38 protein-coding genes and 1 pseudogene (1 of these 39 running past the window's edge) are annotated in these 57,671 nt (G+C 31.4%); 16 read left to right on the top strand and 23 right to left on the bottom strand.

Annotated elements, in window-relative coordinates; all coding sequences use genetic code 11:
- The 5 genes from FHK87_RS03185 to hisS form a co-directional block, all read right to left on the bottom strand.
- Positions 1–3,114, bottom strand: the 5' portion of a protein-coding gene (locus FHK87_RS03185) for a T9SS type A sorting domain-containing protein (RefSeq protein WP_140589677.1). The gene continues 351 nt to the left of window position 1, outside the view; only the first 3,114 of its 3,465 coding nucleotides appear in the window; the start codon lies at positions 3,112–3,114; its stop codon lies beyond the left edge, outside the window.
- Positions 3,115–3,117: 3 nt separating this feature from the next.
- A complete protein-coding gene (locus FHK87_RS03190) occupies positions 3,118–5,223 on the bottom strand; it encodes a fibronectin type III domain-containing protein (RefSeq protein ID WP_140589679.1) in 2,106 nt (701 codons plus the stop codon).
- Between the two features lie 8 nt (positions 5,224–5,231).
- Entirely contained in the window at positions 5,232–10,043 is a 4,812-nt protein-coding gene (locus FHK87_RS03195; RefSeq protein WP_140589682.1) for a hypothetical protein, read from the bottom strand.
- 241 nt (positions 10,044–10,284) lie between these two features.
- Positions 10,285–10,788 carry a hypothetical protein gene (locus FHK87_RS03200; RefSeq protein WP_140589685.1) on the bottom strand — a complete coding sequence of 168 codons (504 nt, stop codon included), beginning with the start codon at positions 10,786–10,788 and terminating at the stop codon, positions 10,285–10,287.
- Positions 10,789–10,868: 80 nt separating this feature from the next.
- A complete protein-coding gene (gene hisS / locus FHK87_RS03205) occupies positions 10,869–12,239 on the bottom strand; it encodes a histidine--tRNA ligase (protein ID WP_140589688.1) in 1,371 nt (456 codons plus the stop codon).
- A 261-nt stretch (positions 12,240–12,500) separates the two neighbouring features.
- Between hisS and FHK87_RS03210 the strand changes: the two genes are divergently transcribed.
- The 8 genes from FHK87_RS03210 (at position 12,501) to FHK87_RS03245 (ending at position 34,262) form a co-directional block, all read left to right on the top strand.
- Positions 12,501–13,736: an ABC transporter permease gene (locus FHK87_RS03210; protein ID WP_140589690.1), complete on the top strand. Its 1,236-nt coding sequence runs from the start codon at positions 12,501–12,503 to the stop codon at positions 13,734–13,736.
- A 420-nt stretch (positions 13,737–14,156) separates the two neighbouring features.
- Positions 14,157–16,595, top strand: coding sequence for a TonB-dependent receptor (locus FHK87_RS03215; protein WP_140589693.1), 2,439 nt, complete (start codon positions 14,157–14,159; stop codon positions 16,593–16,595).
- A gap of 10 nt (positions 16,596–16,605) precedes the next feature.
- Positions 16,606–23,532, top strand: a complete 6,927-nt coding sequence (locus tag FHK87_RS03220; RefSeq protein WP_140589695.1) for a fibronectin type III domain-containing protein — start codon at positions 16,606–16,608, stop codon at positions 23,530–23,532.
- Positions 23,529–23,984, top strand: a complete 456-nt coding sequence (locus tag FHK87_RS03225; RefSeq protein WP_140589697.1) for a hypothetical protein — start codon at positions 23,529–23,531, stop codon at positions 23,982–23,984. The genes FHK87_RS03220 and FHK87_RS03225 overlap by 4 nt, the downstream gene beginning before the upstream one ends.
- Positions 23,985–24,038: 54 nt before the next feature.
- On the top strand, positions 24,039–24,392 hold the full coding sequence (locus tag FHK87_RS03230) for a hypothetical protein (protein WP_140589700.1): 354 nt from the start codon (positions 24,039–24,041) through the stop codon (positions 24,390–24,392).
- A 39-nt stretch (positions 24,393–24,431) separates the two neighbouring features.
- Entirely contained in the window at positions 24,432–29,291 is a 4,860-nt protein-coding gene (locus FHK87_RS03235; RefSeq protein WP_140589702.1) for an Ig-like domain-containing protein, read from the top strand.
- Positions 29,291–31,384, top strand: a complete 2,094-nt coding sequence (locus tag FHK87_RS03240; RefSeq protein WP_140589704.1) for a fibronectin type III domain-containing protein — start codon at positions 29,291–29,293, stop codon at positions 31,382–31,384. The genes FHK87_RS03235 and FHK87_RS03240 overlap by 1 nt, the downstream gene beginning before the upstream one ends.
- 22 nt (positions 31,385–31,406) lie before the next feature.
- Positions 31,407–34,262: a T9SS type A sorting domain-containing protein gene (locus tag FHK87_RS03245; protein WP_140589706.1), complete on the top strand. Its 2,856-nt coding sequence runs from the start codon at positions 31,407–31,409 to the stop codon at positions 34,260–34,262.
- Between the two features lie 46 nt (positions 34,263–34,308).
- On the opposite strand, the gene FHK87_RS03250 is transcribed toward FHK87_RS03245, so the two are convergent.
- From FHK87_RS03250 to rpsF, 5 genes are all read right to left on the bottom strand, one after another.
- Positions 34,309–34,785: a DUF6495 family protein gene (locus FHK87_RS03250; RefSeq protein WP_140589709.1), complete on the bottom strand. Its 477-nt coding sequence runs from the start codon at positions 34,783–34,785 to the stop codon at positions 34,309–34,311.
- A 120-nt stretch (positions 34,786–34,905) separates the two neighbouring features.
- Positions 34,906–38,103 (bottom strand): TonB-dependent receptor, encoded by a 3,198-nt coding sequence (locus tag FHK87_RS03255; RefSeq protein WP_140589711.1) that lies wholly within the window; start codon positions 38,101–38,103, stop codon positions 34,906–34,908.
- A gap of 106 nt (positions 38,104–38,209) precedes the next feature.
- Positions 38,210–38,662: a 50S ribosomal protein L9 gene (rplI, locus tag FHK87_RS03260; protein ID WP_140589712.1), complete on the bottom strand. Its 453-nt coding sequence runs from the start codon at positions 38,660–38,662 to the stop codon at positions 38,210–38,212.
- A gap of 15 nt (positions 38,663–38,677) precedes the next feature.
- Positions 38,678–38,974 (bottom strand): 30S ribosomal protein S18, encoded by a 297-nt coding sequence (rpsR, locus tag FHK87_RS03265; RefSeq protein WP_140589714.1) that lies wholly within the window; start codon positions 38,972–38,974, stop codon positions 38,678–38,680.
- A 3-nt stretch (positions 38,975–38,977) separates the two neighbouring features.
- On the bottom strand, positions 38,978–39,316 hold the full coding sequence (gene rpsF / locus FHK87_RS03270; RefSeq protein WP_140589716.1) for a 30S ribosomal protein S6: 339 nt from the start codon (positions 39,314–39,316) through the stop codon (positions 38,978–38,980).
- A 170-nt stretch (positions 39,317–39,486) separates the two neighbouring features.
- Between rpsF and FHK87_RS03275 the strand changes: the two genes are divergently transcribed.
- Positions 39,487–40,194, top strand: a complete 708-nt coding sequence (locus tag FHK87_RS03275; RefSeq protein WP_140589718.1) for a LytR/AlgR family response regulator transcription factor — start codon at positions 39,487–39,489, stop codon at positions 40,192–40,194.
- An 82-nt stretch (positions 40,195–40,276) separates the two neighbouring features.
- On the opposite strand, the gene priA is transcribed toward FHK87_RS03275, so the two are convergent.
- The 6 genes from priA to nadC all read right to left on the bottom strand — a co-directional run bounded on the left by priA (position 40,277) and on the right by nadC (position 46,673).
- Entirely contained in the window at positions 40,277–42,730 is a 2,454-nt protein-coding gene (gene priA / locus FHK87_RS03280) for a replication restart helicase PriA (protein WP_140589720.1), read from the bottom strand.
- Positions 42,731–42,841: 111 nt separating this feature from the next.
- A complete protein-coding gene (locus FHK87_RS03285; protein WP_140589722.1) occupies positions 42,842–43,408 on the bottom strand; it encodes a chalcone isomerase family protein in 567 nt (188 codons plus the stop codon).
- A 99-nt stretch (positions 43,409–43,507) separates the two neighbouring features.
- On the bottom strand, positions 43,508–43,936 hold the full coding sequence (locus FHK87_RS03290; RefSeq protein WP_140589724.1) for a DUF2147 domain-containing protein: 429 nt from the start codon (positions 43,934–43,936) through the stop codon (positions 43,508–43,510).
- A 110-nt stretch (positions 43,937–44,046) separates the two neighbouring features.
- Complete coding sequence (locus FHK87_RS03295) at positions 44,047–44,610, bottom strand: chalcone isomerase family protein (protein ID WP_140589726.1); 564 nt, start codon at positions 44,608–44,610, stop codon at positions 44,047–44,049.
- Between the two features lie 277 nt (positions 44,611–44,887).
- Positions 44,888–45,811: a YihY/virulence factor BrkB family protein gene (locus tag FHK87_RS03300; protein ID WP_140589729.1), complete on the bottom strand. Its 924-nt coding sequence runs from the start codon at positions 45,809–45,811 to the stop codon at positions 44,888–44,890.
- Position 45,812: 1 nt separating this feature from the next.
- Positions 45,813–46,673 carry a carboxylating nicotinate-nucleotide diphosphorylase gene (nadC, locus tag FHK87_RS03305; protein WP_140589731.1) on the bottom strand — a complete coding sequence of 287 codons (861 nt, stop codon included), beginning with the start codon at positions 46,671–46,673 and terminating at the stop codon, positions 45,813–45,815.
- A gap of 139 nt (positions 46,674–46,812) precedes the next feature.
- Between nadC and rlmH the strand changes: the two genes are divergently transcribed.
- The gene (gene rlmH / locus FHK87_RS03310; protein ID WP_140589734.1) at positions 46,813–47,286 is read left to right on the top strand and encodes a 23S rRNA (pseudouridine(1915)-N(3))-methyltransferase RlmH; all 474 of its coding nucleotides are present in this window, start codon (positions 46,813–46,815) and stop codon (positions 47,284–47,286) included.
- A 29-nt stretch (positions 47,287–47,315) separates the two neighbouring features.
- On the opposite strand, the gene FHK87_RS03315 is transcribed toward rlmH, so the two are convergent.
- From FHK87_RS03315 to FHK87_RS03330, 4 genes are read right to left on the bottom strand one after another with little or no spacing between them, the layout of a single operon-like run.
- Complete coding sequence (locus FHK87_RS03315) at positions 47,316–47,723, bottom strand: hypothetical protein (RefSeq protein ID WP_140589736.1); 408 nt, start codon at positions 47,721–47,723, stop codon at positions 47,316–47,318.
- A 13-nt stretch (positions 47,724–47,736) separates the two neighbouring features.
- Positions 47,737–48,531, bottom strand: coding sequence for a CPBP family intramembrane glutamic endopeptidase (locus FHK87_RS03320; protein WP_140589738.1), 795 nt, complete (start codon positions 48,529–48,531; stop codon positions 47,737–47,739).
- A gap of 41 nt (positions 48,532–48,572) precedes the next feature.
- On the bottom strand, positions 48,573–49,256 hold the full coding sequence (locus FHK87_RS03325; RefSeq protein WP_140589741.1) for a response regulator transcription factor: 684 nt from the start codon (positions 49,254–49,256) through the stop codon (positions 48,573–48,575).
- A 3-nt stretch (positions 49,257–49,259) separates the two neighbouring features.
- Positions 49,260–50,654 carry a sensor histidine kinase gene (locus FHK87_RS03330; RefSeq protein WP_140589743.1) on the bottom strand — a complete coding sequence of 465 codons (1,395 nt, stop codon included), beginning with the start codon at positions 50,652–50,654 and terminating at the stop codon, positions 49,260–49,262.
- A gap of 247 nt (positions 50,655–50,901) precedes the next feature.
- Here FHK87_RS03330 and FHK87_RS03335 point away from each other — a divergent pair, with 247 nt between their 5' ends.
- From FHK87_RS03335 to FHK87_RS03360, 6 genes are all read left to right on the top strand, one after another.
- A complete protein-coding gene (locus FHK87_RS03335) occupies positions 50,902–51,807 on the top strand; it encodes a geranylgeranylglycerol-phosphate geranylgeranyltransferase (protein ID WP_140589745.1) in 906 nt (301 codons plus the stop codon).
- A gap of 1 nt (position 51,808) precedes the next feature.
- Positions 51,809–52,396 (top strand): Maf-like protein, encoded by a 588-nt coding sequence (locus FHK87_RS03340; protein WP_140589747.1) that lies wholly within the window; start codon positions 51,809–51,811, stop codon positions 52,394–52,396.
- Between the two features lie 109 nt (positions 52,397–52,505).
- Entirely contained in the window at positions 52,506–53,435 is a 930-nt protein-coding gene (locus FHK87_RS03345; RefSeq protein WP_140589749.1) for a septum formation inhibitor Maf, read from the top strand.
- 24 nt (positions 53,436–53,459) lie between these two features.
- Positions 53,460–53,750: a 4a-hydroxytetrahydrobiopterin dehydratase gene (locus FHK87_RS03350; RefSeq protein WP_140589752.1), complete on the top strand. Its 291-nt coding sequence runs from the start codon at positions 53,460–53,462 to the stop codon at positions 53,748–53,750.
- A 107-nt stretch (positions 53,751–53,857) separates the two neighbouring features.
- Positions 53,858–54,583, top strand: coding sequence for a YebC/PmpR family DNA-binding transcriptional regulator (locus FHK87_RS03355; RefSeq protein ID WP_140589754.1), 726 nt, complete (start codon positions 53,858–53,860; stop codon positions 54,581–54,583).
- Positions 54,584–54,686: 103 nt separating this feature from the next.
- Complete coding sequence (locus FHK87_RS03360) at positions 54,687–55,196, top strand: hypothetical protein (protein WP_226294040.1); 510 nt, start codon at positions 54,687–54,689, stop codon at positions 55,194–55,196.
- Here the strand turns inward: FHK87_RS03360 and FHK87_RS03365 are convergent, their stop codons facing one another.
- The 3 genes and pseudogenes from FHK87_RS03365 to kdsB all read right to left on the bottom strand — a co-directional run.
- Positions 55,197–55,754: a 1-acyl-sn-glycerol-3-phosphate acyltransferase gene (locus FHK87_RS03365; RefSeq protein WP_140589756.1), complete on the bottom strand. Its 558-nt coding sequence runs from the start codon at positions 55,752–55,754 to the stop codon at positions 55,197–55,199. It abuts the gene before it with no gap.
- Positions 55,755–55,780: 26 nt separating this feature from the next.
- A complete protein-coding gene (locus FHK87_RS26015; protein ID WP_226294056.1) occupies positions 55,781–56,842 on the bottom strand; it encodes an iron-containing alcohol dehydrogenase family protein in 1,062 nt (353 codons plus the stop codon).
- Positions 56,843–56,923: 81 nt separating this feature from the next.
- Positions 56,924–57,628 (bottom strand): annotated as a pseudogene (gene kdsB, locus FHK87_RS26020) (3-deoxy-manno-octulosonate cytidylyltransferase); the annotation flags it as partial.
- Positions 57,629–57,671: the final 43 nt, after the last annotated feature.

Below are 57,671 nucleotides of genomic sequence, written 5' to 3' on the forward strand. Positions count from 1 at the left end.
TAGAATATCGTATGGACCTTCTTTGGCAAATTTTAGTACTAATTTGTCATCACTTTGTGAGATTACCTCAGCACCATCTGGCATTGTCCACTCTATTTTTTCTCCTATAGGTTCACTTACATTGATCAGTATAATTTCTTGATTGGTGTATGCTTGTGTTGTAATTAAAAAATCTGCATCTATAGGTGTATTCGAAACCTCTACCTCAATACTGCCAACACCTACACATCCTAAACTACTTGTTATTGTAGCTGTATATGTACCGAGTTCTGTTAGTTCTACAGTACTTGAATTGCTCACAAACCCATTATCAGATACCCATGAATATGTTGCTGCAGCATCCTCTATAGTAATATCTAATGCAAGGGTTTGATCTGCACAAAGTGCTCTTTTTTCAGGCATATTAACTACAACAGGATCAGGATCGGTAAGCACAACCTCATGAAAAGCTTTACAATCATTCGCATCAATAACTTCTATGATATAAGTCCCTTGTGTTAGGTTGTCGATACGATTTGTTCTTGCTCCTGTATTCCATTGTAATCTATAGGGTGTTACTCCTCCTCTGATAGCTACTTCTATAACTCCATCACTTCCTTCAAAACAAGTTGGCGCTATAGTTGTAATATCTTCGATTTGTAAACCATTGGGTTGATCAACGATAGTGCTCCCTTTTACCTCGCACCCCATTGCATCAATAATTTGCACTGTATATTTGCCTGAGATAAGGTTTTCTATTTTTGAAGTAGTCTCTCCTGTACTCCACTCGTATGTGAATGGTGGAATCCCTCCATTTACAATAGCTAAAGCTGTACCGTTATTCCCTTCAGAACAAACAACCGGGGTCGTAGTAAATGATACTGTTAACTTTTCAGGCTGCGGAAGGTATTTAAGACTATCAATATGTCTTACCAATCTATATTCTCTGGAACCATCAGGTAAAAAATACTCATCATACTCTCCTAATTCGATACCATTGGCATCTATAACATTGAGGCTATAATTACCTACACTTTGATGTCTTGCAATGCTATCCGTAATTTCTCGTTGTACATCATCATACAATTCTTGTTTGATACCTCCTACATCTTTTCTCCAGGTATAACAATATCCTCGTAAAGGAAGTCTGCAAGGTTCTGTCGAACTGATTCTTGTTCTATCAAAAGGAACTCCGCCGGTAACAGTTGCAACTAGTACTCCATCATGAAATTGATCCGGTAGATCATATGGAAAATCATTATAACGGCCATCACTATACTCATTGGTAATATTACAAGAAATAGGAGTTTCTATTTCAATATTTACTTGTAAAGGGTCAGGTTCGTTTAAAGTAAATGAATCACTAGTGATCGTACAACCAGCTTTGTTTGTAGCTGGAGTAAAGTTTCTATCTTTTACTTCTATCGTATATTCTCCTTTACCAATACTATGTAATACGACTACAAAGTCATCTCCTTCTACTCTAGTATTTGTTGTAGTAACAGGCACATCATTTTCATCTGTCCAAACAAAATCATAGCTTCCATCAGGATATGCTGTTCCCCCAGAGATAAATGCCTGTATTCGACCATCTTCAAAACCATAAGCTCTTGGATCATTTATATTTTCAATTCTTACTTTAAGAGGATTTGAAGGTTGATCAATTGTTATTTCTTTTGTTATTATTTCTCCTAACGTTACATTACCATCGCGATCTAACGGACCTATTTCTTTTGCGTTACAACCATTACCGTCTCTTATTTGGATATGATAAGTACCTGCTAATATTTTTGTAGTACTATTGAGTCTAGTTATATTATGTTCGTATCTATTCGTAAAAGGCATCCAAATTATAGTAGGATCAGACCACTCTTGCTCTTTTGTTTTAATTCTGTACATATACCCCCCATTTGTACCTCCTCTTGCTTTTATAGGAATTATACCGTCATCTCCTCCATGGCACCAAACATTAGTAACATCTTTTTGAATATCATTTGTAAACTCTACTGGTTCGGGTCTTCTAAGTCTATATCGCTCTTCATGATTTATACCATCTGAAAAATAGTTCTCATCCCCTAAAACTTTTAAGATAAATTCTCTATTTCCCCCTGGTAAACCTATTATTTTATGAACCTTATCAGACACATTGAACTTTGATATGCTAGGAGTACTTCTTACATTAGAATTGTTCCCAGAGTCTGTAATTGAGAAACCTACTTGAGCTCCTGGTTTTAAAGCCCTATCAAAAGTAATAGTAATTTCTCCATCATAATCCCCCTTTTCGTCAGTTGCATCATAACAACTTACATCTTTTGTAGCTATAGAAACAATATGAGGTGCTGATTCTCTTATTTTATAACTTGTAAAATCATCTGAGCCCTCTCCACAAGAAATTGTTCTAAAAAAAACTTCTTTACCTATATCAGACCTATTTAAAAAAGCAGAAGGTTTTATTGTTAAAATTCGAGTAGGAGATCTTGGAATATCACGCCAAACATATCGTGGACGTTCACAAAACCTTGGGCGAATAGTTCCTCCACAAATATATCGTTCTGTACCATCAATAAATCCATATTGCCACTTATATACACTTGTATCATAATCATCATTACCATACACTGATAGATCATCATCAAAACCAGCTATATTTGTTAAAAATCGATCTTCTGGTATATCTTTACCTCTACTAATTGTTGGCATTGGTATCACCTGATAATTAAAAATAACTTCTGATGTTAAATCAGAATGTGCCTGTACTTTTTCTTTGAAAAAACCAGTATAACACCTTGGAAACACATCTTTGGTAAAGGTTTCATATCTATGCTGCCTATCTCTGCTACAACTACCACCACTTTCATCTTTGGCATCAATAAAAACAATTAATTCATCTACAATTCCTTCTATCAAAAAAGATCCGTTAGCGGTTGTTAAACCATTTTCAAAAGCACCTTTATAAGTTACTATTTCAAAACTTTTTCCATTCTTATTCTTGAAGGATATCGTAAAAATATCATGACATGCTCCATCGTCAAAATGTGTTGGGTGCGAAAAATTAGTAATGTTAATTAAAGTCTTTTGCCCAATTAGAAAATTAGAATACAAAAGTACTATTACAATAAGTAAAAGTTTATTCATCCCTTAATAGTTTACCTCATTATATTTTATTTGACTATGCTTCCCTGTTTTAGTCATTACTTTTATTTGATATAAGTAAATATTACCTGGTGATACAGATGTATCTACTATTTTTGATATTGTATTTGGTATTTGTTTCCACAATACCGGGTGTTCTCCTTTTTTTGATTTGTAAATCACGATCTCTGATACTTCTTCTGGCATTTTTCTCCAAGACACTGTAATATTTTTGTTGACCCTATCTGCTATTGCTGTAAATCCTTTTACAATATCTTCTCTAACTCTATTTTGATATGTAACTGTAACGGGGGTAGAGGGTAATGATCTTAGTTGACTATCATCTTCTGCAAAAATGGCATATCGATACTTGGTATTCGACTTTAGTCCTTTATCAAGATATGTAGATGTTGTATCTGCTGTTTTAAAAACCAATTTCCATCCTTTTTGGGAATTTTCAACATCTTGTCGATATAGTTGATGCAGAAACACATCATCACTACTGCTGTTGATCCAGTGTAACTCAATACCATCTTTTTTAACCTTATACGATGAAAATATTGGTGATGATGGTGGGATGACATCCGGTTTCTTTAGTGCTATTTTTTCTGAGTACTCAGACATATTATAACGCTTATCTACGGCAACGATCTGATAAAATACTTTACTATTCAGTGATCTGATGTTTACTGTATCTATAAAATTTGTGTTTTTGATCGGTGAAACTGTTAATTGAGCAACTTCTTCTTTTTCTAGATTTCCTCGGAATACCCTATACCCTAATACATCGTTTTCTGTATTCTGTTTCCATTCTAGTTGTACAATTCCCAAAGTGTCTATTACTCCTGTTACTCCTATTGGCGCTGATGGCGGAATAGAATCTATAGTTTGTACAAATACAGGCAAGGAGGTCGTTTTCTGATTGTTTTTACCGATTGCAGAAATCTTAAAATAATTCGAAGCTTCAACTTCTTTAAAAGTTGTTTTACGAGACGTTACCGATATATCCGATTCAACAAGTTTATATGGGCCTTTTTCTTGTGATGCCCAGTTGAGTTCAAATCGTGTAATTTCATTTTCTGATGTTTTAGCAAATTCCCAAGACAAATTAATATTACCTACACTATCAAAATCATAATCTGAGATATGAGGCACTGTCGTTAACTTTTTTATTCCTTGTGCAGATACTACTTCTGAGAAAGGGCTAAGCTCTCCAAAAGGAGAAATCCCCTGTACTCTATAATAATATTTTTGAGTATTGTTAGACAATGTATCCACATAGAACATTCTGTTAGCAGGGCTCCCCGGCTTATCGTTTAAATTCACAAGTGGAGTATCTCCTAATCGTTTAAAATCTTTTCCATTACTTGAACGTTCTAAATAATAGGATGTAAAAATTGATTTGAACATCTTATATTCCCAAGTAAGCAAAACACTTTTGTCATTAGGAACTGCATAAAGATCTATAGGCTTTGGAAGTGGTTCTGATTTTGATGGTTGAATAGAAACTGAACCAGGATTTATAATTATTGACTCTTTAGGTACAAGGGTCTCAATTGTGTAAAGATACTCTTCATCAGAAAGTACAGTAGTATCTTCAAACCCTAAACCAGCCATTTTTGCAGCCTCAAAACTCATATCTGCTGCATATAAGCTAAAGGAAAACCTTTGATTTATTTCTTTTGATTTATTAACAATATCTGCCAAGCCTCCCCTTACTTGTTCCACCTGAAAGCTTTCCCCATATAATGCTTGAGCAAGTATTGCTGCATAATCATTAGAATTTATTATTTCCTCCCAGTCTTCTAATGGTTTAGGAGTGAGAGCTGTTACTATTGTCTTTTTTTCTAATGGCGAAGGTTCTAAAGCACCGTTTTTCTTAACTGTATATCTTACAATATTATACCCATATTTAGTAGCTTTCATCCAGGCAGAAGGGGTCGTTACCGCCCATCTAAGCATTACCATATTATTATTATACCGCGCAAGTACTTTAATTTCATGTCCAGATTGAACAGCTTCTTGAGCATTAAGAAAACATGATATACTAAGCAAATAATATAAAACAGCAAATACGAATATTTTTTCTTTATTATTTTTAATTCTATTCATTATCTAAACTATTGTCTAAATGATAATTCATTTTTGTACTTATAATCAAAAGAAGTTCCTTTAATGTTACCAGGTAAAATATATTGTAATTTAATAGTGTACTTACCTTCAGGCATCATTCGAAATTCATGTTTTATGATACTTATCTCAGGAGAATTACTATTAAGTACACCTTTAGCATAATCATTATAAACCCTATCCCTAATGCTAATGTAATCTCTGTAATAGATAAATGGTAAATTATACTTATACGGAAACCTTGTTCTCCTCCAATTTAAATTAGTTTCATTTTCTAAACTAGTAATATAATTACTAAAAATAGGTAATGCTTTTTTTGGTATATATCCATATTCCGATGGGTCTCTAGTTATGGAGTATTTATTATTAGAGTTAAATTTTTGATACAAAATGGGGTTAATATCTCTTACAAAGTATATATCTTTTAAATCTGATTCAGCCACTACCAGTGCTTTATTTTCAGAATATTTATTCCCCAATAATTCAACTAAATCAAACCCTTCATTGTAACGTATTTGAGATTCTAGATATATTACTAGAGAATTAATTTTACTCCAATTATTTCTAGTGATCTTAATATTTTTCATCTTGCTTGCAAAAGTTTTATGCTCACTCGATTTAAACTCATAAGAAAGTCTATCAATCTCTCCTTCTTTCAAAATATTTTCGGCTTGATTCTGTCTTACTTGCACTGTATTACCGTCATCATATTGTTTTTGATCTACCCTTGATCTACCAGTGTTTGTAGTGCTCGTATTTTTGGGCGTGCTTACAATAGCCATTAGATATTTTGTATCCTTACTAACTTTTGGTAATGTATAATTTACTTTATTTGATCCGTTATTATATCCAAACGCTGTTTCTTGAGTATCTCCTGTTTCATCTATATATTTAACAGTACTTTTCCACTGTGAATCATCAAATAAGTAATCTTGACCTCTTTGTAATTGGATATATCCTTTATTATACTCTCCAGGATAAAATAGCTGTTGATCTACTACAGGATAAGCGTATTGAATATTATGCAATGGAATATGATCTGGCGCTCCACCGGTTGTAAAATTACGTTCTTCTTTTTCTACAGCTTTCTGACCATCTACATAGATATCTTTGAATACTCCATTTACTTTTTCCTGAAAGCTTACTTCTACAGTAACTTTTAATTTACTATCCGGTGGTAATATATCGTCTGATATAAATGTAGCTCTATCATTCATACGACCCCACTCTAATTTTCCAACGATCTCTTTTCCAGTTTTATCAGTAACATTAAATCTATCAAGAATTACTTTATAGGTTTTATCACCGTCATCTTCAGGAATGACTAGCGGTTGATTCACTTTCATTGCAAAAGCAGCTTGTGGTGCTGCAAATACATCTACATCGCCAGAATTATCTCTCGGTGTAAGATCTGTTATCATTTTAATTCCTCCTAATGGTGAGGCATTATCAAATTCACATTCTTCACCCAATGTAATTTTGAATCTGTAGCTTCCTTTTACCAAACCTCCTAATAAATCATAATAACCGGCTGCATATCCTCTCATCCAAAATGGATTTGGTCCTTTTGCTTGCATTAAAATAGCTGCTCCACCTTTGATAATTGGAATTTTCTTTCTTATAAAAAACAACTTGATATTAATCCCTAATTCTCCTTGCAAATAGGCATATGCTTGTCCATTAGCGTACCAACCATTAATTCCGACTTGTCGCCCTGTGTTAATACATTTGGCTTGCCCATAATTCTTTACCATAATATCAAGACCTACACCTGCCTGGAATCGTGCATAAAGAATCAAGAAATTGAGGTCACCAGTATCTACCTTAAAGTTTACTCCAAAAGCAAAACCTTTTCCTTCTCCCAATGCATTTTCATCACGCATATAATCGAGTTCATTTGCATCTACGCCTAAGATTTCTGCAACTTCTGGTGGTGGAGGTGGGCTACCTGGCATTCGATCACCAATCATAAAATAGCCTCCTGTTTCTAAACTGAAAGAACCTATTCCCATTTTTAAACCAAGCCTGTCTTCTGGGGTTCCTATGTGTACATACCATTCTGAAGGTGCAAAATGAAATACTGCCCATCCTGCCCTATTTTCGGGACCAATACCTCTTAATAAACCATCTACAACTGAGACATAGATATTAGAATTACCATGTAATGTTTCATTGTTAAAGTCATACGAAATATGTAGATCGGCCTTTAGACTAGATTTTGCAAATTCTTTTTTGATATCTACAATATTGACTTCTAAAACTTTATTCGGAGTAATCTTATTTAAAAACTCCGGTAAACCCAATTGCTTTTTTAGTGCTTTTAAGTCAAAACTTACCGAAATATTAACTCCGACTGATGCTGAAACCATAAATTCTCCAAACCCATCAAAGCCAATTCTGTTTAACCCACCATTCTTATTAAATAGCATACTAAACATGATTTTACCTCTAAATGCCTCTGACCCTTTTATACCTAAAAATCCAGCTGCTCTTAAATCAAGTCCAATTTCATTATTGGGTTCATATATCAATCCCGAGAGCGACTGACCGATATCATTAGAAGCTAAATTATCTTGGGAAGTATTTGAAATACTATGCCCAATTCTTTCCATATTATAAGAGAGTCCTCCACCAATTGCATTAAGTCCAACCGGAGGTACTATAGGTATCGTTGCGGGTAAAATTCCTATAAAATCTACGTAGAAATATCGATAGCTATCTGTATTACCAAATAGACCTTTTGCCTGAACTAATCCTTCAGTATCAAAAATATCTAGCGAAAGTTTTCCTGTAAACCCTTTTCCGTAAGTCGGATCGTCTTCAAATAACATGAGTTCTCCAGAAAAACCAACTTTTCCAATATTGGCATCTATTAGAATTTTTGAAATGGTAAGTCTATCATACTTCCACTTCTGCATGTATTGTTGTTCTTCAAATTTACCAAAGACTCCTAATCTGGTTGTTGCAGCAAAACCTTTACTATTTTTCCCCATCAAATTAATCATGAGATCAAATTCTAAGCCTGCACCATATGCATTAGATGTAAACGCAATATCTGCTATAGAAACCGGAAAATTTGCTAATTTCACTTCATCTCTATATCCAAAATAATCTACCGAAATAATAGGAGTTTCTGTCTGAAGAACGAGATTTTGAAATTCTATCCCCTTAAATTCTACTGTATTTTGTCTTCTCTTGCCATTTGCGTCAAATGTAATTTCTTTTTCTCCTTCATCCTGCAAGGATTTTTTCTGGCTTGTAGAGATAGCCATTCTTCCATTGAGAACTGCTTTAGGTCTAAAATTATCTTCAACTACCGTTAATTCTACTCCAGAATTAGGTAATAATTGCGCTTTTGCTTTAAAAACATCAAAATTAATGGTATCTAATGTAGACACAACAAGAGAATATTCTTCTTCAGATATAATCCCTGCATATCCAAGTCCTAATCGATCGCTCTGTTCTTGTCCTGTTTTGATATCAGAAACCGGTAATAATAAGCGACCATTAAAATCCGCTCCGACTAATCGGTTAGCTACTAAACTTATGGATATTGCATCTACAGAGTACGCCCAGGCTTTTGATTCAGAAGTTCTACCTGATTCTAAAGGAATCAGATTTTTTGCCGAAAAATATCCGGAAACGCCATAACTATCAATTATTAGGTTTGCAGCCTCAAAAGAAACTCTACTTTTGTTTTTAATACTACCATCTGTCTTAAATTCTTTTGGTAGCCCAACTTCTAAAGATTCTACATATACTCCTCGCCAGGTTTCAGGACTTGGTAACAATAAACCTTCATCAAAATAATGTTGAGGAAAATTGACATTTAATGTTCTTAAATCACTGAAATCAAATACTGCCTGATTCACAGAGAACATAAATTTATTCGATTGATTTGCCAACACAAAGGGAGACAGGTTTACTTCTACAATTAAATCATTCCAATCCGAAGCTATTGCTCTAAACTGCCCTTTTACCCTATTAGGAATTTGAAAAGACTCTTTAACCGCTCCCTCATATTTAACTGTTTCTGGTAAAGGATCTCCATTAGGTTTAACTGGTAATATTAAATTTCTAGAAAATTGAACCTCACCTTCGATCCCCATTTCTTTTACACCATCGCAATTAATCGTAACAAAAGTCTTGTTTAGAGCATCTCCGGTTTTATAATCGAATCCTCCTTTTAAAATTAACAACCAATTACCTCCATTAAAAGGAATAAACATATCTCCCAACAACACCAAATTAGCATCTCCTATGATCCCTCCCTGATGTGAGAGTTTTACATTATTAGCACCAAAAAATAATTCTATTGGCAATCCGTCTTTATCAGACTGGGGTAAAATAACTTTTGCAAATACTGTTAATTCGGTATAATCTTTTGTAAACCGAGCTTTGGTAAATCCTAATTGGTATTCTACTTCGTTAACTTTGTGTTTAATTCCTACTGGTAGTACTTGAATATCTTCATTACGAAAAGAGCCTATCCATCTGCCTGTACTATCTATTTCTCTAAAACCTTTTTTTGCTTCTTGTTTAGCATCATTTGTTAAGGACAAAGGTGCAGGAAATTCTTTTTGTATTGCATCAAAAGTAAACTCCGGTGAGGTTACTTTTACAAACGACTCTTTATGTACAACAGGAAATTTTTTATCTAACTCAGGAAAATGAAAAAACTCTGCTTCTGATTCACCTACATATAAGTTTTTTCTTACAGATAAACTATCTTTTTCATTCGCTAAAAGGAAGAAAGAATTCGCACTAATACACCATAAAAACAGGAGTAGTTTTATTTTCATAAAGTTATGTTAAGATTCAGGGCTGCAATAATACGAAAAAATATACTATAACAACAATAAAATCAGTACACTTTTAAAGATTTAACAAGTAATAATGACAAGAAAAAATAATGTATTTTTTACAACAATATAGGATAAAAAATAAGGTAAAACCTTATTTTATTGACCATACACTAAGGTATAGAGCAAAAAAAACCGCTTCAAATATACTTTGAAGCGGTATAAATACGATTAATATATTTTACATTTTAGCCGACAATTCTGCTAATTGTCGAGACTTAACTTGCATATATTTACTCATTTTTTCAATCTCTTCTCCAGAAAGTTTTGTCATAAGTTCATTATATTGTTTAGAGAGGCTACTACTGGCATCATTTAATTTTAAAAAAGAATCCATATCTTTTGCCTCTACGGCTTTCTTATAATTAGACACATATTTTTCATAATCACGAATATATCGCTTCGCATCTGCATTTTCTGTACGATCAGAAGTACCTGGAATAGGAATCAGCTTACTGGTTCTCTCAAAATCCTTTTTACCATCTCTTTCCGGATCTTTTTTCTTCTTTTCCTTTTTTTTCTGAGGCTCAGGTTTTTCTTCTTCAATTGTTTCGGATGCGACAATTTGAGTAGAATCCTGTACTTTTTCGACAACTTCTAAGTTATCAGATTTTGGATCTTTCTTACATGAAGATACCAATAATAAGGTTACACAAACAAAAACGGTTAAAATCTGCTTTTTCATAAATTAATTGTTTTAAGAAAATAAATAGTTTTGACGTGTGAAGTGAACTATAGAGCTTTTTATGAGTAAGTTAGTGATTTTTATTGTAAAAATTCTTTTAATTTTTCGTAATTCATTTCGGTCTGAGTACCAGAGACCATATCTTTAACTGTAAAGCTTTTATTTTTTACCTCTTCTGTTCCTGCTAAAACCACAAAAGGGATACTTCTTTTATTTGCATATGTCATTTGTTTTTTCATTTTAGCACTATCGGGATATAGCTCTGCTACAATCTTGTCTTTTCTTAATTTTTGTATTGCTTTCAAACAATACAACGCTTCATTTTCTCCAAAATTGATAAATAAAACCTTAGTTACAGGAGTTACTGTCTCGGGAAAAAGATTTAATTCTTCTAATACCAAATAAATTCTGTCTAACCCAAATGAAATCCCCATTCCGCTTATATTTTTTAATCCAAAAATACCGGTTAGATCATCGTATCTTCCACCACCACCGATGGAACCCATTTTTACAGTATCCGGAGCTGAGACTTCAAATATTGCTCCTGTATAATAATTAAGACCTCTTGCAAGAGTTACATCTAAATCTATACTTGCTGTTTCCAAAGACATCTCTTCTACGGCAGTAAGTATAAATTCAAGCTCTTCTACACCCCTCATACCTTCTTCAGAAGTAGCAAGCATTGCTTTTAATTTCTCTACTTTTTCAGAACTTGTTCCTTTAAAATCGAATAAAGGTTTTACTTTTTCTATAGCTGTTTCAGAAATTCCCTTATTAAGCATTTCTTTTTTTACACCTTCTTCTCCTATTTTATCTAATTTATCTAATGCGACAGTAAAATCAATCAGCTTATCACTAGCTCCAATTACCTCTGCTATCCCTGAAAGGATTTTGCGATTGTTCATTTTGATCGTAACACCTTCTAACTGCAAAGCTGTAAAAACAGCATCATATAATTTGATAAAATCTACTTCTTGCCATAACGAAATGCTTCCTACTACATCTGCATCACATTGATAAAATTCTCTAAATCTTCCCTTTTGTGGACGATCTGCTCTCCAAACAGGTTGAATTTGGTATCGTTTAAATGGAAAATCTATTTCGTTTTGATGTTGTACCACATATCTAGCAAAAGGAACAGTAAGATCATATCGTAGTGCTTTTTCACTGATTATAGAGGTTATTTTTTTACTATCCTTAGACTCATATAGAGAATTATCTATTTTGTTAAGATAATCGCCACTATTCAATATTTTAAAAATAAGTCGATCCCCTTCTTCACCATACTTGCCCATCAAAGTATCGCTATTTTCAAAACTTGGAGTTTCTATAGGCTGAAAGCCAAACAATTGAAATTTCTCTTTGATCGTGTTAATAATATAATTTCTTTTTGCTACCTGTACAGGAGAAAAATCTCTGGTTCCTTTTGGTATTGATGGTTTTTGAGCCATTAAATCGTAAATTGCAGTTAATTAAGGGATTATATTTTCCTCTTTTTTTTTAATTCTAAATTTTCGCTAATACAGTATTAAAAATACTTGTTTAAATTTTGCGAATCTTTACAATAAAAGTTTACAAATATCTAAAAAAGGACTCTAATTTCGAATTTAAAATATCAAGAGTTTTTTAACATCAACATAAAAAACCGTTTTTTGCAGTAACTTTATCATCACTTTACAGTCTTATACAATAAATGCGCATCAAAAGTTATTATGTTTTCACTTTTTAGAGAAAATATTAGAATCGCTACAGATTCTATAAAAGGGCAAGTTCTAAGAACAATCCTTACAATTTTAATCATTGCTATTGGCATTACTTCTCTAGTTGGTATTTTGACATTAGTAGGAGCGTTAGAAAATACAATCTCTGGTGATTTTGCCTCTATGGGCGCCAATACCTTTAATATACAGCGTTATGAATTTGAGGCAAGAAATAGTAGGGAGAAAGAAAAAATAAACCCTATTATAAGTTATCGAAATGTAAAGACATTTAAAGAAAAATTTGAATATCCCTTTACAAAAACTTCTATATATTTCACTGGTACCAAAAATGCAGAAGTAAAATTTGAAAGTAAAAAAACAGATCCTGAGGCTTCTGTATTGGGGGTAAATGAAAATTTTCTAGACAATACAGGAACAGAAATTGACAATGGAAGAAATTTTACTTTTTTTGATATCGAAAACAACAATCCTGTATGCTTGATAGGCTCTGATTTTAAAAAAGATTTATTCAAAAATACCAATCCATTAGGAAAAACTATTAGTATAAGAGGTGCAAAGTTTAAGGTAATCGGAGTACTAGAAAGTAAGGGGGCAACTTTTAGAAATAACCAAGATTTACGTGTCCTTATTCCATTACAAATTGCAAGATCATTGTTCACACTACCAAATATTGATTATGCGATTAGCATCAAGGTAGATGACAAACAATTTCTCGAAGGCGCACAGGATGAAGCTATAATAACCTTTAGAAACATCAGAAAATTAAACCCTATTGAGAATAATGACTTTGGGATAGAAAGAAGTGATGATTTACTCAATAGGATTGCAAATATAACTGTATACTTATACTATGCTGCCTGGATTATCAGCATTATTACAATTTTTGGTTCTTCTATCGCATTAATGAACATTATGTTGGTTTCTGTAACCGAAAGAACAAGAGAAATAGGAGTTAGAAAAGCACTTGGAGCCAAAAAACATACTATTGCCGGTCAATTTTTTATGGAAACTATAATCATAGGGCAAATTGGCGGCATACTCGGTATAATATTAGGCATTTTGATAGGAGGAGGAATATCGTCTATTGCTAATTTTGCTTTTACCACTCCATGGCTAGCTATTATTGCTGCAACAACAATATCATTTATCATTGCAGTAGTTTCTGGTTTATATCCTGCTATAAAGGCTTCTAATCAAGATCCTATCGAGTCATTGAGGTATGAGTAAAGAAGTAGATTATTTTAAATAAGTATTTCCCTAGCTTAATTCAATTCATAACTCAGAATTTATTTAATTTCTATGGGTCACAATTAAAAATCATAAAACCTTGCAAATAAGAAACTTAAAAGTTTATTATATTTTTCTTTCATCTTTTTTTAAAATTTTAAGAAACATTTTTAGGCTAGCTTACATTAATATAAAGAAACAAAATAGTTATGCGTCTTGTTGTTTTGACAAAAATCAATTAGCAAACCAATTATCATATTTAATGATTATAAGAATCACTAAACCAAGCTATAACTATTAAAATTTATTATAAATGAATATAGATAATAATGCTTTTAAAAGTCAAAAGTTAATTTTTTTCAACTTCTTTGCAGATTGTTAAAATAATCTTAATTTCGAAGCCCCAAATTTAGAACCATATTGAATATACGATTACTTACTTTGTTTATTTTTTCCTATACAATTATCCTTAATGCTCAAAACCTTGAACAAATAGGCAAGGTTCCCTTATTGAGGTATAATGGAGGAATTTCTGCCAATAGTGTTTTTTATGATGGATCCGCAAATCGTGATCCTTTTACATATTTTATTAATGGAAATCTTAATTTTAATATCAGTGGTGTTTATAATATTCCATTATCTTTTTCATATACAAATCAAGATTTTGGATATTCTACTCCTTTCAAAATAAATCGTTTAAGTATTCACCCATCATATAAATGGGTAAATACACATATTGGAGATATTGCAATGACCTTTTCTCCATATACTTTAAGCGGTCACCAATTTACAGGTGGTGGTGTTGATCTTACTCCTACAGGACCTTTTAAAATTAGTGCTCTCTATGGTAGATTTTTAAGAGCTTCAGAATATAATATAGAACTCCCGGAAGTTTTACCTGCCTATGAAAGATTCGGATATGGACTAAAAGCGTCATATGATTTCAAAAAAATTGCAGTTGGACTCATATTTTTTTCTGCAAAAGATGATCAAAGTTCTTTAAAAAATGAAATCCCAGTTGAATTAGAACTGACTCCTAAAGAAAATACTGTAATTAGTTCAGAAATAAGTTTTAATTTATTTGATAAAGCAAAAATACGCGTAGAATACGCAATATCGGGTATAACAGAAAATACTCAAACGAATGAGTCTAGAGAAACATCAGGTATATTATCTTTCTTATTAGATGAAAACAATACTACTAACTATTACAACGCTTTAAATGCGAATCTTGACTATCCTGCTGGTAATGGTTCTGTAGGTATAGGATATGAACGCATAGATCCAGACTATAGAACATTTGGAGCATATTATTTTAATAATGATCTTGAAAACATTACATTAAATGCAAATCAAAGTATTTTTAATAATAAAGTAAATCTTAGCGTTAATGCAGGACTTCAAAGAGATAATCTTGATAATACCAAAAGTTCTGAGTTACAACGTGTAGTAAGTGCTGTAAATATTAATTATACTTCGTCTGATAAATTATCATTTAACGGGGGATATTCAAATTTTCAATCATATACTAATATTCAAGATCAATTTGATTTTATAAACCAAGTAAATCAATTAGAAAATGTCGACACTCTGAATTATCGTCAAATATCTCAAAATGCAAATCTTGGAATCAATTATATTTTAAAAAAATCAGAAAGTAAACAGAAAACAATCAATCTAAATCTCACTTATCAAAGTTCTGATAATAAACAAGACGGAAGAACTATAGAAAATGGATTATCCAGATTTTATAATATAGCTTCTGCATATACATTGGGCTATCCAAAAAATGCTCTTAATTTCTCTTTAGCCGCCAATATTTCTTATAATACTATCGGGAATACTGATAATCTAACCTTTGGTCCTACATTAACAGCAACTAAATCTTTTTTTGATAAAAAACTTAGAGTTAATTTTTCAAGTGCTTATAATTCGGCATTTAATGATGGAGAAAAGCAAAATGATATTTATAATATCAGACTGGGTAGTAGTTATACTTTACGGGAGAGTCATAATCTCAATCTTAATCTATTATCATTATTCCGAGAAACAGAAGATACAAATAACACAGATTTTACAGCTACGCTAGGATATTCTTATTCTTTTGACACTTTTAAAATCAATTCAAAAAAACGAAATAAGAAACTTTTGAGTGACGCTGATGGTATTATAACAATTGAAGAAACTTTACAGTTTCGATACAAATCAACCACCTATAGCGGGACAATGCTACAAATCACAGAACAACTTACTAATGTAAAAAATAGCTCTAGGTTTCAAAATATTCCACAACACGGTAAAAAAGAAATCGATTTTTTATTCGAGGTTGTAAAAAAACAAAATAAAGTAAACTCTTATAAAGAACATGCATTGCAATTCTTAAAAGCATTATACAGCTTCGAGGACTTCTTAAAAATATATGATGATATTGTCTACCAAGTATTAGAAACAATAAAAAAAGATATGCAGCTTATGGACTTTAAATTAGAACGAGATTATGTAAAAACAAAAATCGCTTTGGATGCCTTAAAAAAAGAAGTCCCTAAAAATAATTTGAAGATAGAAGAATCGAACAATAAATTGATTGATAGACAGAAAAAATTAATTGGGCATAGATGGATGAAGAAGCAATTTGATAAATACAACAATATTGAATCAGTCAAAAAACCAGATAATTTGATCAAAGAGTTCAAAAAAAATGAAGTTGAAAATGCTTTTAAATTACATTTAGAAGAGAGTGATGATCACAAAAAGATAAAGACATATTTAGAATATCAAATCATCGATTTTTATTATCGTAAATCTCTTGAAGAGAAAAATAAAGGTACATTAGAACTTAGATATATAAATAAGATATAAACCAAGCCCTATGAAGAGACAATTATATTTTCTATTCTTAACCACTATATTAATTTTAGAAAGTGTGCTGGCACAAACTTTTCCGGTTACAATTGTACCCCAAAACGTGCCTCCAGCTCCAATATATTTTTCTTCTTATGCGGATGTTTCTTCAATAAATGGCCCTTTACGACTACAGATTTTATTAAATGATCTTTTTCAATCAAATAGAGAAATAAGATTAAAAGCTTTTTTTGAAGGAAATGGAATTCGTTTTGAAAGTAATGATATTGTTGTCGATGCTCTTTCTCTATTTATAGAAGGAGGAATACCATTAAACCTAACCAGTGCTGAACTTGCTCCGTATTTCGACTTTAAAAATATCACTGGTATTTCCCCTTCTGTTTATGGTCAACCTATTCCGGAGGGATCTTATCAATTTTGTTTTGAAGTCTATGACAGTCTTACTGGAGCACGAATCTCTCAAAAAACTTGTACGACAACATATATTTTCCAAAATGAACCTCCAATACTTATTGCCCCAAACAACAAAATAGAAGTAAGAGAGCAAAATCCTCTAAATTTATTTTTTCAATGGACACCAAGACACATAAATGTAAGTAATGTGCAATATGAGTTAAGTATTGTTGAAATATGGGATCAAACGATAGATCCGCAAGCTGCTTTTCTAGCATCTCCGCCTATATTTCAAACAACTACAATCAACACTTCTTATCTTTATGGTCCTGCAGACCCACTATTACTATCCAATAAAAGATACGCCTGGAGAGTACAAGCTAAAGCACTAAATGGAGCTGAAGAAATCGGAATCTTTAATAATAATGGATTTAGCGAAATTTTTTGGTTTAATTACATAGCTCCCTGTGAGACCCCTGATAATGTACAACATGAAGTGAAGGGAGCTCAACAAGCCAATATTACATGGGAAGATTTTACAACCGATATTCCTCAATTTACAGTTCGCTATCGTGAAAAAGGTAAGAATAATGAATGGTTTTTTACAAAAACAACTGGTAATTGGGTTACATTATGGGATTTGCGCCCTGATGCTACTTATGAGTACCAAGTAAGTAAAAAATGTGCCATTTCTGAAAGTGAATATTCTGTATTGCAAACTTTTACTACTCTGCTTGAAGATGATGAAGAAAGTCTTATTAATTGTGGAATCTCTCCAGATCTTAATATTGATAACATGGAGCCTTTGGAGCAATTGCTTCCTGGAAACATATTCAATGCAGGAGACTTTCCTGTGAAAGTGACCGAAGTAAGTGGAACCAATGGTAGATTTACCGGTAAAGGATATGTTTCTTTTCCTTATTTCAAAAACATAAAAGTCGCTGTAAATTTCACTAATATCTTTGTGAATAATGAAAACGAACTTGCCGAAGGAACTGTTATAACAGTATATGATCCAACATGGGGAAATATCCTTGATATTGATGAAGTCATAGATGTTGGTGAAGATATTGTCGATGTTTTTACCGGAGGAGATAATGAAACGATCAACCTAGATTATGATATTGATGAAAATGATATCAGTATTGTAGACGGACAAATTGTAATTACCAAACCTGATGGGACTACTGATACCTTTGATTATGATGAAGGAGACAGCTATACGATTACTGATGCTAATGGAGATAGCTATACCATAGATAGAGATGGAAATATCTCACAAACTGGACAATCAGACCCTTCTCCTCAACTTACTGCCGATAATACGGATGGAATACGAAAAGGACCTCATACCGGAACTATAGAAGACTCTTATGTCGATATGATTACCAATGATGATGTCAGTGTAACTTTTAGAACTGGTGATGATACTCGATTCGCATTAGATCTTGCGAATAATGAATATGAAAATGCCAATTATCCCAAAATTAGTAGCACATCGGGGCAATCTTACTACCCTGCTCATAAAGCAGCAGTACAAGGAGAAAATGATATTTTTTATGCTGATATAAAAATTAGCAATTCTCAAATTAATATTGATAGTTTAATCATAAAAACGGTAAAAAACACAACTATCAAACATGAAAGAGTATCTGGGACAAACACATTTAAGATCACTATTTCTGGCGTGAATCCATGCCGCACTGAAGAATGTGTAGTTACCTATTTAGACCCTTCTTCAAACAAATATAAAATTGCTGCAAATTTCTTTATACATCATATAATAAAACAAAATGAAATTCCAATACAGGTGGTTACTGTAAATGGAGGTAATAACATTTCTAATTTTGAACAGGGTTTAAATTCCATTTTTGGAGTAGCTGGCGGTAGATTCAAAGTCAAACCAAATGTTATAGATATTACCATAGCACAAAGCTCTTGGGACCAGAACAATAATAACATTATAGATTATGATGGAAGCGGATTATTATCAGATTACCCAACAGAACTTAAGAATATATACCAGGAATTCAAAAAGCAATACCCTGATTACGATTCTCGACAATACTTCATATTTGTATTAGGTAAAGATCTTAAAGTATCAAAACCTCTAAGTGGTTTTATGCCAAAGGCAAGGCAATGGGGCTTTGTTTTTGAAAATCATTTGGGGAAAGGTCTGGAGAAGAAAGATACAGCTCTCAAGGTAGCAGCACACGAGCTTGGGCATGGTGTATTTAAACTTACCCATCCTTTTGGTGAAGATTTTAATAATTCAGGAAATGCTAGTACATGGTTAATGGACTATGGCGATGGAACCGAACTAGGATACCCTAATTGGGCTACAATGAGTGATCCTGATTTGGATTTGTTCTTGTTTCAAGATGATTCTGGAGGTGAGAGTGCTATTGTTACTAACATAGAAGCTTTAAAAAAGTTTGCTAATAAGGATGGAACATTTACATTTTTGTCTTTGGCAGGAAGACCAATTACCCTACCTCAAAATATTACCAAGGTAGTTTTCAGTACAGGTGATACTTTTAAACTAAATGATTGTTCTGATTTTACTATTGTGCCATTCGGAACTTTAAAAGAATTTGCTATAGGTAAAAAAGTTTATGTAAAATGTGGAATATGCGGACAGGACAATTTTACTGGATATTCCGCCAAAGGTAGTGGGTGTTCTGAGAAATATATAGATCAATTTACAAGTAATAATTATAGCTCAGCAATTATTGGGTATCCAAGAATATCTAAAAGTAATACCAATATTTATTTTAAGGTAGGAAAAATAGATATCAAACCAAATGAAGGAGGTTATACAGGTAAAATCAAGAAATATGACTTTCTTACAGACAAGTTAAAGTCAACTTCTAATTTTGAAGATATTGAAGTGACTTTTGACCCTGATTATGATGATGAAGTAAAACAATTTATTGCTAATCATATTGATGCATCAGGTTTTGATGGTTCTAAATTTTATGATAATGATGCTTACGTCTTTATCCATGCTACACAATTACAAGAACATCAAATACTAAAAGGCTGTTTCAAGACTGGTGTACCAGGAGAGATTTTAAAAAATATCACAAGAACCTATCAGGAAGTAACCTCATTTAACAACGGTACACCTCAATATTCTGATAAAGAAGAGATAATTTTTAAACCATCACACGAAGAAGGAGCTTCTAAATTTAATGCTTTAAGTTTAGTGAAGCATTGGGAAAAATATGATATTAATTATTATGCTGAAATCGCAAAGAAAGTAAAGGATTTTAATATAAAAAAGGATGCTGACGCAAGTCATATTCTTTCAATATTTTCTAGTGTTTTTGATACTGAAAACATTAATAACGTTCAGTCAGATAATTGGGATTGTTTTTGGGATCAACTTTCATTTCAGGATAAAATAAATATTTTAAAAGCATTTACAGTCGATTTCATTGATTCAGAGGGAGATTACTCTTTTCAAAGTTATTATGATAGTCTCAGAGAGGATGTTTTTTATTTTGCAACTATCACTACTGATGATATTGGTAATGAGACTGAAAATTTAATTTATAAGATTTTTATTGATGCAGACAAATCTAATGTAAACAAACAATTGTTATTAGACTTTCTAAGAGATCATGATGCTGATGGCAATAATGATTTTTTAGTACTAAAAGGTCTCTTCGATATGTTGAATGATGAATTTATTTTCGATAATGATAATCCTCAATTGGATAAGGTTATAGAGCTTATCAATAAATGGTTACTAGATGAATTAACTAATGGAGGATCAAAACGTCGTGAAATTGATCAAAACATTTCAGATTACGATGTATATACTAACAACATTAGAAATGAGTTTGACTTAGGAGAATTAAGTAATTTTAATGTAATACCTATAAGAAATTTTGATTTTACAGGTACAGCAGATATTCAATCTGATGGAGATCATACTTTATTCTACAAATTAGATTCTAAATTTTTATTAGCCAAAAGATCTATTGATATATCAGTAACTTCTAATTACATCGATTTCTCAAAAATAGAGGATTATTGGAAATGGATATCAAGCAATAGTACAATTTTTCAAAACAATTACTCTCCTTATGATTTTGTTATATTAAATATACTAGAAGATTTTGAAGTTAATGGTAAAGAATTTAAACGACATGATAAAATAATTGTCCCAGCCATAACTTTACATTGGATAAGTAAAGCTATTAATGGTAAAAACCAAGCGGTAGCCGCTAGAGTATTTTTAGATTGTATAGCGATTATCTCAGCACCATTTACTGCAGGAGCATCTACTCTTTTGTTAGTTACTGAAATAGGACTAGCTACTATAGATATAGTAATTGCAACTAATGAAGAAGAATTTATTAAGCAGTATGGACAAGAGGGATTAAATACCTGGAATGCAATTTATGGTATTTACAATTTAGGACTAGCAGTTAAGAGTATATCAGGCATTTTTAAATTTAAAACCAAACCAACTAGTCTAAATACTTTAGCAAATGATAATGTCCTTATAGAAGGGTTTACATTATCGACAAATACTGCAAGAAAAAATGCTGAAGCATTATTAAAAGAAGGAAATATAATTCAAATCAAAGATTTTATTGGAAGAATTGATGACGTTTTAAAAGCAATTAATTCTGGAAAGTTCAATAGGGTACAAAATGTTACCAGAATTTATGAAGAACTTTTAAATATCAGGATTCAATTATTTCTTTCTATGGACGATGCTATAAAAAACATTGCATTAACTGTAAATAAAGGAAACTTAGTAGTAAAAGAAGGAGAAAAGACAATTACTACTCTTTCAAAGATTGATTTTGTTGACAATACAATTTCTTTAACAGGAAATAATATACAATTACTACCACAAAATGTCACTATTACTAAAAAAGTAGGAACATTAAATAGTGTAACAACAAAATCTTCAGATATAACCACAGGCTTGCAATTTCTACAAAATGGAAAAATGATTGCAGGAGATATAGATATTGTAAAGGATGTAAGTACTGGAAAATATTATCTTAAACCTATATTAAATAATGCTGTTATCAAGGCGGAAGTGTTCACGTCCGCAACTAATCCTAAAAATATTTCATGGACAAATAATATTGAAGGATTCCGTTCAACAATAGATGCAAAAACAATATGGAACAATGTTTCTAAGGAACACTCTTTTTTTATTAAGGATGATTATATCATCAAAATTGATAATCTAGGTGATCAAAAGACAGGAAATTTAGTATTTGGAAAATTTGATGAACTTACAGGAAGAGGAGAATTATTAGGAGTATATGAGGGTATACACAATATTGATGTAGTAAATGATTTTGGTTTTAATAGACTACTTAGTAAACTGAAAGCTTACCATGGGCAATGTTCAGGTGGAAGTTGTGTTAATCTTAATGTTTCTAGTGGTGCTGCTATTATTTCTAATCCAAGTACCACGACTACTATCGTAGGTAATTATAAGCGATACCCATGGTTCCAAGGAGACATGAAAGAATTAATTCCAGAACTGTTGGGAGACCTCAAAACGCAACAATTTGGTCCAAAAAAAGGAGGGTATAATGTACTTAACGTTGCTGATGAAAAAATAACTGATTGGACTAAGTTTTGGGAAGAATATAACAAGCCATGGCTAATGGCAGCTATCAACCGATCAGATGATATTTGGGCTGCATCAAACCCTATGGAACTAAATTTACTATTTAAATCCCTAGATGATGTTCCTGTTAATAGAATTAGAACTCCACAAGATCTGGCAGACTATCTTAAAACGTTAAAAGATCAAGTTGTTTTAAAACAAATAACAGGATTTGGAAATGAAGTAAAATTACTATCTGAGCAAGGATATGTTTATGACACTATTAAGTTTAGGTTTATTAAGAATATCAACAATAGCTCTAATATTGTTAAAAAAATTGTACAACCTGTAAATATTAATGATTTAGGAAAAGCTAATATTAATAAATTTTCGCTAATTGATGAAGCAGGAAATATTACAGGAGAACTAAAAAGAGTTATTGGAAAAGGTGGAAAAGAATTACGATATTTTTATACCGATTTTATAGGTGGAAATGGTTTAATTAAAAATCAACAATATAAAATGTCTCCTTCACATATACCTAACTATGAAATAATTGACCCTTCACTATACTTAGAATATAGTAAACTCAAAAGTAAGGATATACTTTATGGAGATTTACAAATGCCAAAAGTAGTAAACAACAATGTGAGTGGACTAGGGAAAATCATGAATACTGATGCCTTTAAGTTGTTAGACAATAAGGTAGAAATAGATGGATTTTACGGTTTGTTTAAAAAGGATGTAAACCTTTATAAAGACTATGGAGGGGAATCAATTAATTTAACTAAGTTTAAAGAAGCCTTAAACCAAGGTATGACTAAGGAACAAGCTGCTTTTGAAACGACGATAGGTAAATTTGCCAAAGAAAAAGGGTTTAATAAAGTTGAGTTTGATCCAGATTTTACAATAGATAATTTGGATGAAGTTCATATAATTTTTTATAAATGATGATAGTTTTTAGTAATAAAATATCAATAGATAATAATGATTTCTTCCGGAACGGAGGAAAAAGATTAAGTTTTAGAGACTACAGTCATATATATCAGAAAATTAAAACTTGGATTGACTTAAAAGATGATCGGTCAGTAAGAGTTTTTACTTACAATGACACATATAAATTAAAAGAAAATATAGTTAAGCGATTATCTTGTTTATTAGATAAGAAAGAAAGCCCTCCAGAGAATATTACCGATAAGGAACTAAAAAAATGGTTAAAGAAAAATCCTAGGGAAATAGTAGAAATATTAGGTAAAAAAATTTCTATAGGTGGTTTAGGTTTAATGCCTCCCCCTCTTGATCGAGAAATAATAACCTACAATAAGTTACTTACTATAGTTGATAGTTGTATAGATACTAATTCTCCTCTATACATAAAAATTGAGGAAGATAATTATAATTAACATTAACTTCTTCGTAAAACCCATGGATACTAGCACTAGAAATAAAATATAAATATGATAAAAAAAGACGGTTATTACATATCAGAAGCTTTTAAAAGTGAGGATTGGCATGCTGGACATAAATTTGAAAGTCAAGACCATAAAATATTGATCTTTTTAAATAATAAAAAAATTATACGTGATATTACGGAAAATCAAAATTCTTTTGATATAAATAAATGTATTTCAGAATCTAATAGTAAGGATACATATAAAATTGTAAATAATATAATAGAAATTACAATCGACCCAGACTCTAAATTTTCAAAAAAAAGAGAATTTACAATCCTCTCCCCAGAACTATTGTTAGACGAAAATTTAGTTGAATATCATTTTATACCAAATCAAAAATCAGAATTTGATTTTTGATTTATTAAGTAAATAAAATAGTAAACAACCCAAAATAGCATGAAAAACCATTACCTCCTCATACTCGCTTTGTTTCTGTCTGTAGCAGGATTCGCTAATACAGGAAAAGATTCATTATTGGTTAAGGATAAGCAACCTATTTCTCCTTTGTATGAGAACCCTGCTGTAAAAGGTTTAGATACAGAAGCTTTAGAAAGACTTGCTGCTTTTAAGGCCAAACGTAAAATCAATGAAGCTAGTAAAGCATATATACTACGAAAATACGACACCAAAGAGTTTCGTTCTTTTCCTGAGTTAGAACATGCTATGACCAATGTAAATATACCTAACGAAAATTTCTTTCAAGGGGTAGCAGAGTTTACAAAAGATTATATCAAAAAGATCTATAAACCTACACCAAAAACTGATTCTCTGGTTAAAACCGCTAAGGCTTTATTTAAAGAAATTGAGAAACAAGAGAATTTTATTAATGTTATTAGTGGTAAAGAATTACTTCAGTTTCCTGTAGGCCTAAAAAAAAGCGTATCCCCTAGTTCCTCAATTACTATTGGTATCGTAAAAGCAAAACTACATGCAAACTATGCCGAGGTCGATCTTTTTGCAAAATTGACCCTTGGTGAATTAAGTACTGAATTATTTTTTGGAGCAAGTAATGTAAAATTATCGCATGAAGGTGGAATTTATGGTGAAGCACAATTACATTTATTAGGTGATTTCCCTGTTGGACAAAGTGGTGGGCAATGGGCAATTACCTTTAAAGGAGGTTTAGAAAGTGATGGTAATGTCACAAAACAAACCTATATAACTATAGATTGTACCGGAAAAGTTAAAGAAATTGCTCTCGAAGCCGATGTGAGAATCGCTAAAACCGTAGCTATTCCTCTGAATGAAGATGGTACCAAAAAATTCCCTGCTGAAACAAAACCACAAGATGGTAAAAAAATAGCTGGAAATGAAAGCTATGTTGGAGCAAGCTTTAGCTTCGTAGCAGAGTCTTTACAAGATCTGTTGATAGAACTTGATTTACCAAAATTTGAATTGGTTCCCCTACCCGGCTGGGCATTCAAAATGAAAAATGTAGTACTCGATTTAAGTGATACCAAAAATTCGCCTCTCGTTAATTTTCCTACTATATATAACGAAAGACAGTTAATCCCTGCCGATCAAAAAGAATTATGGAGAGGGTTTTATGGCGAAGAAGTAACAGTGACATTACCTAAAGAATTTCAAATCACAAAATCCAAAGAACGTATCTCTTTTGGTGCAAGAGGATTACTTATTGATAATTTTGGAGTATCAGGTAATTTCTTTGCTTCAAATCTATTTAATATTAACGAAGGAAATGCCGGTAAATGGCAATATTCTTTAGATTCTCTAAATGTAGATCTACAGGTCAATCATTTTATTAAAGCCGACTTCAATGGAAAACTAGTACTCCCCATTAGTGAGGCTGATAAAAATGGTAATGGCGAACTAGAGTACAAAGGATTGATTACTGCGAATAAACAATATACAATACGTGTAGAAGTCACCAAAGATGTAGATTTTAACATTTTCAAATCGAAAGCAAAACTGTTTCCTGAGTCTTATATTAAAATGGAAGTTGATAATGGTAATTTTTACCCAGAAGCTAATCTCACCGGTTTAATGGCTTTTAACAAAGCCCAAAAAGACTCTCTGAACAACATTTCTTCACAAAATGAAGATACCGATACTAGTGATATTGAATCTTTAAGTTTTGATGGACTTGCTTTTCAGAATTTTAAAATACAGACCAGAAACAAGCCCTATCTTTCTATTAAATATATGGGCTTTAAAGACACAATAGCCTTGCCAAAAATTTCAGGATTCCAATTAGGGTTTTACGATATTAAAGCTAAAATGTATCCTGATGATCGAGCAGAAATTGGTCTTAATAGTTATGTAAATCTTGATAAATCAGGTATCAAAGGAGATGTAAGAATTAGAATTGTAGGAAAACTGCAAGAAGGAGATTATCTTAAATGGAAATTTGATAAAATAGCAGCAGATGCTGTAAAAGTTGATGTAAAACGTAAAAATTTTGAGTTTTACGGAGAATTGAATTTCTTTAAAAACAACCCGGTATACGGTAAGGGGCTATCAGGTAAACTTAATTTGTATGCAGAAAGTCTAAAAATAGAACTCAAAGCAAAAGGAATTTTTGGTAAAAAAGATGATTTCCGTTATTGGTATGTCGATGCCTTTGGGAGTCCAACCTCTAATAAAAATAATAAAAGTCTTCAGATTATAGAGTTAGGCGGGGGTGTATATCATCATATGCAAAAAGCAGGAATTGATAAGCGAGCAGAAAGTTTATCTGGTATCTATTATCGCCCCGATATCAATACTGAGTTTGGATTTAAAGCTATGGCTTCTTTTAAAGTCAAAAAAGCAGCTACTTTTACAGGTCTTTTTGCAATAGAAATGAGTTTTAATAGCCCATCGGCTGGAGGTGGTTTGAGTAGGCTTGGATTTTACGGAGGTGCTGCATTAATGACAGGAAAAAGTGGTGGAGATTCTGGTAGTCCATTTGGTGATGTTGCAGGAATGCAAAAGAAACTGGCAGATAAAGAAAAAACCATTCCTAACTTTAGCGAAATGTCAATTGATAAGGAAGGTATTAAATATTTTGCAACCAATGTATTTCCTAATATTTTAACAGGCAAAGAACAGTTTGCAGCACAACTTGCAATTGACTTTGATTTTAGGAATGACACATATTGGGGTATGTTTGATGTATTCCTTAATTTGGGTCAGATTAAAGGTGCAGGAGAGAAAAACAGACTAGGGTACATTGAATTCTATGATGCACCAAACGATTGGTATATTTACATTGGAACTCCTACAAAACGCTTTGGTGTTGCCGGAATTCCTATTGGTCCTGTTGAAGCAGCTTTTGATTTATATTATATGACAGGAACGATTTTACCAGATCCTGCTCAGCCAAAACCACAAGTCATAAATATTTTAAATTTAAAAGGTGATGAGCTATTATTTGGAAGAAACTTCAATAGTCAGCTTGCTCAAGGAACCGGATACGCTTTTGGTGCTTATGTTGAAGTCGGAAAAAGTTTTGATTGGGGTATTGTCTATGCTTCTGTACAAGCAGGTGTTGGATTCGATTTAATGATGAAAGATTTTGGAGATGCACATTGTAAAGGTAGATCTGGTCCGATAGGAATGAATGGTTGGTATGCTACAGGTCAATTATATGCGTTCTTACAAGGAGAAATTGGTGCTCAAATAAAACTATTTGGATTTAGAAAGAGAGTTCCTATTCTAAAAGCTGGATTAGCAGTACTAGCACAAGGACAATTACCTAACCCTTGGTTTGTAAAAGGATATGCAGGAGTAAAAGTAAGAGTGCTTGGTGTTGTATCTATACAAGCAAGATTAAAGGTAACTATTGGTGAAGAATGTGAAATTGTAGGCAGAACAGGAATACAAAATGTAGAAATTATTTCAGATATTTTACCCGAAGACAATTCTAGTGATGTAGATGTTTTTGATGCCATACAGGTGGCTTTTAATGTACCTATTGGAGAAGTTGTAGAAATTGATGACGATCAGGGAACTCAAAAATATCAAATTGAATTAAAAGAATTTACTGTTACTGATAATAAAAGTACTGTTTTAGGAGAACAGATATGGAATAACAACAAAGATATTTTAATTTTTGAACCTGATGATATTTTATCTCCTAAAACAAAAATCACAGCAACCGTAAAAGTTCAATTTAATGAATATAAAGGAGGCCAGTGGAAACCAGTACTGGAAAATGGTCAACCTGTATTAGAAGAAAAAACAGTAACGTTTACTACAGGAGAAGCACCTACCAAAATCCCATACAAAAATATTGAATACATGTATCCAATTGTAGATCAAAGATACATGCTTCCAAAAGAAAGTAGTAACGGATATATTCAATTAGAAAGAGGGCAGGATTATCTATTTGATCAGCAAGGATTTAAAGACGAACTATTTTTTATCACACAGACTGGAGACATTACCAAAGTTAAATTTTCATATGACAATGTTAGTAATGCATTAAGTTTTCTTCTTCCAAAACTACCTAATAAAACAGCGATAACGTATAAATTAGTTACCTCAAAATCTAATCTTGGAAACAATGAGATAAATGGTCAAGAAACTTTTAATATCATTAATGATGATGTATCAATTTCGCAAAATACGCTCACAGGAACAGCTACCAATGATGCATTCCTTACCCGGTTAGAATTCAATTTTAGTACAAGTAAGTATAATACATTTAAAGAGAAGATGAGGGCTATCAAAATTGAAGATTATTATACTTTTTTTGATGGGGCTTCAAATGTAGCACAAATGGAACTTCGTATCAAGCAATTTGAACCTTTTGACATCAATGAAGTAATGGGAACCTCATATAACCAAAATAAAGCGCTAATAAGTGGACTAGGAATGAAATCTGATGATTATTTTGAGAAAGAAATATACCCTCTACTCTACAAAAACTATCCTTTGGATAATAATATCAGAGTAAACCGAGATGAGCAAATATTAGGAACCCCTCCTATGAAGAATATAAATCCGGGACTTACATACAAGCACTATCTACAAAATGATCCAGAAAATCCATATCTAGAAGAAAGATTCCCTTTTAGATGGAATCTAGCTGCAGCTTACAAACAAGATTTTGTACACTTACAATATGTAATTGTTAATCGATATTTAAGTCAAGTACCTATAAATACTGAAGCATATGAAAAATTCAAGTATTTAATGAATGGTATATTTCCCTATGTAAATGTTGAAAAATATCAAGTACAATTTCAATATACGTTGCCAAACAAAACATCAGGCAATACAGTTAAATTAGATTATAAAAATTATTTTTAATGATACTACGATTTCACATCCTATATACAATTTTCTTTTTCTGTTTTGTCAATTCGGTTCTGGCACAAAAAAAAGATGATCAGGAATCTTCTAAAAAAATCATAGTTAAAGCATTTGCTAAACCAGATACTATTTTACTTCGATGGGCAGTTACTGATAAGTATGCTTGGAAATATAGTAATCAATACGGATTTGTAGTAGAAAGAACAACAGTCTTACGAGATGGAAAACCATTACTTAATCCTGAAAAAATCATCATTTCGGGCGATACTATCAAACCAAGACCCGTTGAGGATTGGAAAGACTTTGTTGAAAAAAATGACATGGCAGCCATTGCTGCACAAGCGATTTATGGAGAGTCTTTTCAGGTTAATAACAATGAAAATGAAAACGAATTACTCAAAGTTTTTTATGAAAGTGAAGAATTAGATCAACGATTTAGTTTTTCATTATTTGCTATAGATCAAGATTTTGAAGTTGCTCAATATGCTGGTTTAGGATATATAGATACAAATGTAAAAGAAAATGAAAAATATATTTATAATATAAAAAGTGCTATTCCTAAAAAACGGATGGATATTGAACCATCAGGAGTATATATTAGTCCTAAAGATATTGAAGAACTACCCAAACCTATGGACTTTTTTGGATACTTCTTTAAAAACTCATTTGTATTAGTATGGGAATATGATCAACTGCTTCCATTTTACACAGGGTATAATTTAGAGCGCTCAGAAGATGGAAAAATATTTAAAAAAGTAAACGAAGTTCCTATAACCAAATTAGCGGATACTCCTTATTCTGGAGTTTCTTATACCGATTCTATTCCAGAATTTAGAAAAAAATATTGGTATCGTATTGTAGGCATTAATTATTTTGGTGAAAAAAGTCCTTCTTCTAACCCAGTAGAACTAATTGGCTTCAAAGAAATAAGAACTGAACCTGTATTTTCATCCACAAATATAATTTCTGAAAAAGAAGTTGAGTTAGAATGGACCTTTTCTAAAGAAGAACAATGGAAATTAAAGAAATTTGAACTTCTCAGAGCAGAAAAGGCTGTTGGCCCTTACAAATCTGTTATAGATAGTATTTCTCCTGAGCAGAATAAAATTAGTTATAGCCCATTATCAGATATCAACTATTTTAAAGTTAAAGCTCACGGAAAGAATCAAGATTTTAAAGAATCCCCTCCAACTATGATACAACCTATTGATAGTATTCCTCCAAATAAACCACAAGGGCTTAATGGAGTGATAGATACACTAGGAATTGTTACCCTTACCTGGAATAAAAATACCGAATTCGACCTTAAAGGGTATGATATATTAAGAGCATACCGTAAAGGCCAAGAATTCACAAAACTAAACAAAGCTAATTTAATTAACGAAAGCTATATCGATAGCATCGATATAACTTCTTTTGACAAAGCCGTTTATTATCGGTTGATTGCATTAGATAATCGTTACAATGAATCCATTCCTTCAGATACTTTGGTATTGGTAAAACCTGATAGAGTACCTCCTACTTCACCTGTATTTAAGACATACGAAATTAAAGATGGAAAAGTAGCTTTATCCTGGATTAATAGTTCTGTAGACGATTGGAATTCTACTGTAGTTTATCGTGCTGAAGCAAATGATACTTTAATCAATCCTTGGAAAAAAGTATTTGAAACTAAAATTGATTCGGTTACCAATTTTATAGACGATAAAACGAACTCTGGAAAAAAATACAATTATACACTTATTACAGTAGATCAAAGTGGTTTAGAAAGTCCCCCTAGCCCTATGATTACTCTTGATCTTCCTGGAAAGTTAGTAAAACCGGGAGTAAAAGGATTATATGCTACAGTAGATAGAGAAAATAAATTTATACAATTAACATGGCGACTCAATCCCGAAAAAGTAGTCGAATTACAAATTTATAGAAAAACAGCTGAGGTACCTTTTACCTTGTATAAACGAATTGCTCCCTCTGAAAGAGGTTGGATAGATCAAAATTTAGTCCCAAATACAACTTATACCTATGCTTTCAAAGTAATTTTTGATGATGGTAGTATTAGTGAATGGAAAGAGATTGAAATAGTGTACTGATAAGATACCAAAAAATAAGAAAATGAAAAAAATTATTCTATTTACAATATTATTAACCGCTTTTTGTAATACTTATGCCCAAACCTATCGGTTTACTTATAAGTTTACAGCAAGAGCAAACAGTGGTCCCGATTTTGGTTCAGGTACTACATATTCAGTTAAATATGCTAACGGCACATCAGAAGTTTTATATAATATAAATGCTAGCCATCCAAGGGTACAAAACCTAGTAGAAAATGTTGTTGTTGATTTATTAATATCCTCTCCAGTAATTGAGCTAAACATATTAAGGTACGGATATGTCACTTCAATGGGAGGTGGTTCACAAACAAGAAAATATAATTTAAGAAGTTGTTTAAAGCCTTCGACTCCACAAATAAGTGATCTTGGTATTACTACTAATTTGAATATCACTCAATATCCACTTGAGAACTTAAGATCTTTAAATACTTCTGTAGGTAACGAATTTCCTGAATGTCAATCTAAAACTTTTACAGCTTACAATAATTGTACTGAAAACATGGAATACTCAGTACATTATAAAACTTCAATAAGTGGTCCTGAAATACAACTAAAACCTTTTGGAAACCATGGTAGGCAATTTACTCTTAATGGATCAGATTTTACTGGTGTACGTACTAATTCTAATATCTTTATTTTTTTAAGATACTTAAATAATGATTCTTCTAGCAATAATACTTCTGATGCCATTATATTAAAATATGAGCCTTGTTCTCCAGAGCTAGATGGTCCAGTGGTTGATATTCAACCTTCTTGTAGCAATAGTATCAATACTACTGATAATAACAATGGTAGTTTTACAATCACTTTTGATAGAGAACTCGATGCTAGCAAACAAGAAAAAATGAACCTGCAAGTGTTTCGTCAAATTGGAACTTCTTTTGATGGATATGCCTCTAAAGTAATTCAAAAAAGTGATTTCTCAGGAAGATCTTATACATGGACTCCAAGAAATCTTCCCAGTGGAACTTATAAAATCTTTTGGCAAACCAAAAGTAATAATCAATCTTTTGATAATATCAATTCTGTACCTGATGCTTATGATGAAAGTAATCCATTTACTCTAACAACCCCTCCCATCCTATCTGTAACCGGCAATACTTCTCTTGTACAATGCGCAGGAGGTAATGATGGAAGTATTACCGCTGTGCCTTCTGGTGGAACGCCTCCCTATCAATATTCTATCGATAATGGAAGTAACTGGCAAACAAACACTCTCTTTTCCGGGCTTTCTAAAGGAGATTATACCTTATTAGTTCAAGATAGTAAAGGATGCCAAGTCAATAGTACGACAATTACTGTTGCTGAACGATTCATTTCTATACCTAATGTGATTAATTTACCACTTACCCAAAGTCCTACCTTAATTGATGGTAACAATGGAAGAATTGCAATATCAGTAACCGGCGGGTCGGGTAGTTATACCTCCTATCAATGGACCAAGGATGGAAACCCTTTCTCTCTCCCCTCGGGATCTACAAATACCAATTTAATTAACCTATTTGAAGGGATATACACAGTTACAGTAACTGACACAAATGGATGTGATTCTACAACTCAAACATTTATCTTAGAAGATCCTTTACCGATAGACATTAATATTAGAATGACACCTGATGTGGTAGATTGTTCTGATTCTAAAGTTAACCTCATTGCTAGCGCTACCGAAGGATATCTTAATCCAGGATCTGATTATACTTATCTTTGGAATGATGGAACTACTGAGCCTACACTTCTTAATGTAGGGATTGGAACCTATCAAGTTATAGTGACTGATGATGGCGGAAATACCCAAATACAAGAATTTAAAGTAGAAGGCCCTGAGGTGATTACGGTAACGACTTTTGATAAAAAAGAATTATCCTGTAGAAATGGTAGTGATGCTGGTATTAAAATAAATATTACCGGAGGAACAGGAACATACACAACTACTTGGGAAAATTTACAAGACCCTAGTTTCAGCACTACAGGAACTGAACTAAAAAATGTAAAAGCAGGACTGTACATATATCGTATTGTAGATCAAAATGGATGCTTGGCAACAAATATAGATACTCCTGTAGAGTTTGTAAACCCTCCACAATTTATTATCGACCTAGGAGAAGATCCTTTCTTTTGTGAAGGACAAATAGTAAATATATCAGCAGAAATACAAGATCCCGGAGCAGTATATAGTTGGACTTCTGATAATGGATTTACAAGTACTGACCCAGAAATAAATGTAGATCAAGAAGGTACATACACTGTAACTGTTACCAGTGGAAAAGGATGTGTTGCTCAAGATAGTATAGTGGTAAAAGAAACGATAAAAGAAATCAAAGCAGAGTTCTTATATGCTAATCAAGTATTTACAAATGAAAAATTTGTGATTATTGACGTGACATTCCCCATTCCCGATCAAATTAAGTGGATACTACCAAAAGAGGCTAATGTTATTACCCAAGATCAGGATCTTACTGAACTCTATTTCGAAAAACCTGGAGAGTACCAGATAACAATGATCGCAAAATTAGGAGACTGTCAGGATACTTATTCTCAAAAAGTACTCGTAATAGAAGGAGAAACAGCAAACAATCCAGAGGAAACTCAATTGGAACAATTAGTCAATATTAAACAATTTAAAGTATTCCCTAATCCTTCTAGTGGACAATTCAATATACAAATAGAGCTCAAAGAAGAAAAAGATATCAGCATCAAAATATTCAACCTTGCTGACAATTCATTAATCAATCAACAGAAACTTACTAAACAAAATAAGTATGATATCCCCTTTGATTTACAGGCAGCTTCAGGAGTATATGCAATAGTACTCGAAACCCCATATGGAAAAGAAATCAGAAAAATGATAATTAATTAATATTTAAGATAAAAAACTTCGATTCTTTAAATAAAATCGAAGTTTTTTATCTTAAATTAATCATATTTTCAAAATATTGGTACAATTCCCCTTTGGTGATTGTTCCCCCTTGTTGGATAAGCTTGAATTTGTCTAGATTTTTATCCTCTCCATACTCTTTAGTAGCATTATAGAAGACAACTTTATCATCCAAAAGATTATTTTGTAACCATTGATACCCTTCTTGTGTAGTGACATCAATATCTTCATCATTAACTTTTATAGCTATCAAATGCATTTGATCTTCTTGCAAATCAAATAAGTGAATTTGGCTTTTAGAAAAATGCTCTACAAACTGTGCATTAGTAAGCACTTTTTCCCATACTAAATCGCTAAATATATCAACCTCTTCTTCTGCTACCGATGGTTTATTAATCTTGATATCATTCCACTCGTCTGCAGTTATTGATTGTGTTGCCAAAAAGTTAATAAATTCAACATGTAGTTCTTCCAACTGCTCTTTACTTAATCTTTGATATTTCATCCTAAAAAAATTGACTGCAAAAGTACTTATAAAAGCGTATTCTTTTATGACTATTTATAAAAAAACCGTTTCTTAAGATTAAGAAACGGTTTCATTCTTATTTTAGTTCACTTTAATAAACTAGAAAATATATCGTAATCCTACTTGAGCTTGCCATCTAGATTGAAGACTTGAGTCATATCCAAATGTTCTTGTCAGATTAGGATCAAATGAGTAGATTGGAGTATTAGTAGTACTATCAACATCTACTCCTAAAACCTGAACATTATTAGGTTGTTGTACTAGTCCCCAGTCTGAATTAATCAAATTAGCAACATTAAGAATATCTACACTTAATTGAATAGTATTAATTCTTTCGCCCACATTAAAATTAAAATCTTGTAAAAACTTCATATCTATTCGACTTCTCCAAGGAGCTATAGCTCCATATCTTTCTGCATATCTTCCTCTATTCTCACTTAAATAATCATCTTGTTGTATATATGATTCAAATGCAGCTCTTTGAGCCTCTCTTTCGCTAGAAGATGCTCCACTAAAAGTATAAGTTGATAATTCTTCTTGAGTAGGAATATAAATTAAATCATTCAATACAGAACCGTCTCCATTAATATCACCAGCATATGTGTAATTAAACCTACCTCCTTGTGCAAATTCAGCAAAACCAGAAATAGTAGTTGCAAATTTGTCACTACCATAAGTCCATTTCTTTGAAGCTACAGCGATAATTCTATGTCTATCTCCATATCGTGAATAAGAAAGAACATCATTATTTACATTACCCAAAGCTGGGTTACCAGCAAATGCATCTCCTGTAATTTCTGCTTCTATAGAGTTTACATCTTTAGAATCTAAAAAACTGTAAGCAACACTGGCATATAAATCATTTTGAAAGTTTTTAGCAGCTTTGAATGAAGTATTAATCACTCTTCCCTTATTAGAATTTGTCAATACAAAAGCATTATTTGCTCCTCTATCTGATGGGCCATATATAGGTCTGTTATCTACACCTTCTAATGTTTGTGTTGGATTACGCAATCCCCAATTTTGCACATGAACTCCATTAATATCCTCTGTATATGCAAAATCACCTGTTAGAACTATACCATTCTTCAAGCGATAATCTACTCCAAAACTTGATCTCCATACTTGTGGAAACTGAAAATCTGGATCTACTATCTGAAAGAAACCATCGTCTGCCCCACTAACCTGATTACCTATCCACACAAAAGGTAGTCTTCCTGTAAAAATACCAGTCCCCCCCCTTATTTGGAATGTCTTATCTCCTCTAATATCATAATTAAAACCTAGTCTAGGAGATAATAATAATTTATCTGTAGGCAATACTGTAGAATCTAGATTAACTTCTTCTCCGGTAGATGGATCAAAATACACTGTACTATTATCTCTAGTTGCTCCATTATCAGTATCAATATATTTTTGAATCAATTCATCTGTATCAAAATATAACGGCTTATCTACACGAAGTCCATAACTAAACTTAAAACGTTCTGTAACATTCCATTCTTCTTGTATATAAAAGGCTAATTGTCCAACATTAAGTTCTGCCAGTTTCCAACCTCCGTCGTTACCTTCTCCTGCGGCATTTAAAGATTGAAATTGGTTTTGTGCAAATTGTAAATTATTTTGAAGTGATCCATCTGGATTGGCAGCATCATTTAAAAATTCTTGAACAGAAGAATATGCACCTAAGGTATCATCTCCGAATGGGATTGTAAAAGTACCAAAATACTCAGGAAAACGCTCAAAATTATCATATGCACCTAAATTAAATGAGTTCTTAAATCGAAACATTTCAAAAGAAGCTCCAACGGTTAGTGTATGATCTCCTAAAAATACATTAAGATTATTAGTCGCTTGGATTACTTTTTGATCTAACTTATTATTGATTGAAAATGGTTCATGACCTGCAATAATATAATTAGAACCTGCTCCGTCTTCAATTCTTATTATAGGGGCTGGAGAAGACAAAGGATTTCTAAAGTCATCAAAATGTGTATATCCCGCTTGAAATTTATTTGCAAGTTTGTTTGAGAAAGTAGAATTTACTTCTAACTGAAATGAATTAATATTATTATTAATCTCATATCCTGAATTTTCAAACTGTAATGTTGCTGCACTTGGACCTCGTATTCCTAATGCAGTTGGATGGGCTGGTGTTTCCTTAGAGGCTCTTAAGAAATTATATATAATAGCTGCTCTATGTTTATCATTGATGTTCCAATCAAGTTTAAAAATACCTTTAGTGGATTCAGAATCATAAGTAAATCCTTGATAAGCTCCTGTATTATACCCTAGATCACTCAACGCATTACTAACTGCTATTAAATCTGATTCTAAAACCCTAGATTCATTAATAACTCCACTACCTGTGTTTGGCAACCATGGTGCGCCCAAATCAGTCCGTTGATCTCTCTCAAAGTTGGCAAAGAAGAATAATTTATTTTTTACGATCGGTCCTCCAAAACTAATCCCGTATTGACTTTGTTCCAAATCACTTTTAAAAACATCATCTCCTCTTACCTTTCCCCCTGTTAAATCCTCATTTCTAAAAAAACCATAGGCAGTTCCTTTAAAAGTATTTGTACCACTTTTTGTAACTGCATTTACAGAAGCTCCCGTAAACCCAGATTGTGTAACATCATATGGAGCTGTCGATACTTGTATTTGATCAATTGCATCTAAAGAAATTGGTTGAGCATCAGTCTGTCCTCCCGGAGTTGCAGCATCTAAGCCAAATGGGTTATTAAAAATAGCCCCATCCAAGCTAAAATTATTAAATTGATCATTTCTTCCTCCAAAAGAATTACCGCTAGCCGTAGGTTCTAGTCGAGTAAAATCTGCAGCAGATCTAGATATTGTAGGCAATGTTTTTAATTCTCTCCTTCCAACACTTGTCTCTGCTCCTGTTCTTTCACTACTAAAGGTATTACTCTTGTTACTAGTTATCACAACCTCTTCTAATTGATTATCATCTTCAACTAAAATTGCGTTAACATTAAATGTTTGACCTAATTGAAGATAGACATCGTTTACAATTTGTTTTTGAAACCCTACATAACTTACTGTTATTTGATAAGGACCTCCTACCCGTAAATTATTTAAATTAAAACGACCATCAAAGTCAGTAACTCCACCGTAATTTGTGCCAGTAGGTTCATGTACTGCTGTAATATTAGCCCCGGGTAGTAGCTGGTTATTGTTATCATAAACCACCCCCGATATGTTTGCAGTTGTGATTTGCGCATTTACAAAGCTACTTATCAATACAAAGATTGATAAAAATATTAGTTTTTTCATTTAAAGATTGTAATGTTAATTATAAGTTAATTCAGCGTAAAATTAAAATAAAAAAATCGCTCAGAAGAGCGATTTTAATAAATATTATTTAATAGTTATTAACTATTTAATTTGCTTGTGGTACAACTTCAAAAGGTACAGAAACAATCACTTCTCTATGAAGACGAACTTTAGCTTCATATTGTCCCAGTCTCTTAATAGTTCCTCCGGGTACAGTTATAAACTTTTTCTCTATTTCAACATTTTGCTTTGCAAATGCTTCAGAAACGTCTGCATTAGATACAGAACCAAATAATTTATCACCAGTACCAACCTTTGCAGAAATCTTAAATTCAGCATCATTAAGTTTTTTACCTAATTTTTCTGCTTCTTCTACTTCTTTCTTTTCTTTAAAAGCACGCTGTTTTAATGTTTCAGCAAGCACTTTTTTTGCAGATGGTGTTGCCAAAACTGCAAATCCCTGAGGAATCAAATAGTTACGTCCATAACCATTTTTCACTTCTACTACATCGTCTGCGAATCCTAGATTCTCAACGTCTTTCTTTAATATAAGTTGCATAATGTTATGTCGATTTTATTTTAATAAATCACCTACATATGGCATAAGGGCAAGGTGTCTTGCTCTTTTAACTGCCACACTTACTTTACGTTGATACTTTAAAGAAGTTCCTGTTAAACGTCTAGGTAATAATTTACCTTGCTCGTTTACAAATGACATTAAGAAATCAGGATCTTTGTAGTCTATATACTTTATTCCAGACTTCTTGAAACGACAATACTTCTTATTTTTAGTAGTATCTATATTAAGAGGAGTAAGATATCTGATCTCTCCGTCTTTTTTTCCTTTAGCTTGTTGTTCTATAGATGACATAAATTAAGCTTTTTGTTTGTTTCTATTTCTTCTCTTTTCTGCCCAAGCGATTGCATGCTTATCAAGACGAACAGTAAGATATCTCATTACTCTTTCATCTCTTCTAAACTCTACTTCTAAAGTATTAATCGCCTCTCCTGGTACTTGATACTCAAAAAGGTGATAAAAACCACTTTTCTTGTGTTGGATGGCATAAGCAAGCTTTTTAAGCCCCCAATCTTCTTTTGATATCATCTTGGCACCGTTAGAAACAAGAATGTCTTCGTATTTCTTAACTGTTTCCTTTATCTGGTCTTCAGATAAAACGGGATTCAAGATGAAAACAGTTTCATAATGATTCATAAAAATCTAAATTTAAATTAAATTGGGTGCAAAAGTATAACTATTTTTTGGATTTTCAAACCCTTAAATTACTTCGATGAAACACTATTTTTATCGACAAAAAGCCATTTTTTTTTGTAGAAATAAGATATATTCACTAATATTGTAAAGGAATATTTAACATTATACGTGTGGAACAATCTCAATTAAAATGTGCGGTCGTAGACGATTCCCGCCTTCAGAGACTGGCTATTGTAAAGCTTATAGATGAACATTCTTCGCTAGAACTAGTGGCAGAATGGAACAATGCTATAGAAACTAAAAATGGATTACTTGATACTCAGGTAGATCTATTATTTTTAGATATTGAAATGCCTATCTTAACAGGTTTTGATCTTTTAGACGACCTAGAAAATAAGCCACATATTATATTTGTGACTGGTAAAACCAAGTATGCTTTTAAAGCTTTTGATTATGATGCTGTCGATTATTTAAGAAAGCCTCTTAAAAAAGACAGATTTAATGCGGCAGTCGAGAAAGCTTTAAGTATGTCTCGCTTGGGAACAGAAGCTGCTCCTGTTGAAGATGATGATTACATTTTTGTAAAGAGCAATCTTAAAAAACGAAAAATTTTCTTAAATCAATTAAAATATGTTGAGGCACTAGGAGATTATGTTAAATTAATTATGGAAGAAGGAGATCCTATTGTTGTGCTAGCAACAATGAAATCTTTTGAAGCGCAATTACCGAGCGATCGTTTTTTGAGAATTCACAAATCTTATATTATTAATCTTGATAAAGTTGAAAGATATAACAGTAGAAATATCGAGATAGCTGATGAGAAAATACCATTAAGTAGACATAAGAAACATTCTCTTATCGAAGCCTTAAATGGTTAGAAATTTTAGACTATAATTTTACAGAAATACTCATAATTCCACTTAAAAAAGTGGAATTTTTTTATTTAATAAATAAGACCTTTTAAAATGGGTCTACATTAATAATAATTCTAACACCCGAAAATTCTTTAATAGTACTAAATGTAGTATGAATTCTTCTTATAGCTTCTTTAGTTTTATGTAATGATTGACCTCTTGGTATTTTAACTATAATATTTTTATGATATTGATTGCGAATTCTAGAAATAAGTGGAAACTCCGGACCTAGTACATGATCGTGAAATACATTTCGTAATGATTTAGCAAACCAGTTTGTAGCTTCATTTACTCTATTATAATCCTTATGCTTTCCAGTAATTTTTATGATTTTATAAAAGGGAGGATATTTATATTGATGACGTTCTTCTATTTGATCTTTATACATCCCCAAATAATCATTTACAGAAACTTGTTGAAGAATCTGATGAAAAGGATTATATGTCTGTATTAGCACTTTTCCTCTTTTATTTGTCCTACCCGCCCTTCCTGCAACTTGTTGCATTAAATGAAAACTTCGTTCGTGAGCTCTAAAATCAGGGAAATTAAGTAAATTATCTGCATTAAGCACGCCTACTAAACTTACATTTCTAAAATCTAATCCTTTTGAAAGCATTTGCGTGCCCACCATTATATCTATTTCTCCTTCTTCAAATCTGTTGATCAGTTTTTCGTATCCATGTTTTCCTCGTGTCGTATCTTGATCCATTCTTCCGATAGTATGATCAGGAAACAATTCTTGAAGTTCTTTTTCTATCTGTTCTGTTCCAAAACCTTTGGTATTGAGATCAACACTTCCGCATGCCATACATTTTTGCATCATTGCTATATGATAGCCGCAATAATGACATCTAAGTTGATTTTTATAATGATGAAACGTTAAGCTCACATCACAATTTGGACATTGAGGAGAATGACCACAGGTATTACACTCAACAACAGGAGAATACCCTCTTCTATTCTGAAATAATATTATTTGTTCTCCTTCTTTAAGAGTATTTTGCATTTGTAACAATAAAGTATCACTAAAATGACCTGTCATTTCTTTTTTACGATACTTTGTTTTGATATCTACAAGATTTATTTCTGGCATTAAAACACCTCCAAAACGTCTTGTTAGTTCAGCAAAACCATACTTCTTTTGCTTGACATTATAATATGTTTCTAGTGATGGTGTAGCCGATCCCAGCAGAACTTTTGCTTCAAACATTTTGGCGAGTACTATTGCAGTATCTCTTGCATGATATCTAGGTGCAGGATCATATTGTTTAAATGTATTTTCATGTTCTTCATCTACGATAATTAATCCTAAATTTGAAAAAGGTAAAAATATGGCTGACCTTGCTCCTATTATAATCTGTGCTTTTGTCTTATTGTTCAAGACATTGTACCAAGCTTCTACTCTCTCGTTGACTGAATACTTTGAATGAAAAACAGTCAATTTGTCTTTAAAATAATTCTGAAGTCTTGTAATAAGCTGAGTAGTCAATGCTATTTCTGGTAAGAGATATAGTATTTGTTTTCCTTCTTGCAGCGTTTCTTCTATAAATTTAGTATAAACCTCTGTTTTACCAGAAGAAGTAACTCCATGTAGTAAACACACATCTTTTTCACGAAACTGTTCTTTTAATGTATGATAAGAATTAAGTTGATATTGATTAAGTTCTTTGCTATTTTCTACTGCTTCTCCTTCATTATCAATTCGATCTTTTTGTAAATAATATTCTTGTAATATATCTTTTTGGATAAGTGCTTTTAGAATAGAAGCATTAGAATTAGCAGTTTTTAATAAATCACTAACTTTTATTGGTTTAGAGTTTTGCGCTTGAAGTGTAAACAGGTGCATCAATAACTCTCTTTGCTTTGGGGCACGCTTCATATCTTGTAATACAGTTTGCAATTTTTCTTCAATTGCAAATTCTGGATGTAGTTTTACAAATCTTACAACTTTGGGTTTGTATTGTTCGTAGATTTCTTCTTGTACTGTAATGATTTCTTTTTCTAATAATCTTTTTATTACAGGAAGTACATTTTTTTTACTCACAATATTCATTATCTCTTGTATACGGAGTAAACTTTGATGTTGTAGCGCTTCATACACTAAAAATTCATCATCTTTTAATGATACATCATCTACTACATTATCTATATTTCTTTGAATGATCGTTTCACTTTCGAGTAAAAAGGCTCCTGGTAGTGCCGCACGCATAACTTCTCCCAGCGTACACATATAATAAGAAGCTATCCATGACCAAAGTTGTAATTGAGATTTTGTTACTATTGATTTTTCATCGAGAATATGCTCTATTTCTTTTGCTTCATAAACCAAAGGAGGGTTTTGATGTATAGAAGTTACCAGAGCGGCATAAATTTTACTTTTGCCGAACTGTACGGCAACTCTCATTCCTGTCTTAATAAAAGAAGCTTCTGTTTTGTTAATACGATACGTAAACTCTTTATCAAGCGGAATAGGAAGAATTACATTTATAAAGTATGACATCAATAAAAACTAGTATATCAACAAAAATACAAGTTTAACTTTTATCTTATAAAATAAATATCCTGGTTTTGCAGCAAACAAAACCAGGATATAAAGAAAATTTATTATTTATTATTTGCTTACTCCGAGCATTCCTCCTTTTATGATCTCACAAGCAGGTTCGTTACCTAACCAAATTTTAAATAAAGCATACTTAAAGTCACGACCTTTTATAAAACCTAATTCTTTTCCGTTTTTATAGGTTTTAACACCCTTTCCTTTAAGATATACTAAATCATAGAAATCATTAACTAACATTGGCGAATCAAAAAGTTTAAGAAAATCTTCTATTCTTGCGTCTAGACTTTGTGTATTACCAAACATCGCGTCATCAAAACCTTTTCTGAAAACTTTGATCATTCTCTCATTAGTCACTTTTTTTGAAGCTATATTTAGTCTAATCGCCATAGTTTCATCAGATTCTAAAACTTTTTTATCACTATTATATTTATTTTGTGTGTACAAAGCTCCAGAATATGTTTTAAATGAAAGTACTTTTCTCATCGCACCCCCATTAAAAGATAATTCTTCTCCATCAAAGGATAGTTTTTCAGGAACCACAATATTACCGATTCGTATTTGGGCAGTTACTGTAATACTAAAAACAAAGAATATCAGTAGGGTAGTTATTTTTTTCATGGTATAGTTTTTTATAATTACAACTATTTAGTTCTATAATTTTAGAAAAACTAACACTAAAGAAATGTTAAAATACTTTTTTTAGCAATTTTATTGAATTTAAACTCTAATCCATTTTTGCGTTCTGTATAAGAATGCTATGTATCCTCTTACATTCAAAGTATTAGGATCATCTTCATCAACCCAAATTTTACAGCGATATACTTTTCCATTTTCGGGATCTGTAATAGTACCATCTTCATATTCATCTCCATCTTTTTCTAGTCCTTTAATAATTACAAGACCTTCTATTGGTTTATTATGATCTGCGCCTTTACATTCTTCACAAAGTCTTTTTCTTCTCTCTTCATTTAATATACGTTCTATTTTCCCATATATCTTATTCCCTTCTTTATAGATTTTCACTATTGATTTTGCTTCTCCAGTATTGTCGTCTATTGTTTTCCATTTACCAATAACTTCTTGTTGTGCATTTGTTATTCCCGAAATTAAAAATGCAGCAATCAATAAAATTCTCAAAATAATCATAGTTTTAATAATTAATATTTAATGTTATCAATATATAAAAATAAAATTAATAAAAAAGCTATCTAATTATTTTAGATAGCTTAATCAATTATTAAAATAATGATAATTTCTTACTGTATTCCTAGCATACCTTTCTTAACAGCCTCGCTAGCAGGTTCTTCACCAAGCCAAACTTTGAATAATGCGTATTTAAAATCACGTCCTTCAATTATTCCTAATTCTTTTTGATTTTTATAAACTTTTACACCTTTATCTTTAATATATACCAAATCAAAAATATCGTTTTTTACGATTGGCTCAGAAAGTAATGTTGTTATTTTCTTAATTCTATCTTGCAAAGGCTTTGTATTCCCAAAAGTAGCTCTTTCAAAACCTTCATTAATTGCTTTAATTAATTTTTTTTGTGTAACAAATGCTGAAACTATATTTAGTTTTATAGCCATTGTTTCATTTGCTTCTAATATTTTCTTAGGATCATTGTTTTTATTTTGTAAATAAAGTCCCCCTGCATACAAATCTACCCAGAGCATTTCTCTTAATCCAGCCCCATTCAACTTTAATTCAACATTATCAAATTTCTCTTCATAAGGTAAAATAGCTTTACCTATCCTAATTTGTGCAGTAGCGGTAGATAAGCATATAAATGCTACTAATGCTAAAGTAATTTTTTTCATTTTAGATACTGTTTATAATTACATTTAATACTTACAATTTTGCTTCGCAAATATGGTTATTTTTATTATGCATACATAACAAAAAGCAAAAAGTCGTCAAAAATACAATTTTAAACGACTAAAAACATATTTTTGAACAAAAAAAACGAAAATTACGTTAAATTTAACATAAATAAGTTTATCCGAATTAAATGAATCCTAATAACCTCTATTGTTTTTTGATTTTATAACAAAAATAGTACAAGAATTTTTATAATACATTAATAATCAACTTTTTTTATGCTCTAAACTGTTTTCTAAGTTGATTTAAAGAAGCATTAAGTTCAAAACCCAACAACAATAAATTAGCATTGATCCAAATGTAAAGCATAAGAATGAGTACCGCTCCAATAGAACCATATAATTTATTATAGTTTGAAAAGTTGTCAATATAAATACCAAAAAGATAGGTTGTAACAATAATTAATAAGGTCGTCATGATTGCTCCAGGAGAGAAGAATTTATTCTGTTTACCTTCTGAAGTTCCAAAATAAAATAGAGTAGATACGATAACAAATATCATGAATACAAATAATGCGTATTTACCAAAAGTTAGCCAAAACAATGTATCATCTACAACTCCTATCTTATTTAAATCATCTACCAAATATGAAAAATAGAGGGTTCCAATTACGGTAATGAGTAATAATATTGCTACTATAATAGATACACCTAATGCAACTACATACTGACGCATAAAATTTCTATTAAGTGATACATGGTATGAATATTCAAAACCTGAAAAAACAGCATTTATGCCATTTGTCATAAAAAAGATAGAAAGTATAAAAACTGTTGATAATAAGCCTCCTCTTGGATTAGATGCAATATCTTTAAAAATTTCTGAGAAAAAATTAGTGGATTGTTTTGGTAAAGCTCCATAAATAAATTCAAAAAAATTGTCTTCAAAACCCTCAATTGGCACATATGGGATAAGATTAAGAAGAAATAATAATGACGGAAATAAAGAAAGAAAGAAACTCCATGAAATTGAACTAGCCCTTGCAGAGAAGGTTCCTTCTATAATTCCTATTACATAAATCTCTAAAAGATCATATATTGACAATCCTTCAAAACCAGGAAGAATAAGTTTTTTACCTATTTTGACCAAAAGATTGATAATAGGAATTTTATTGAGCTTATCTTCTATGATTTTTGACATATTATTCTACAGCTTTCAAACTCAAATCCAAATTATACACAGAGTGTGTTAATGCGCCACTACTGATATAATTTACTCCACATTCTGCATATTTTCTAATCGTTGTTTCATTAATCCCTCCACTGGATTCTGTAAGACATTGATCTCCAATCAATGCTACTGCTTCTCTTGTATCAGCATAATTAAAATTATCAATTAGTATTCTATATACTCCTGTTGAATTGAGGATTTCTTTTATTTCATTCAAATCACGAGCTTCAACAATAATTTTAAGGTCTAGATCATGTTCTGCAATATATTTTTTAGTTTTTTCTATTGCTTTCGTTATTCCTCCGGCAAAATCAATATGATTGTCTTTAAGCATAATCATATCGTATAATGCAAATCGATGATTCTCTCCTCCTCCAATTTTTACTGCCCATTTTTCTAGTGCTCTAATCCCTGGAGTAGTTTTTCTCGTATCCAGAACTTTTGTATTCGTTCCTTCTAATAATTTAACAAATTGATTTGTTTTTGTAGCAATAGCGCTCATTCTTTGCATTGCATTAAGCACAAGTCGTTCTGCTTTAAGTATAGATTGAGAATTTCCTGAAACATAAAAAGCGATATCTCCATTTTTTATTGTAGCTCCATCTGCCAAAATTTGTTCTATTTGTAAATCCGGATCAACAAAATTAAATACCTTTTTTGCAAACATTACTCCTGCCAAAATTCCTTCATCTTTTACTAATAATTTGGCTTTTCCCTCTGCTGATTTTGGGATACAAGCCAAAGAACTATGATCGCCATCACCTATATCTTCTCGGATCGCATTTGCAATTATTAAATCAATTTCTTTATCAAATTGAGCTTTTGTTATCATATCGAATGGTTATTTTTGCTAATGTAAAAAAAGAAGACGTAAGTATAAAGCAAGATAGATAAGGTATTTTTAACCTTTTTGTATTTTGACATTCAAAATACACTGATCATCAGCCTAAAATCAAAATAATTCACGTTACATGAACATTAAACTTATCGTAATTGGCAAAACGGATCAAAAAGCACTAGAAGAGCTTATCAATAACTATATCAAAAGATTACAATTCTATATCAAATTTAATTTAGAAACGATACCTGATATCAAAAATGTAAAACACTTGAGTGAAGCTCAACAGAAAGAAAAAGAAGGCAAACTTATTTTAAGTCATGTTGATACTGCCGATCAGTTAATCTTATTAGACGAAAATGGCAAACAATATAACTCAATTGATTTTTCGACTCTACTACAGAAATATATGAATAGTGGGGTCAAACAATTAGTTTTTGCTATAGGAGGCCCATATGGATTTAGCGAAGATGTGTATCAAAGAGCAAATACTAAACTTTCGCTATCAAAAATGACATTTTCGCATCAAATGGTTCGCTTATTTTTTGTTGAACAATTGTATAGAGGATTTACTATTTTAAAAAATGAGCCTTATCATCATAGATAAAAGAGTTTACCATTAAATATTGATTAGAATCAGTCATTATCCATTTTATTAGAAGTTAATACCTTTAAACCTTCTACATATTTTTTAAAATTTTCAATATCTACTTCTGAAGCTATTCTTTTATCAATTTCGAGTTTTACAACATTATCTTTTAGCATGATTTGAGATATCTTTTTATCCAAATCTCCTTTAAACCATAAGAATGTATTGGTATTAATATTTATGAATTGGTAGCCAGGTTGGTTCTCCAGATAAGATTTGACTTCATCATTCATGTCTTTCATAAATTTGACTTTAACTTTAAAAGTATCATCTGTATCTATCACAATAAATGATCGAAAGTAATTTTCTTTATTAAGAGTGGTATCTTTAGCTTGCCCACTAAGTGTTAGCAATCCAAAAATTAAACTTATTGCTACGGTGATCAACGTTTTCATAATAATCTGTTTTTTAATTTAATTTTGATACCGAAGTTTGAAATTGGTACTTTCTCATTAAGACAATTCCATAAATAAGACAAGGCAATACTATAATCAAAATAGCTATAGTATTGATTAAAGAACTTTCTTCTACTACTTTATTAAGATCAAATGGAACGCCAATTTGATCATATTTTGCTGCAAAATCTATACATGCGTGTAGTAATGCAATAGCATACATATTTTTGGTTCTCAACAAAATAGTTCCAAACATAACACCTATAAATGTTGCAAAGCCAATCTGGCCAAGTTCCCCATAAATCCCTTTATTGAAATTTAACAAGTGTAATAGCCCAAATATTAGTGAAGAAACAAAAACAGCTATGAATATATTTTTTTTTGTTTTTGAAGTATTTTTAATTAAGTATGATTGTAGAAAACCTCTTAGCAATAACTCTTCAGAAAAGCCTATGGATAATGTATAAATTAAAAATAATACAAACTCAAAAGCGGTGTACGAAGAAATATCTTCTAAATTAAACACATTAAAAACTACTAGATACAATGGGAAAATTAATAGTAACCAATTACTGTATTTTAAGTTTCCGAGGCCTGCTAGGTTTTTAAGTTTAAATTTTCTAATTAAAAGCAGTGCCAATGTGATAAGCAATACATTGAAAATAATTTGAAAACTTATACCGGAAACATAAGAATTAATTCCATGATCAAACAGATTTTGTTTTAAAAATTCTCTAGCATACAAAAGAATTGACAATAAAATAATAAATAAGGTGACGACTAAAAATCGATTTTTAGCTACTTTCATAATGTTCGTTTTTTGATTGTGATTGATATATGATTGATAAATTATTCTGCGATGCTGAAAGTGAGTCCTACTCCTCTAACACTTTCTATACTAATGTTTTGATCTTTTTTAAAATATTTACGTAATCTGCTTATAAACACATCCATACTACGACCCGAGAAAAAATCATCATTACCCCAAACTTCTTTTAATACATTTTCTCTCTTAATCATCATATTTTTATTCTTATACAAATATTGTATCAAAACCATTTCTTTATCAGTAAGTCTTTGAGTTTGATCTTCAATATTTAATGTATGATTGATGGTATCAAATTCATAGTTTCCAATAGCAATGACATCTTTTACAGTTGGCGCTATATTTTTACTTCTTTTTATAATATTGTTTAATTTGAGAACAAGGATATCTGCTTCAAAAGGTTTGACGATATAGTCATCTGCACCAAGTTTTAATCCTTTTATTTTGTCTTCTTTCATTTTTTTTGCTGTCAAAAAAATAAATGGTGTATCCGGATTGATCTCTATAATTTTTTCAGCTAGTGTAAACCCATCTATTTTTGGCATCATGACATCATAAACACAAATATCAAAACTTGAATTTTTAAATAACTCTAATGCCTCTCCTCCATCTTTTGCCCAAGAAACTTTGTACTCATGAAGTTCTAGATATTGTTTTAAGATACTTCCAAAATCAAAATCATCTTCTGCTAATAAAATGTGTTTCATATTTTAATGTATTGGAATTGTTATAGTAAATGTTGTTCCTTGATGTATTATACTATCTACCTTTATTTTTCCTTGATGAGCCTTAACTACTTGTTGAGTATAAAACAGCCCCAAACCAAGTCCTTTTATTTCATGTACATTACCTTTTGAAACTCTATAAAATTTTTCAAAAATTTGACTTTGTTCTTTAGGTTCAATTCCTGCTCCATTGTCCTGTATTTTTATTTCATAGATATTATTCTTTAAAGAAGTATTTACCTTTATTTTAACCCTATCTCCTCCATATTTTACGGCATTATCCATGATATTAAACAAAGCTGTTGTAAACAGAAATCTATCGATATTAAGCAACACTTCTTTTGGTTCAATATGAGTGCTAATTTTAAATTCTTTTTGTTTAATGGATAATTTAAAATCTTCAATAACTTCTTTGAAGTAATCATTATCCAGAATTTTTTGTGGATTCAAAGACAATCTTTCAGCACTAAGTGTATTATTTAAAACTTGATCAATAATATTTTGTAATCTATTATTTTGCCTATCTACAATATCCAATGTATTAGAATATAGCTCGGGCGAGTTTTTAATGTTTTCATTCCTCAAACTTTTTGATGCAATACCTAATGTAGCCAGAGGTGTTTTTAGTTCGTGTGTTATATTATTAATAAAGTCATTACGTATATCTGCGATTTTCTTTTGTTTTATTACAGTAGTAATAGAATAAAATAGTAGTACTATTACAAAAACCAGTAACAGTATAGAAAAAGAAAATATTCCTATCATCTGTCCCAAAACGATCTGTTTCCAATCCTTTATACTAACTTGATCTTCAGTTCGAATTTCTAAGTTAAATTTTGAAGGAATCAAATCATTTCCTTTCTTTTCTTCATAATCTTGCTCTGTAAACCACCTGGCTCTACTAACGACTATACTATCTTTATCAAAAAAATTTTCTCCAAATAAAAAATAATAATCATTCTCATTTTTATAAAAAATAGTGTCACGTTGATCATTATCATATAATACAATGCTTCTTATAATTTTTTTATATTCTACTTCATATTCTAAATTGGCATTACTTATTTTATTTTGATAGTATTCTTTAAAAGCTGTGTTAAGAGAATCTGTAAATGGTTCAAACTTTTGTATTGTCTCACTCTTTAAAATTTTATTCTTTTTATAATTTGTAATATTCTCTACCAAATTCTCATACCAATGTTCTGATAAAGAATCGATTTTTTCTGTTTTTATAATATCAGAAACAATCTCTTTGCTTTCTTTTATAAAAGCTTCTTTTTTTAATTGATATGAATTGTATATTAAATATCCTTGAATACCCGAAAGTGCAAGTAGTACAAAAATAGATGTGATAATAAGTATATTTATTTTGCTTTTCATTTCTTAAGACGGCTTTATAATAAACCTAAGGTATTTAATAAAATTATCTATTCGCTTTTTGATTGATGAACAGTATCAAATGTAAACCAAAACATGTTTTAATTCGTCGAATATTAGACTGTTAACCCTGCATTAACCTAAATAAATCCGATCATGACACTAAAATTAAATATTTAGGACGTTTATGTTAATAAATTGGCTTAGGATTAATTATTACATTTGCTATCTAAATTAACCGATTATTTTCATGCTACCCTATCTCAAATTAGTTAAATTCAACAATCTTGTCATTATAGCTATTGCTCAATTATGTATTAAATACGGACTTTTTGAACCCTTTAATATTGCTATTACGTTAAATGGTTTAGGAATTTCGATTTTGATACTTGCAACTATTTTTATTGCTGCTGCTGGTAATATTATTATAGAAATTTACAATCAAAATTCGGGAGAAAATACTAATTCACTATTGTATAATTCTATCACAGAAAAATCTGCAAATCGTCTTTTTATCATCTTTAACGTACTTGGGGTAATTTTAGGGTTTTACTTGTCTAATTTAGTCGGTAAATCTGGATTTGCTGCTTTATTCATAATAGTTTCTGGTGTTTTCTATATTTATGCTTCTTACCTAAAAGAAATAATAGTAGTTAGAAATCTTGTCATAGCTATCCTAGCAGCTTTATCTCTATTAGCCGTTGGACTTTTTGATCTATTACCTGCAATCACACCAAAAAATAGAGCGTCGCAAATCGTTATTTTTTCTATAATTTTAGATTACTCAATTTTCACTTTTATTATTGTATTGCTACGAGAGGTTTTAAAAGACTGTATTTCTATTAATAAAGATCATAACAACGGTATAAGAACAATCCCTATAGCTCTCGGAAAAGAACGAACAATAAAAGTAATTGGTGTATTAATCTTAATACCAATGGCATGTGTAGTCTATTATATATACTCATACCTTTTTACAAATACCAAAGCAATCATTTTTGTATTACTTACCATCATACTCCCTTTATTATATTTCATGATAAAAAGTTTAAGTCATCATTCAGAAAAACAATTAATAACACTATCCTTGCTTTTAAAAATAGTATTAATTACATCATCAGTCTCGTTATTACTTTATCAATTTATCTTATTATAATATGTTAAAAGATTTATTACGTAATCACAGAATTATACTGGCTTCGGGTTCTCCAAGAAGACAACAGTTTTTTAAAAACCTAGGACTAGATTTTGAAATACAAGTAAAAGAAGTAGAAGAAATTTATCCCAAACATCTAAAAGCAGAAGAGATCTCGGATTTTCTTGCTTTATTAAAGTCAAAAGCGTTTACCGGGCTGAACACTAATGATATTCTAATCACTAGTGACACTATAGTTTGGCACGATGATAAAGCATTAGGCAAACCTAAAAACCTTGATCATGCAAAAGAAATTATTGCAAAATTATCAGGAGATACACATCAAGTTATAACATCTGTATGTTTCAAAACATCTTTGAAAACCGAAATTATCAATCAATCCACAAAAGTTACATTCAAAGATTTATCAAAAAATGAAATAGACTATTATGTAGAGACTTATAAACCTCTCGACAAAGCAGGAGCATATGGCATACAAGAATGGATTGGATATATCGGAATTTCTAATATCGAAGGAAGTTATTTTAATGTCATGGGGCTACCTACTCATCTTGTTTATGAAACGTTAACAAAGCTTGCCAACTCCTAGTTTTATTGTAATTTGTTAAACAAAAATTAAGAAACTCTATTGTATATTGAATTAGGTATGTATTGCCTTACAAATACTCAACAAAAAGGGTTATTTTAAAATAAAAATTATGAAAAAGCTAGTAGGAATCATTGTATTACTGGGTATTATAATATGTATTGCATGTAGTAATATAAAAGCAGACGAGTCTAATCCAAAAAGTAAAACCATAGCAGAAAACAAAGTGCCTGCTAAGGTTCTTTCTGAAAAATTTAAAAAATATTGGTATTCTGGTAATGCGGAGATTACCTCATATGCATTAGAACAGGCACGCTATGGTGAAATAAGAAAAGGAACCTCTGTACTTATTTTTGTAACAGAAGATTTTTTACCAAAAGAACAAGTAAAAGCTGATTCTCAAAATAAAAAAAACATTCCGGTTCTTAAGTTAAATGCCACAAAAAAGTTTGCAACAGGAATTTACCCTTATTCTATAATGCAAAGTACATTTTATCCCGTTGCGGATAATCAACATGCCGTAAAAGTATCTAGTTCTATGCAAGAGTGGTGTGGTCACGTATATGCTCAACTTAATAATCGAGAGCAATTTGAAGTAATTTCACATTCTTATTTTCAAGGAGAAGCAGACGAAGAATTCAAGATCGATAAAACTATACTCGAAAATGAACTCTGGACCAAAATTAGAATCAATCCAAAAGAGCTACCTCAAGGCGATCTCAATATTATTCCTTCTTTTGAATTTACACGATTAAGGCATAAACCTATTAAAGCTTATAAAGCAAAAGCATCTATTGTAAAAGAAGAAGAAACCAGCACTTATACAATCAATTATCCCGAGCTTAAAAGAACTTTAAATATTACTTTCAACAATACTTTTCCTCATGAGATTGAAGGTTGGACAGAATCATTTGTAAGTGGATTTGGCTCAAATGCAAAAGAGCTTACTACAAAAGCTACCAAAATAAAAAGAATAAAATCTTCATATTGGAATAAAAACAGTAATAAAGACGAAGTTCTTAGAGAAGAGCTAGGATTATAAAACACATTCAAATTAAATTAAAAGATGACAAAACTATCTCCATCAGAAATAGAACAAAAGCTCAGTGAAATAGATGGGTGGGAGTACCAAGAAAATGCTATTCATACTACATTCGAATTTAATGACTTCAAAGATGCATTTTCAGTAATGACAAGAATCGCTTTTGAGGCCGAAATACAACAACATCATCCAGAATGGTCAAATGTATACAACAAATTACAAATTAGTCTTTCTACTCATGATTCTGGAGGAGTTACAGAAAAAGACTTTACTCTAGCCAAAACAATAGAAGAAATTGTTGCCGCAGAATCCTAATAGAGTAATATATTTATAAACTACAATTAAGTATTATACAAACATTTGTCAAAAACGGTGTTTCTACTTATGTTTGTATTTAGATTTTTAACAAATTAGCATACTATATGGGAAGAGCTTTTGAATTTAGAAAAGCACGTAAAATGAAGCGTTGGTCTGCAATGGCCAAAACTTTTACGAGATTAGGTAAAGACATCGTTATGGCGGTTAAAGAAGGAGGGCCAGATCCTGATTCTAATTCTAAGTTGAGGGCAGTAATACAAAATGCCAAGGCAGCCAATATGCCTAAAGATAATATCGAACGCGCCATTAAAAGAGCTTCAGACAAAAATCAAGGTGATTATAAAGAAGTGCTTTTTGAAGGTTATGCCCCTCATGGAATTGCTATATTGGTAGAAACTGCAACAGACAACAACAATAGAACAGTTGCAAATATTAGATCATATTTTAATAAATGTGACGGTAATTTAGGAACTTCTGGCTCTGTAGAATTTATGTTTGACCATACCTGTAACTTTCGAATTAATGGTGAAGGTATTGATCCTGAAGAGCTAGAGCTTGAATTTATTGATTTTGGAGCAGAAGAAGTTTTTAAAGACGATGACGGGATTTTAATTTATGCTCCATTTGAAAGTTTTGGAACGATACAAAAAGAATTAGAAAGTAGAGAAATTGAAATTCTTTCTTCTGGTTTTGAACGTATCCCACAAGTCACAAAAAAAATAACTCCGGAACAAGCTGCAGATGTAGAAAAATTATTAGAAAAAATTGAAGAAGATGACGACGTCCAAAATGTGTATCACACCATGGAAGAATCTTCGTCTGATGCATAAATAATTTCAATTTTAGTAAATAAATTAAAAAGGGTTACAGAATATGTTAACCCTTTTTTGTTATAATTTACAAAGCTTGTCGACTAAATTAAAAATTCATGGTATGAGACAATCACTTTTTTATATCTTAATGATCTTTCAAGGAATGGTATATAGCCAACAAATGAATAATCAATTACTAAGTGAAATCATACATAAACATGCAGATACAATAAATGGAGAAACAGGCAATTGGAAATTTATTCATCAAAATGTCTTAATGATTTGTGTTACTGATGAGCAGAATAACAGAATGAGAATAATCTCTCCTATTACTGAGTCCAAAAATCTTGATGAAGACTTATTATTGGATACTCTCACTGCAAATTTTCATTCTGCTCTGGATGTAAAATATGCAATATCAAATGGTATTTTATGGTCTGCTTATGTTCATCCCTTAAAAGAGCTTACTCCTGAGCAAGCTGAAGATGCAATATCTCAGGTTTATTATGCTGCCAAGACATTTGGCACAACTTTTTCTAGTACAAAACTTATATTTGGTGGTAAGAGTATTAATGCACAAGAAAATGACCAAAAATTAGAACCAGAAGAAAAAAAATTGAAAAGATTCTAACTAATCATCAACGTCAAAGCTATATTTTGCAACTTTACCTTTTACTCCTTTAAAAAAACTATACATTAATTTAAGGTCTTTATTTATATCATTAGTTGGATAAAAAGGTTTTGAAATCACATTTTGCTTTTTTCCAAAATCAAACGTAACCATTATAATAGGAACAGCAGCTTTTTGAGCAATATGATAAAAACCTGTTTTCCATTCACTCACTTTTTTTCTAGTTCCTTCTGGAGCTATTGTTAATCTTAACTCATCTCTTTTTTTAAAAAGTTCAGCAATAGCCTCAACTTTGTTTTGTCCAGGAGTTCTGTCAAGAGCTATTCCTCCTACTTTTGTCAAATACCAACCCATTGGCCATTTGAACAGTTCTTTTTTACCCAAAAAGCTTATTTTGATCCCTGCTAATTGTCTAATAAGCAACCCTATATAAAAGTCATGCCAACTGGTGTGTGGTACTACTACTACTACACATTTTTTTACAGTTTCTGCACTAAAATCACCAATGAGTTTCCACCCCAAAATTTTATGGTATATAAATGAGGATATTGCTTTCATAACATAAAATGAAGTGAATACATGAATTATAGAGATCTATATAATTCTTTTAACATATCTGCATTGATCTCTGATTTCCAATCTGCACCCAAAGCATTTTCCCAAAGAGGTTCGAGACTAAGTGCTACGTTTGTCATTGTATCTAATTGTTCTTCTGTGACATTAGCACAAACACCTTTTGGTAAATTTATATTATGAAATTCTTTCATTTTTTTAAATATGGCTACTCCTTCGGGGTAATATTTACCTAACTTATCAAAAACGATACAATTACCAATACCATGCTTGGTACCCAGTACATAAGCTAACCCATAACTCATTGCATGTGCAACACCTACTTGAGAATAAGCAATACTCATTCCTCCGTGCCAAGAGGCCATCATTAATTTTCCATCGGATGCTTCTCTAGAAAGGTTATTCTCCAAAAATATCTCTTTACACAAATCCAAAGCTTTCTCTCCATAACTTTGACTAAATGCATTTAAGTATGTTCCATCAAGCGATTCAATACAATGAATATAGCAATCCATACCCGTATAAAACCATTGATCTTTTGGTACATCTTTAATCAAATTTGGATCTAAGATCACTTGATCAAAAGGTGTAAAATCCGAATTAATACCTAATTTACGTTCTGGGCCCATCAATACTGTTGTACGAGAAACCTCTGCTCCTGTACCAGATATAGTTGGAATCCCAACATGATACACAGCTTTATTCTTTACCAAATCCCAACCCTGATAATCAGCTGCGCTACCGGGATTAGTAAGCATTATTGCTACTGCTTTTGATAAATCTAAAATTGATCCTCCTCCTATTCCAATAATTCCGCTGGGAACATATTGATAGTTTTGTTTGATATGTGTAACAATATCATCAACTTGAGAAGTTTTAGGTTCTTCTGCTGTAGAAATATAAATAATTTTATCAGTACCAGATAATGGTATTCTATCTTCTATAAATGATTTATTGTTTTCAAAAACACTATCTATCAAATAAATAAAAGGTGCTACTCCATTTCGTTCTGGTAAAATTATTGTATCAATCTGATCAAAAGAGTTGCTACCAAAAACCACCTTTGGTACCATTGGGAAATTTTTATAAACGGTATCTATTTTCTTTTGATTATTCTCCGTAATAGTATTGTTTACAGGTATTTCCTTATTGATCAACTTCTTAGCTCTTTCTAAGTCTTCAGGAGTATCTATTTCAACCCCTTCGTGATGCGTTTCAACCATTTTAATGTTTTTTCCATACTCTAAGTAACGGATACATTCAATCTTTTCTGAAGCTTCCAAAGAACGCATCGGTAAATTATAAAAATCTATCAATGCTTGTTTTTTAAAAGCATAAACCCCTTTATGCTTGAAGTAAATATTATTTACCTCAGTATCTCTAGGGTAAGGAATTGGAGCACGAGAAAAATATAGTGCGTAATTATGTTCATCAGTAATTACTTTTACACTATTTGGATTCATGATGTCATTCCAATCGTTCATAGGTGTCATTAAGCTCGCTAAATCAATACGATTAGAATCTTCTTGATAAAACACGTTTAATAGACTTTGTAAACTCTCCTTTTCAGTAAAAGGCTCATCCCCTTGAACATTAACAACGATATCTACATCCATATCTTCTATAGCTTCTGCTATTCTATCACTACCACAAGAGTGTTCTTTCTTGCTCATGATGGCAATACCACCATTTGAAGTTATTTCATTGTAAATTATCTTGCTGTCTGTAACTACATAAACTGCATCAAAAAGATTAGAATTAAATGTTGCTTCATATGTTCTTCTTATTACAGTTTTCCCTCCTAAATCTTGCATTAGTTTGCCAGGGAAACGCGTAGCAGAGTACCTCGCGGGGATCATCGCGATGATTTTTAGAGTATTTTTGTTCAAAATTTTTGCTTTT

Source organism: Aquimarina algicola, assembly GCF_006443095.1.
GTDB lineage: Bacteria > Bacteroidota > Bacteroidia > Flavobacteriales > Flavobacteriaceae > Aquimarina > Aquimarina algicola.

What these genes read in the sequence shown, in the direction of transcription:
- rpsR (WP_140589714.1), bottom strand. Translation starts at nt 38,974, where the DNA reads ATGTCATCTATAGAACAACAAGCTAAAGGAAAAAAAGACGGAGAGATC.
- nadC (WP_140589731.1), bottom strand. Translation starts at nt 46,673, where the DNA reads ATGATAACAAAAGCTCAATTTGATAAAGAAATTGATTTAATAATTGCA.
- hisS (WP_140589688.1), bottom strand. Translation starts at nt 12,239, where the DNA reads ATGGCTCAAAAACCATCAATACCAAAAGGAACCAGAGATTTTTCTCCT.
- FHK87_RS03190 (WP_140589679.1), bottom strand. Translation starts at nt 5,223, where the DNA reads ATGAATAGAATTAAAAATAATAAAGAAAAAATATTCGTATTTGCTGTT.
- FHK87_RS03285 (WP_140589722.1), bottom strand. Translation starts at nt 43,408, where the DNA reads ATGAAAAAAATAACTACCCTACTGATATTCTTTGTTTTTAGTATTACA.
- FHK87_RS03210 (WP_140589690.1), top strand. Translation starts at nt 12,501, where the DNA reads ATGTTTTCACTTTTTAGAGAAAATATTAGAATCGCTACAGATTCTATA.
- FHK87_RS03325 (WP_140589741.1), bottom strand. Translation starts at nt 49,256, where the DNA reads ATGAAACACATTTTATTAGCAGAAGATGATTTTGATTTTGGAAGTATC.
- FHK87_RS03345 (WP_140589749.1), top strand. Translation starts at nt 52,506, where the DNA reads ATGAAAAAGCTAGTAGGAATCATTGTATTACTGGGTATTATAATATGT.
- FHK87_RS03195 (WP_140589682.1), bottom strand. Translation starts at nt 10,043, where the DNA reads ATGAAAATAAAACTACTCCTGTTTTTATGGTGTATTAGTGCGAATTCT.
- FHK87_RS03330 (WP_140589743.1), bottom strand. Translation starts at nt 50,654, where the DNA reads ATGAAAAGCAAAATAAATATACTTATTATCACATCTATTTTTGTACTA.
- FHK87_RS03255 (WP_140589711.1), bottom strand. Translation starts at nt 38,103, where the DNA reads ATGAAAAAACTAATATTTTTATCAATCTTTGTATTGATAAGTAGCTTT.
- FHK87_RS03290 (WP_140589724.1), bottom strand. Translation starts at nt 43,936, where the DNA reads ATGATTATTTTGAGAATTTTATTGATTGCTGCATTTTTAATTTCGGGA.
- FHK87_RS03250 (WP_140589709.1), bottom strand. Translation starts at nt 34,785, where the DNA reads ATGAAATATCAAAGATTAAGTAAAGAGCAGTTGGAAGAACTACATGTT.
- FHK87_RS03355 (WP_140589754.1), top strand. Translation starts at nt 53,858, where the DNA reads ATGGGAAGAGCTTTTGAATTTAGAAAAGCACGTAAAATGAAGCGTTGG.
- FHK87_RS03320 (WP_140589738.1), bottom strand. Translation starts at nt 48,531, where the DNA reads ATGAAAGTAGCTAAAAATCGATTTTTAGTCGTCACCTTATTTATTATT.
- FHK87_RS03235 (WP_140589702.1), top strand. Translation starts at nt 24,432, where the DNA reads ATGAAAAACCATTACCTCCTCATACTCGCTTTGTTTCTGTCTGTAGCA.
- FHK87_RS03240 (WP_140589704.1), top strand. Translation starts at nt 29,291, where the DNA reads ATGATACTACGATTTCACATCCTATATACAATTTTCTTTTTCTGTTTT.
- FHK87_RS03335 (WP_140589745.1), top strand. Translation starts at nt 50,902, where the DNA reads ATGCTACCCTATCTCAAATTAGTTAAATTCAACAATCTTGTCATTATA.
- priA (WP_140589720.1), bottom strand. Translation starts at nt 42,730, where the DNA reads ATGTCATACTTTATAAATGTAATTCTTCCTATTCCGCTTGATAAAGAG.
- FHK87_RS03365 (WP_140589756.1), bottom strand. Translation starts at nt 55,754, where the DNA reads ATGAAAGCAATATCCTCATTTATATACCATAAAATTTTGGGGTGGAAA.
- FHK87_RS03225 (WP_140589697.1), top strand. Translation starts at nt 23,529, where the DNA reads ATGATGATAGTTTTTAGTAATAAAATATCAATAGATAATAATGATTTC.
- FHK87_RS03300 (WP_140589729.1), bottom strand. Translation starts at nt 45,811, where the DNA reads ATGTCAAAAATCATAGAAGATAAGCTCAATAAAATTCCTATTATCAAT.
- FHK87_RS03245 (WP_140589706.1), top strand. Translation starts at nt 31,407, where the DNA reads ATGAAAAAAATTATTCTATTTACAATATTATTAACCGCTTTTTGTAAT.
- FHK87_RS26015 (WP_226294056.1), bottom strand. Translation starts at nt 56,842, where the DNA reads ATGGTACCAAAGGTGGTTTTTGGTAGCAACTCTTTTGATCAGATTGAT.
- rlmH (WP_140589734.1), top strand. Translation starts at nt 46,813, where the DNA reads ATGAACATTAAACTTATCGTAATTGGCAAAACGGATCAAAAAGCACTA.
- FHK87_RS03230 (WP_140589700.1), top strand. Translation starts at nt 24,039, where the DNA reads ATGATAAAAAAAGACGGTTATTACATATCAGAAGCTTTTAAAAGTGAG.
- FHK87_RS03360 (WP_226294040.1), top strand. Translation starts at nt 54,687, where the DNA reads ATGAGACAATCACTTTTTTATATCTTAATGATCTTTCAAGGAATGGTA.
- FHK87_RS03340 (WP_140589747.1), top strand. Translation starts at nt 51,809, where the DNA reads ATGTTAAAAGATTTATTACGTAATCACAGAATTATACTGGCTTCGGGT.
- rplI (WP_140589712.1), bottom strand. Translation starts at nt 38,662, where the DNA reads ATGCAACTTATATTAAAGAAAGACGTTGAGAATCTAGGATTCGCAGAC.
- FHK87_RS03315 (WP_140589736.1), bottom strand. Translation starts at nt 47,723, where the DNA reads ATGAAAACGTTGATCACCGTAGCAATAAGTTTAATTTTTGGATTGCTA.
- FHK87_RS03220 (WP_140589695.1), top strand. Translation starts at nt 16,606, where the DNA reads ATGAAGAGACAATTATATTTTCTATTCTTAACCACTATATTAATTTTA.
- rpsF (WP_140589716.1), bottom strand. Translation starts at nt 39,316, where the DNA reads ATGAATCATTATGAAACTGTTTTCATCTTGAATCCCGTTTTATCTGAA.
- FHK87_RS03295 (WP_140589726.1), bottom strand. Translation starts at nt 44,610, where the DNA reads ATGAAAAAAATTACTTTAGCATTAGTAGCATTTATATGCTTATCTACC.
- FHK87_RS03200 (WP_140589685.1), bottom strand. Translation starts at nt 10,788, where the DNA reads ATGAAAAAGCAGATTTTAACCGTTTTTGTTTGTGTAACCTTATTATTG.
- FHK87_RS03350 (WP_140589752.1), top strand. Translation starts at nt 53,460, where the DNA reads ATGACAAAACTATCTCCATCAGAAATAGAACAAAAGCTCAGTGAAATA.